The sequence below is a fragment of the Pseudomonas sp. GL-R-26 genome, assembly GCF_019947365.1.
Lineage (GTDB): Bacteria > Pseudomonadota > Gammaproteobacteria > Pseudomonadales > Pseudomonadaceae > Aquipseudomonas.
In genome coordinates, this window is record NZ_JAGYGI010000028.1 from 1 (window position 1) to 55,790 (window position 55,790).

The 55,790-nt window shown below is 60.1% G+C and carries 53 protein-coding genes, 1 tRNA gene and 3 pseudogenes (1 of these 57 running past the window's edge); 39 read left to right on the forward strand and 18 right to left on the reverse strand.

From position 1 onward, the window contains the following. Positions 1 to 163: pseudogene (locus KGA96_RS23700) on the forward strand (ABC transporter permease); the annotation flags it as partial. 30 nt (positions 164 to 193) lie between these two features. Here the strand turns inward: KGA96_RS23700 and KGA96_RS23705 are convergent. Further along, complete coding sequence (locus tag KGA96_RS23705) at positions 194 to 1,264, reverse strand: RHS repeat-associated core domain-containing protein (RefSeq protein WP_223465418.1); 1,071 nt, start codon at positions 1,262 to 1,264, stop codon at positions 194 to 196. 147 nt (positions 1,265 to 1,411) lie between these two features. Between KGA96_RS23705 and KGA96_RS23710 the strand changes: the two are divergent. Next, positions 1,412 to 1,558 (forward strand): annotated as a pseudogene (locus tag KGA96_RS23710) (ABC transporter permease); the annotation flags it as partial. Between the two features lie 50 nt (positions 1,559 to 1,608). On the opposite strand, the gene KGA96_RS23715 reads toward KGA96_RS23710, so the two are convergent. Both KGA96_RS23715 and KGA96_RS23720 read right to left on the reverse strand, forming a co-directional pair. Next, on the reverse strand, positions 1,609 to 2,619 hold the full coding sequence (locus KGA96_RS23715) for an RHS repeat-associated core domain-containing protein (protein WP_223465417.1): 1,011 nt from the start codon (positions 2,617 to 2,619) through the stop codon (positions 1,609 to 1,611). Between the two features lie 30 nt (positions 2,620 to 2,649). Continuing rightward, entirely contained in the window at positions 2,650 to 3,501 is an 852-nt protein-coding gene (locus tag KGA96_RS23720; RefSeq protein WP_223465416.1) for an RHS repeat-associated core domain-containing protein, read from the reverse strand. A gap of 184 nt (positions 3,502 to 3,685) precedes the next feature. Here KGA96_RS23720 and KGA96_RS23725 point away from each other — a divergent pair, with 184 nt between their 5' ends. From KGA96_RS23725 to KGA96_RS23745, 5 genes are all read left to right on the forward strand, one after another. Next, positions 3,686 to 4,615: a LysR family transcriptional regulator gene (locus KGA96_RS23725; protein WP_223515152.1), complete on the forward strand. Its 930-nt coding sequence runs from the start codon at positions 3,686 to 3,688 to the stop codon at positions 4,613 to 4,615. Between the two features lie 145 nt (positions 4,616 to 4,760). Further along, the gene (locus KGA96_RS23730) at positions 4,761 to 6,293 is read left to right on the forward strand and encodes an MFS transporter (protein ID WP_046040675.1); all 1,533 of its coding nucleotides are present in this window, start codon (positions 4,761 to 4,763) and stop codon (positions 6,291 to 6,293) included. Between the two features lie 26 nt (positions 6,294 to 6,319). Then, the gene (locus KGA96_RS23735) at positions 6,320 to 7,390 is read left to right on the forward strand and encodes an HlyD family secretion protein (RefSeq protein ID WP_046040677.1); all 1,071 of its coding nucleotides are present in this window, start codon (positions 6,320 to 6,322) and stop codon (positions 7,388 to 7,390) included. Continuing rightward, on the forward strand, positions 7,387 to 8,988 hold the full coding sequence (locus KGA96_RS23740; RefSeq protein WP_046040679.1) for an efflux transporter outer membrane subunit: 1,602 nt from the start codon (positions 7,387 to 7,389) through the stop codon (positions 8,986 to 8,988). The genes KGA96_RS23735 and KGA96_RS23740 overlap by 4 nt, the downstream gene beginning before the upstream one ends. A 117-nt stretch (positions 8,989 to 9,105) precedes the next feature. Beyond that, the gene (locus tag KGA96_RS23745) at positions 9,106 to 10,689 is read left to right on the forward strand and encodes a glycosyltransferase family 39 protein (protein WP_046040682.1); all 1,584 of its coding nucleotides are present in this window, start codon (positions 9,106 to 9,108) and stop codon (positions 10,687 to 10,689) included. An 18-nt stretch (positions 10,690 to 10,707) separates the two neighbouring features. Here the strand turns inward: KGA96_RS23745 and KGA96_RS23750 are convergent, their stop codons facing one another. Then, complete coding sequence (locus KGA96_RS23750) at positions 10,708 to 11,466, reverse strand: slipin family protein (protein ID WP_046040683.1); 759 nt, start codon at positions 11,464 to 11,466, stop codon at positions 10,708 to 10,710. 2 nt (positions 11,467 to 11,468) lie between these two features. Next, positions 11,469 to 12,002, reverse strand: coding sequence for an NfeD family protein (locus tag KGA96_RS23755; RefSeq protein ID WP_185754782.1), 534 nt, complete (start codon positions 12,000 to 12,002; stop codon positions 11,469 to 11,471). Positions 12,003 to 12,201: 199 nt separating this feature from the next. On the opposite strand from KGA96_RS23755, the gene KGA96_RS23760 reads away from it, so the two are divergent. From KGA96_RS23760 to KGA96_RS23810, 11 genes and pseudogenes are all read left to right on the forward strand, one after another. Continuing rightward, positions 12,202 to 12,663 carry an aminoacyl-tRNA deacylase gene (locus KGA96_RS23760; RefSeq protein ID WP_046040686.1) on the forward strand — a complete coding sequence of 154 codons (462 nt, stop codon included), beginning with the start codon at positions 12,202 to 12,204 and terminating at the stop codon, positions 12,661 to 12,663. Between the two features lie 131 nt (positions 12,664 to 12,794). Next, positions 12,795 to 13,040, forward strand: coding sequence for a DUF2789 domain-containing protein (locus KGA96_RS23765; RefSeq protein ID WP_046040688.1), 246 nt, complete (start codon positions 12,795 to 12,797; stop codon positions 13,038 to 13,040). Between the two features lie 82 nt (positions 13,041 to 13,122). Further along, on the forward strand, positions 13,123 to 13,368 hold the full coding sequence (locus tag KGA96_RS23770) for a type II toxin-antitoxin system prevent-host-death family antitoxin (RefSeq protein WP_046040690.1): 246 nt from the start codon (positions 13,123 to 13,125) through the stop codon (positions 13,366 to 13,368). Next, positions 13,358 to 13,639, forward strand: a pseudogene (locus KGA96_RS23775) (type II toxin-antitoxin system RelE family toxin). Before KGA96_RS23770 ends, KGA96_RS23775 begins: the two are co-directional and overlap by 11 nt. Before the next feature lie 132 nt (positions 13,640 to 13,771). Beyond that, positions 13,772 to 14,200 (forward strand): MarR family winged helix-turn-helix transcriptional regulator, encoded by a 429-nt coding sequence (locus KGA96_RS23780; protein WP_046040691.1) that lies wholly within the window; start codon positions 13,772 to 13,774, stop codon positions 14,198 to 14,200. Then, a complete protein-coding gene (locus tag KGA96_RS23785) occupies positions 14,197 to 16,269 on the forward strand; it encodes an FUSC family protein (RefSeq protein WP_046040692.1) in 2,073 nt (690 codons plus the stop codon). Before KGA96_RS23780 ends, KGA96_RS23785 begins: the two co-directional genes overlap by 4 nt. Next, positions 16,266 to 16,475 (forward strand): DUF1656 domain-containing protein, encoded by a 210-nt coding sequence (locus tag KGA96_RS23790; protein ID WP_046040693.1) that lies wholly within the window; start codon positions 16,266 to 16,268, stop codon positions 16,473 to 16,475. Before KGA96_RS23785 ends, KGA96_RS23790 begins: the two co-directional genes overlap by 4 nt. Next, a complete protein-coding gene (locus tag KGA96_RS23795; RefSeq protein WP_046040694.1) occupies positions 16,472 to 17,359 on the forward strand; it encodes an HlyD family secretion protein in 888 nt (295 codons plus the stop codon). The genes KGA96_RS23790 and KGA96_RS23795 overlap by 4 nt, the downstream gene beginning before the upstream one ends. Beyond that, entirely contained in the window at positions 17,356 to 18,804 is a 1,449-nt protein-coding gene (locus KGA96_RS23800) for an efflux transporter outer membrane subunit (RefSeq protein WP_223465410.1), read from the forward strand. The genes KGA96_RS23795 and KGA96_RS23800 overlap by 4 nt, the downstream gene beginning before the upstream one ends. A 92-nt stretch (positions 18,805 to 18,896) precedes the next feature. Beyond that, positions 18,897 to 19,532, forward strand: coding sequence for a hypothetical protein (locus tag KGA96_RS23805; RefSeq protein WP_046040698.1), 636 nt, complete (start codon positions 18,897 to 18,899; stop codon positions 19,530 to 19,532). Positions 19,533 to 19,770: 238 nt separating this feature from the next. Continuing rightward, the gene (locus KGA96_RS23810; protein ID WP_046040699.1) at positions 19,771 to 21,276 is read left to right on the forward strand and encodes a YdgA family protein; all 1,506 of its coding nucleotides are present in this window, start codon (positions 19,771 to 19,773) and stop codon (positions 21,274 to 21,276) included. 72 nt (positions 21,277 to 21,348) lie between these two features. Here KGA96_RS23810 and KGA96_RS23815 read toward each other — a convergent pair whose 3' ends face one another. Then, a complete protein-coding gene (locus KGA96_RS23815) occupies positions 21,349 to 22,878 on the reverse strand; it encodes an FAD-dependent oxidoreductase (protein ID WP_223465409.1) in 1,530 nt (509 codons plus the stop codon). 140 nt (positions 22,879 to 23,018) lie between these two features. Between KGA96_RS23815 and KGA96_RS23820 the strand changes: the two genes are divergently transcribed. Next, positions 23,019 to 23,579 carry a YbhB/YbcL family Raf kinase inhibitor-like protein gene (locus tag KGA96_RS23820; protein ID WP_223465408.1) on the forward strand — a complete coding sequence of 187 codons (561 nt, stop codon included), beginning with the start codon at positions 23,019 to 23,021 and terminating at the stop codon, positions 23,577 to 23,579. A 56-nt stretch (positions 23,580 to 23,635) separates the two neighbouring features. After that, positions 23,636 to 23,905: a hypothetical protein gene (locus KGA96_RS23825; protein ID WP_223465407.1), complete on the forward strand. Its 270-nt coding sequence runs from the start codon at positions 23,636 to 23,638 to the stop codon at positions 23,903 to 23,905. A 77-nt stretch (positions 23,906 to 23,982) separates the two neighbouring features. Here KGA96_RS23825 and KGA96_RS23830 read toward each other — a convergent pair whose 3' ends face one another. The 3 genes from KGA96_RS23830 to KGA96_RS23840 form a co-directional block, all read right to left on the reverse strand. Then, a complete protein-coding gene (locus tag KGA96_RS23830; RefSeq protein ID WP_223465406.1) occupies positions 23,983 to 24,312 on the reverse strand; it encodes a hypothetical protein in 330 nt (109 codons plus the stop codon). A 61-nt stretch (positions 24,313 to 24,373) separates the two neighbouring features. After that, positions 24,374 to 24,904 (reverse strand): DUF5384 family protein, encoded by a 531-nt coding sequence (locus KGA96_RS23835; RefSeq protein WP_046040708.1) that lies wholly within the window; start codon positions 24,902 to 24,904, stop codon positions 24,374 to 24,376. Between the two features lie 10 nt (positions 24,905 to 24,914). Then, a complete protein-coding gene (locus tag KGA96_RS23840; protein ID WP_046040710.1) occupies positions 24,915 to 25,424 on the reverse strand; it encodes a hypothetical protein in 510 nt (169 codons plus the stop codon). Positions 25,425 to 25,636: 212 nt separating this feature from the next. On the opposite strand from KGA96_RS23840, the gene KGA96_RS23845 reads away from it, so the two are divergent. After that, complete coding sequence (locus KGA96_RS23845) at positions 25,637 to 25,786, forward strand: hypothetical protein (RefSeq protein ID WP_185754783.1); 150 nt, start codon at positions 25,637 to 25,639, stop codon at positions 25,784 to 25,786. 84 nt (positions 25,787 to 25,870) lie between these two features. On the opposite strand, the gene KGA96_RS23850 is transcribed toward KGA96_RS23845, so the two are convergent. After that, a tRNA-Arg gene (locus tag KGA96_RS23850) sits at positions 25,871 to 25,947 on the reverse strand. Between the two features lie 349 nt (positions 25,948 to 26,296). On the opposite strand from KGA96_RS23850, the gene gabD reads away from it, so the two are divergent. The 3 genes from gabD to KGA96_RS23865 all read left to right on the forward strand — a co-directional run bounded on the left by gabD (position 26,297) and on the right by KGA96_RS23865 (position 30,551). Next, on the forward strand, positions 26,297 to 27,739 hold the full coding sequence (gene gabD / locus KGA96_RS23855) for an NADP-dependent succinate-semialdehyde dehydrogenase (protein WP_046040713.1): 1,443 nt from the start codon (positions 26,297 to 26,299) through the stop codon (positions 27,737 to 27,739). 184 nt (positions 27,740 to 27,923) lie between these two features. Further along, positions 27,924 to 29,201 (forward strand): 4-aminobutyrate--2-oxoglutarate transaminase, encoded by a 1,278-nt coding sequence (gabT, locus tag KGA96_RS23860; RefSeq protein ID WP_046040716.1) that lies wholly within the window; start codon positions 27,924 to 27,926, stop codon positions 29,199 to 29,201. Between the two features lie 135 nt (positions 29,202 to 29,336). Continuing rightward, complete coding sequence (locus KGA96_RS23865) at positions 29,337 to 30,551, forward strand: response regulator (protein WP_046040718.1); 1,215 nt, start codon at positions 29,337 to 29,339, stop codon at positions 30,549 to 30,551. 29 nt (positions 30,552 to 30,580) lie between these two features. Here KGA96_RS23865 and KGA96_RS23870 read toward each other — a convergent pair whose 3' ends face one another. After that, on the reverse strand, positions 30,581 to 31,570 hold the full coding sequence (locus tag KGA96_RS23870) for a GGDEF domain-containing protein (RefSeq protein ID WP_046040720.1): 990 nt from the start codon (positions 31,568 to 31,570) through the stop codon (positions 30,581 to 30,583). A gap of 214 nt (positions 31,571 to 31,784) precedes the next feature. After that, positions 31,785 to 32,969: a delta-9 fatty acid desaturase DesA gene (desA, locus tag KGA96_RS23875; RefSeq protein ID WP_046040722.1), complete on the reverse strand. Its 1,185-nt coding sequence runs from the start codon at positions 32,967 to 32,969 to the stop codon at positions 31,785 to 31,787. 146 nt (positions 32,970 to 33,115) lie between these two features. Between desA and dibA the strand changes: the two genes are divergently transcribed. The 6 genes from dibA (at position 33,116) to KGA96_RS23905 (ending at position 39,285) form a co-directional block, all read left to right on the forward strand. Further along, on the forward strand, positions 33,116 to 35,035 hold the full coding sequence (gene dibA, locus KGA96_RS23880) for a phosphodiesterase DibA (RefSeq protein WP_046040724.1): 1,920 nt from the start codon (positions 33,116 to 33,118) through the stop codon (positions 35,033 to 35,035). 222 nt (positions 35,036 to 35,257) lie between these two features. Beyond that, a complete protein-coding gene (oscA, locus tag KGA96_RS23885) occupies positions 35,258 to 35,440 on the forward strand; it encodes a sulfur starvation response protein OscA (RefSeq protein ID WP_007975618.1) in 183 nt (60 codons plus the stop codon). A 68-nt stretch (positions 35,441 to 35,508) separates the two neighbouring features. Then, a complete protein-coding gene (locus tag KGA96_RS23890; RefSeq protein ID WP_046040726.1) occupies positions 35,509 to 36,522 on the forward strand; it encodes a sulfate ABC transporter substrate-binding protein in 1,014 nt (337 codons plus the stop codon). A 69-nt stretch (positions 36,523 to 36,591) separates the two neighbouring features. After that, a complete protein-coding gene (cysT, locus tag KGA96_RS23895; protein ID WP_007972956.1) occupies positions 36,592 to 37,410 on the forward strand; it encodes a sulfate ABC transporter permease subunit CysT in 819 nt (272 codons plus the stop codon). Positions 37,411 to 37,422: 12 nt separating this feature from the next. Beyond that, on the forward strand, positions 37,423 to 38,292 hold the full coding sequence (gene cysW, locus KGA96_RS23900; RefSeq protein ID WP_007972954.1) for a sulfate ABC transporter permease subunit CysW: 870 nt from the start codon (positions 37,423 to 37,425) through the stop codon (positions 38,290 to 38,292). Between the two features lie 3 nt (positions 38,293 to 38,295). Continuing rightward, positions 38,296 to 39,285, forward strand: a complete 990-nt coding sequence (locus tag KGA96_RS23905) for a sulfate/molybdate ABC transporter ATP-binding protein (RefSeq protein ID WP_046040728.1) — start codon at positions 38,296 to 38,298, stop codon at positions 39,283 to 39,285. Between the two features lie 90 nt (positions 39,286 to 39,375). Here KGA96_RS23905 and KGA96_RS23910 read toward each other — a convergent pair whose 3' ends face one another. After that, positions 39,376 to 39,900, reverse strand: coding sequence for a DUF962 domain-containing protein (locus KGA96_RS23910; protein ID WP_046040729.1), 525 nt, complete (start codon positions 39,898 to 39,900; stop codon positions 39,376 to 39,378). A gap of 84 nt (positions 39,901 to 39,984) precedes the next feature. On the opposite strand from KGA96_RS23910, the gene KGA96_RS23915 reads away from it, so the two are divergent. From KGA96_RS23915 to KGA96_RS23925, 3 genes are all read left to right on the forward strand, one after another. Continuing rightward, on the forward strand, positions 39,985 to 40,671 hold the full coding sequence (locus KGA96_RS23915) for a Crp/Fnr family transcriptional regulator (protein WP_046040730.1): 687 nt from the start codon (positions 39,985 to 39,987) through the stop codon (positions 40,669 to 40,671). 119 nt (positions 40,672 to 40,790) lie between these two features. Beyond that, positions 40,791 to 41,039, forward strand: coding sequence for a helix-turn-helix domain-containing protein (locus KGA96_RS23920; RefSeq protein WP_046040887.1), 249 nt, complete (start codon positions 40,791 to 40,793; stop codon positions 41,037 to 41,039). Then, positions 41,032 to 42,264: a type II toxin-antitoxin system HipA family toxin gene (locus tag KGA96_RS23925; protein ID WP_046040731.1), complete on the forward strand. Its 1,233-nt coding sequence runs from the start codon at positions 41,032 to 41,034 to the stop codon at positions 42,262 to 42,264. Before KGA96_RS23920 ends, KGA96_RS23925 begins: the two co-directional genes overlap by 8 nt. Here KGA96_RS23925 and KGA96_RS23930 read toward each other — a convergent pair whose 3' ends face one another. After that, positions 42,265 to 43,269, reverse strand: coding sequence for an AraC family transcriptional regulator (locus KGA96_RS23930; RefSeq protein WP_046040732.1), 1,005 nt, complete (start codon positions 43,267 to 43,269; stop codon positions 42,265 to 42,267). 100 nt (positions 43,270 to 43,369) lie between these two features. Here KGA96_RS23930 and KGA96_RS23935 point away from each other — a divergent pair, with 100 nt between their 5' ends. Further along, positions 43,370 to 44,443 carry a fatty acid desaturase gene (locus KGA96_RS23935; RefSeq protein WP_046040733.1) on the forward strand — a complete coding sequence of 358 codons (1,074 nt, stop codon included), beginning with the start codon at positions 43,370 to 43,372 and terminating at the stop codon, positions 44,441 to 44,443. A 123-nt stretch (positions 44,444 to 44,566) separates the two neighbouring features. Here the strand turns inward: KGA96_RS23935 and KGA96_RS23940 are convergent, their stop codons facing one another. Genes KGA96_RS23940 through KGA96_RS23950 form a run of 3 tightly spaced genes read right to left on the reverse strand, consistent with a single transcriptional unit; the run spans position 44,567 to position 48,603 of the window. Continuing rightward, complete coding sequence (locus tag KGA96_RS23940) at positions 44,567 to 46,177, reverse strand: arylsulfatase (protein ID WP_046040734.1); 1,611 nt, start codon at positions 46,175 to 46,177, stop codon at positions 44,567 to 44,569. Positions 46,178 to 46,192: 15 nt separating this feature from the next. Beyond that, the gene (locus KGA96_RS23945; protein ID WP_046040735.1) at positions 46,193 to 47,008 is read right to left on the reverse strand and encodes an ABC transporter ATP-binding protein; all 816 of its coding nucleotides are present in this window, start codon (positions 47,006 to 47,008) and stop codon (positions 46,193 to 46,195) included. Beyond that, positions 47,005 to 48,603, reverse strand: coding sequence for an ABC transporter permease (locus KGA96_RS23950; protein WP_046040736.1), 1,599 nt, complete (start codon positions 48,601 to 48,603; stop codon positions 47,005 to 47,007). Before KGA96_RS23950 ends, KGA96_RS23945 begins: the two co-directional genes overlap by 4 nt. A gap of 279 nt (positions 48,604 to 48,882) precedes the next feature. Here KGA96_RS23950 and KGA96_RS23955 point away from each other — a divergent pair, with 279 nt between their 5' ends. After that, the gene (locus KGA96_RS23955) at positions 48,883 to 49,896 is read left to right on the forward strand and encodes an ABC transporter substrate-binding protein (protein WP_046040737.1); all 1,014 of its coding nucleotides are present in this window, start codon (positions 48,883 to 48,885) and stop codon (positions 49,894 to 49,896) included. Between the two features lie 141 nt (positions 49,897 to 50,037). Here KGA96_RS23955 and KGA96_RS23960 read toward each other — a convergent pair whose 3' ends face one another. Beyond that, a complete protein-coding gene (locus KGA96_RS23960; RefSeq protein WP_046040738.1) occupies positions 50,038 to 50,958 on the reverse strand; it encodes a LysR family transcriptional regulator in 921 nt (306 codons plus the stop codon). 183 nt (positions 50,959 to 51,141) lie between these two features. Here KGA96_RS23960 and KGA96_RS23965 point away from each other — a divergent pair, with 183 nt between their 5' ends. From KGA96_RS23965 to KGA96_RS23980, 4 genes are all read left to right on the forward strand, one after another. Continuing rightward, entirely contained in the window at positions 51,142 to 52,062 is a 921-nt protein-coding gene (locus KGA96_RS23965) for a TauD/TfdA dioxygenase family protein (RefSeq protein WP_046040739.1), read from the forward strand. A gap of 134 nt (positions 52,063 to 52,196) precedes the next feature. Beyond that, entirely contained in the window at positions 52,197 to 54,557 is a 2,361-nt protein-coding gene (locus KGA96_RS23970; RefSeq protein WP_046040740.1) for a TonB-dependent receptor, read from the forward strand. A 259-nt stretch (positions 54,558 to 54,816) separates the two neighbouring features. Beyond that, entirely contained in the window at positions 54,817 to 55,626 is an 810-nt protein-coding gene (locus tag KGA96_RS23975; protein ID WP_046040741.1) for an energy transducer TonB, read from the forward strand. 44 nt (positions 55,627 to 55,670) lie between these two features. After that, positions 55,671 to 55,790: the start of a MotA/TolQ/ExbB proton channel family protein gene (locus KGA96_RS23980; protein ID WP_046040742.1), read on the forward strand. It continues 606 nt past the right edge of the window; 120 of the gene's 726 nt are visible here — the first part of the coding sequence; it begins with the start codon at positions 55,671 to 55,673; the stop codon falls past the right edge of the window.

Consider the following 55,790-nt stretch of genomic DNA (forward strand, 5'->3'; position numbering starts at 1 on the left):
GGGTGGGCTGGGGTGGTACATCTTTCAGAATCGCAATGAGCTGTACACCGACAAGGTGTTTGCCGGGTTGGCGGTGGTGATTCTGATTGGGTTGCTGGTGGAGAATCTGGTGTTTGATTCGTTGGAGCGGGTGACAGTTAGGCGGTGGGGGATGGTGCGGTAAAAATTGTTAATGGCGCGTTGGCAAATGCAATCAGGTTCCTGGATTCCAGCGACGGTCATGGGCATTAGTTCTCCTCAGCGTTTGGCCACGCCGCACCTGTGCATTTCTGTTTACAACCTCTGCGGCTGGCAATGGCTGAACGGGAACCTGCTGAACAACCGGTGCCGGATGAGGTGCTGCAATATTGAGGTTTTCATACTGTGGTGGCCGCTGTTCCATGTGATAGACCTTATATTCCTGAGGGTTGAGCCCCGCAGCTAAAGTGTCTTTATTCGAGAGCATGCCGCCAGACTTTGCCTGGTTGTAGGTCGGTAGTCCTTCAGAGTTAGTCGGCTTTCGACCTGCGCTGCTACCGGCCTGACGAGGGGCGTTCGAGTTTGTCGCTCGTGGTACACGCCCACCCGATGACCCTTGAGGCGAGGCAAAAAAGGAAGATCCAGGAAAACCGGGTGGCTGCTGCGGGTACGGCGTGGCCTGGACTCCGCTATGTAGCTCAGCTGCGTCGTTTGTCCAGCGGGGCAGGGACTTGGGGCCGGCAAGGTACCCGGTGGCGGAAAAAATACCGTCTAAGTCTTTTGTTTTCTGAATCGGTATGTGTTGTTGCAGGGTGCGTGCAGCATTGGCAGCAACCGTCGTATCGATTATGGGAAGTGGCCCTCCGGTCCGATAATTGGGTAAGCGAAACTTGAGTGATGCTTTGAAGTCGCTCGCTGCGAGCGCCAATGCTATCAGCGGGTTATGCCCTGTCGGATCCGACCTGTTCACCGGATCCCCCACGCAATACATATACGCATTCAACCCACCCCCACGAAACGGACTCCAGCTGTCCGGACTGTGAAAACGCATCAATTGCGGGTTGTAGGCGCGGTAGCCGTTGCCCAGTAAATACCAGCCAATGTTGGCTTCACGCAGTTGGCCATTGAACCCCAGCCGTGTCTCGACTCTCTGCTGCGCGGACTGCTCACCGTAAGCTGAGTAGGCGATGGTTTTGGTCTGGCCATCGACGATTTCGCCAATGATGGATTGGCTACGGTCGGTTGCCAGCAGTACTACCCGTGGTTCGCTGCGGTTGACTGGTTCATCAGGTTTGGCTTGGCTCATATCGGGAGCTTCATGGAAGTGGGGCAGGCCTTGGGTTTTACTCGCTTGAGCCAGGCTTGAGAACTATCAGAACTGATAGTGGTTCGAGTCGTGCTTTGGGGGCCGGGGCAGATGGATGGGGTGACGAGGCCTTTTCCGAGGGCCGTGCTGGGGTGGTACATCTTTCAGAGCCGAAATGAGTTGTACGCCGACAAGGTATTTGCGGTGGTGATTCTGATTGGGTTGCTGGTGGAGAATCTGGTGTTTGATTCGTTGGCGCGGGTGACGGTTAGGCGGTGGGGGATGGTGCGGTGATGAGGTCTGGCTTATGAATTTGATTGCCCATGGCCGATGGACAACAGGCGCTATTTCTTGCCGCCATTTCTGATGTCTTCCATCGCCTTTTCTTGCATTACTTGAGTGTAGGAAGGAGGGTGCCCGGGCGGTTGCGCTTCATGAAATTTCTGGTAAGTGACATGTTGTCGATAAGCCTCCGATGAAGTGTTGTTCGCGGGAACATTGTTACTGCTAGGTTCAAATAATGGTTTAAGTCCAACTTCACGTGAGGATTCAGGCTTATCAAAAGATGAGCCAGGCTTTTGGGCATATTGAGAGCTGGTGGAGGCGCTCGGTGATTGAGAGGAACCATGCGCAGTGCTGCTTACTTTCCAAGTTTTGCCTGGCGACTGCTTCTGCCGAGAGGCAACAAAAGAAGATCCAAGAAAGCCAGGTGGCTGCTGCGGGTACGGCGTGGCTTGGACTCCACTAAGTCGCTCCGCTGCATCGTTTGTCCAGATGGGTGGGGACTTCTTGCCGGCAGCGTACTCAGCAGCGGAAAAAAAACCGGCTAAGTCATCTGTTTTCTGAATCGGTATGTTTTGTTGCATGGCGCGCGCGGCGTTAGCACCGGCTGAAATGCTCACGATATCTTTGGGTACTGGAGCAGCCCGATAATTGGGCAAATGAAATTCCGAAGCCAGCTTACGTGCCTTGGCAATCAAGGTTTGCCAGATATGTCCCGTCGGATCCACCCGATTTACCGGATCCCCCACGCAATACATATACGCATTCAACCCACCCCCACGAAATGGACTCCAACTGTCCGGGCTGTGAAAACGCATCAATCGCGGGTTGTAGGCGCGGTAGCCGTTGCCCAGCAAATACCAACCGATATCCGCTTCACGCAATTGGCCATTGAACCCCAGCCGTGTCTCGACTTTCTGCTGCGCGGATTGCTCGCCGTATGCGGAGTAGCCGATGGTGTGGTTCTGGCCATCGACGATTTCGCCAATGATGGATTGGCTACGGTCGGTTGCCAGCAGCACGGTGCGTTTCCAGGTTTGGTTGTTTGAATCAACGGATTTACGCTGAGCCATTTTGGGAGTCGTCGTGAGAGTCACGTGCTTTTAAGATGTACGAATGGTTGCGACAAATTCCCCGGTCACTCTACTCAGCAGAGAGGTGTGCCCTCTTGCGTCAATAGTCGCTTGTACGTGGTTGTAGTTAGAGGGTTGGAATTGAGGTTTTTCCGCTTTTGTTCGACTACGAGAAGTAGAGGCGGCGGGGTTTTCTTGATAAGACATTCTTTGTTGCCTGACCCGATTAGATCGTTGTAATTTTCCAATCGGGTTCGGCGAAGCGATCTGCGATTTCGAAGGTGAAACTACACGACTTGGCGGAACAGGAAATGGCTCACTCCCTACCGTGGCAGCAATGAAGGATTTTTTGGTGTTTCCTAAGGCGACCGACATCTTTGAAGCGCCGCTACCAATAAGGTTCGTGGTGCTGTTCATTGCGTTTTTTGTCGCAAAGGCCGTTGTCCTGACAGCTTGCGTGGCAACATTGGTCACCCGTTCGGCGAGACGCTGTAAGGCTCTGGAGAACGCCCAAATCGATTGCCCCGTCGGATCTGAATTCATCACCGGCTCCCCACCGCAATATATGTACGCATTCAACCCACCCTCACCAAACGGACTCAAACTGTCCGGGCTATGAAAGCGCATCAACTGCGGGTTGTAAGCGCGGTACCCGTTGCCCAACAAATACCATTCAGGTTTAACCTCACGTAGTTCGCCGTTAAACCCTAGCCGCGTCATGACCCCAAGCTGTGACGATTGTTGGCCGTAGGGCGAGTACGCAATGAGATTAAGATTGCCCGCATCGACTTCGATCAATACCGAGTTTTTGAGATCCACTACCAGCAAGGTCGCGCGTTGCTGGCTGGGGTTCTGCTGATTAACAGGTTTGGCCTGACTCATATCGGGGAGCTTCGTGGAAGTGGGATACGGCTTACTGTTTTACTCGCTTGAGCTCAACTAGATAACTATCAGAACTGATAGTGGCTCGGGTCGCGCACCTGGGCCGGTACAGTCAAAGCATCATTCGGAGGATGTTTGCTAGCATTGCATCTGACTCAACCAAGATCAGACACGAGTGCTCACCATGCAACTCCCAGACATGAACCTGTTGGTCGCCCTCGATGCTTTGCTCGACGAGGGCAGTGTGGTGGGCGCGGCGCGGCGGATGAACCTGAGCCCGGCGGCCATGAGCCGGACGTTGACGCGCATCCGCGAAGCCATTGGCGATCCGATCCTGGTGCGCGCCGGCCGTGGTCTGGTGCCGACCCCCAAGGCGCTGGAATTGCGCGAGCAGGTGCGCAGTGTGGTGGAGCAGGCCGGGTTGCTGTTTCGTTCGGCTGATGCGGTGGAGCTGAGTTCGCTGCGGCGGCGTTTCAGTATTCGGGCCAACGACTTCTTTGTCGGCGTCTACGGCGGCAAGCTGTTCGACACCCTCGACCGGCAGGCGCCGCACTGCGAATTGCGTTTCGTCCCGGAAGGCGATGGCGATGACGAGGCGTTGCGCGAAGGGCGGATCGATCTGAGTATCAGCAACACCCGGCCGTTGACCCCGGAAGTGAAGATTCAGAACCTGTTTTCCACCCACTTCGTTGGTCTGGTGCGTGAGGATCATCCGCTGCTGGACGATGAGATCACGGCTGAGCGCTATGCGGGTTATTCCCATATCAGCATGTCCCGGCGCGGCATCGCCCGAGGTCCGATCGATACCGCGCTCAATGCCCTGGGGCTGGAGCGGCGGGTGGCGGTGATCGCGCCGAGCTTTCATGCGGCGATGTTTGCCTTGCCCGATTCCGACCTGATTCTGCCTGTGCCCAAAGAGGCGCTGCTGAGCGTGCGACGGCTCGGTCTGAAGCTGCGCTCGTTCGACCTGCCGATCCCGTTGCCGACCTTGATGCTGACCCAGGCCTGGCATCCGCGTTTCGACAAGGATCCGGCCCACCGCTGGCTGCGGGAAACGCTCAAGGCGTGTTGCGATGAAACGTGGTTGGCCGCTCAACCTGAAAGTCACCGCTGAACCCCTGTGGGAGCGAGCAAGCTCGCTCCCACAGGGTTTTGTATTGTTGCGTCAGACGCACTTATAACCTGCTGATAAGTTGATTTTCGTCAGGCATCACGCTTCCTAGAATGCTTCGGTCTTTCCACGCCGGAGCTTGCAGTACATGACTTCCCTTACGGTCACGGCACCTGTTGCTGCGGCCAGCACGGCAGCCGCTCCAACCGTCTTCGGCCCGCGGATCATCATCGGCCTGGTAGGCGTATTGCTGGCGGTGCTGGTGTCGGGCCTGAACGAGATGGTGACCAAAGTCGCCTTGGCCGACATTCGCGGTGCGTTGGCCATCGGCTACGACGAAGGCACCTGGCTGGTCGCCTGTTACACCGCGACGTCAGTGGCGGCCATGGCGTTTGCGCCGTGGTGTGCGGTGACGTTCTCGTTGCGGCGTTTCACCTTGTGCGCCATCAGCCTGTTCACCCTGCTGGGTGTGTTGTGCCCCTTCGCCCCGAATTACGAAAGCCTGCTGTTGCTGCGCACCTTGCAAGGCCTGGCGGGCGGGGCATTGCCGCCCATGCTGATGACCGTGGCCCTGCGGTTTCTGCCCGCCAATGTGAAGTTGTATGGCCTGGCCGGTTATGCCCTGACGGCGACATTTGGCCCGGGCCTGGGCACGCCGTTGGCCGGGCTGTGGACCGAGTATGTCGGCTGGCAATGGACCTTCTGGCAAATCATCGCGCCGTGCCTGACTGCCATGGCCGCAGTGGCGTATGGCTTACCCCAGGACCCGCTGCGCCTGGAGCGCTTCAAGTCCTTCAATTGGCGCGGTGTGCTGCTGGGTTTTCCCGCCATCTGCATGCTGGTGATCGGCATCCTGCAGGGCAATCGCCTGGACTGGTTCGAGTCGAACCTGATCTGCGGGCTGCTCGGTGGCGGGCTGTTGTTGCTGGTGTTGTTTTTGACCGGCGAGTGGTCGCAGCCGATTCCGTTTTTCAAGATGCAGATGCTCGGCATCCGTAACCTGTCTTTCGCCCTGCTGACCCTGGCGGGCGTGCTGGTGGTGTTGCAGGCGGTGATCATTATTCCGTCCAGCTACCTGGCGCAGGTCCAGGGTTATCGCCCGGTGCAGACCGCGCCGATCATGCTGCTGGCGGCGCTGCCGCAATTGATTGCGCTGCCGTTGGTGGCGGCGCTGTGCAACTTTCGCTGGGTCGATTGCCGCTGGGTGTTGGGCATCGGCCTGAGCATGCTGGCGCTGTCGTGCGTCGGCGGCTCGCAACTGACGTCCGCGTGGATTCGCGATGATTTCTATGTGCTGCAATGGCTGCAGATTTTCGGTCAGCCCATGGCGGTGTTGCCGCTGCTGATGCTGTCCACCGGCAGCATCAGCCCGATGGAAGGGCCGTTTGCATCGGCCTGGTTCAATACCGTCAAAGGCCTGTCGGCAGTCATCGCTACCGGTGTGATCGAGGCGTTGACCACGGCTCGCCTGCATTTTCACTCGACCATGCTGGTCGACCGCCTCGGCAATTCGCCGCTGGCCGAGCACGACAGTGCAGGTCTCGCGCATCGTCTGCATGAGCAAGCGGTGGTGCTCACTTCCTCTGATCTTTACCTGTGCATGGCCGTTGTCGCCGTGACCTTGGTCCTGCTGATTTTCTGGCTGCCGACGCGGATCTATCCACCGCGCGCACCGACCTGAATGCTCCACTGTTACAGAAGGTTTTTATGAACACTCAAGCAAAGCAGAAAGTCGCGGTGGCCGTGGCCGCCGCATTGGCCGTCGGCGTGTTGCTGTACCTGGCGATGCCCGGCCTGTTCGGCAAGCGTACCCAGCAGAACACCAACGATGCTTATGTCTCGGCGGATTTCACCCTGGTCGTACCGCGGGTTGCCGGGTTTATCAGGCAAGTGCTGGTGGAGGACAACCAGCAGGTCACGGCCGGACAGTTGCTGGCATTGATCGATGACCGGGATCTACGCGCAGCCGCCGAGGCCGCCGATGCCGAAACGCTGGTGGCCAGGGCGCAACTGCAAAACGCCCGGGCGACCCTTGAGCGCCAGGCGTCGGTGATTGCCCAGGCGCAATCCTCGGTGGTTTCGGCCAAGGCGGAAATGGCCTTTGCCGAGCATGAACTGAGCCGCTACAACCACCTTGCCGGGGTGGGCGCGGGCACGGTGCAAAATGCGCAACAGGCGCAAACGCGCATCGACCAGGCTTCGGCACGATTGGCCAATGCCACGGCGGTACTGGCGGCGGAACGCAAGCAGGTGGAGATCCTCACGGCCCAGCGCGATGCAGCCGAAGGGGGCTTGAAACGGGCGCAAGCGAAGCTGGAAATGGCCAGCTACGAGTTGTCCTATACGAGGATCGTCGCGCCACAGGACGGCATGGTCGGCGAACGCGCGGTGCGGGTCGGCGCCTATGTCACTCCGGGCAGCAAAATCCTCGCGGTGGTGCCGCTGGCGCAGGCATACGTGATGGCCAATTTCCAGGAAACCCAACTGACGGATGTGCAACCGGGGCAGGCTGTGCAAGTGCGCGTCGACAGTCTGGGCGGTGCGGCATTGAACGGTCGTGTCGAAAGCATTGCACCGGCCACCGGGGTGACGTTCGCCGCAGTCAAACCGGACAACGCCACCGGCAACTTCACCAAGGTGGTGCAGCGGATACCGGTGAAGATCGTGCTGGAGCCGGGACAGTCGCTGGCCGAGCGCTTGCGGGTGGGGATGTCGGTGGAGGCGAGTATTGATACCGGCAGTAATGCGTCGTCTGTGCGTGAGGTGACTCAGCGATGAGTTTTCTCGATCGGAATATGTACCTGTGGCGAGGGGGCTTGTCGGATCGCCGCACCGCCCCGTTCGAGTGCGCAGCGCTCGCCAAAGCCAGGGCCGCTTCGCGACCCAACGGGGCGGTTCGGCGTTCCGACAAGCCCCCTCGCCACAAGAGACTCGTTCAGTCTGCGGTTTTGGCGTTGAACTTACTGGCAGTCAGCGGCTGTACCGTAGGACCCGATTTCCAAAAGCCCGAAGCCACCGAAATCGCCGAATGGTCGAAACCATCAAAGGCAGCCGCCAGCCAGGCTGTCACCGAAACGATGACCGAGCGCTGGTGGGAAGTGTTCCACGACCCGAAACTCTCGGCCCTGAGCCAGCGCGCCCTGACCGACAACCTCGACCTGAAACTGGCCAGCAGTCGCTTGCAGCAAAGTCGTGCAGTGCGTCAGGTCATCACCGCCGAGCGCTACCCCAACACGGCTGCCAGCGGTCGTTACGGACGCAACCGCAACAGTGGTGAAGGCCTGAACGATCCGTCAGGACACAACGGCCAATCCGCCTTCAACCTGTGGGATGCCGGTTTTTCCGCTTCCTGGGAGCTGGATTTCTGGGGCCGCGTGCGGCGGGAAACCGAAGCCGCCGACGCCAACCTGGAAGTCGCCGAGAACGACCGACGCGGCGTGCTGCTGTCGGTGCTGGCCGAAACCGCCCAAGACTACATTCAGCTGCGCGGTGTGCAGAACACCCGGCTCGTCACCGAGCAGAATCTCGACGTTGCCCGCCATAGCCTGAAACTTTCGCAACTGCGTCTGGCTGACGGTGTCGCGACGGATCTGGATGTCGCCGAAGCCGCCGCACAAGTGGCGGCCATCGAGTCACGCCTGCCCGCATTGGAGCAACGCCAGTGGCAACTGATAAACGCCTTGAGTCTGTTGATGGGCGAGCCGCCCCAGGCATTGGCGGTGGAGTTATCCACAGACGCACCGGTGCCACAAACGCCGCGTCAGGTCGCCATTGGGTTGCCCTCGCAATTGGCTGAACGTCGACCGGACATTCGCCAGGCCGAAGCGCGGCTGCATGCCGCCACTGCCAGCATTGGCGTGGCCAAGGGCGATTTCTATCCGCGAATCACCCTGTCGGGGAACATCGGCTCCCAGGCCATGCAGCTGAGCGATTTCGGCTCCTGGGGTTCGCGTTCGTTCGGGATCGGCCCGCAATTCAGCTTGCCGCTGTTCGACGGCGGCCGCTTGCGTGGCGTGCTCCAATTGCGTGAAACGCAACAACAGGAAGCCGCTATCGTTTATCAGCAGACCGTGCTGCGTGCCTGGCATGAAATCGATGACCAGTTGACCGCCTACAACGCCAGTCAGTTGCGCCGCGACAGCCTGGCCGAGGCCGTGCGCCAGAACCGCATTGCTCTGGACACCGCGCAACAACAGTACGTTGAGGGCGTGGTGGATTTCGTCACCGTACTCACCGTGCAAGGGGCGTTGCTGGCGACGCAGGAGCAGTGGGTCGAGAGCTCGACGGGCGTGTCGTTGGCGGCCGTCGGGTTGTACAAGGCATTGGGTGGGGGTTGGGAGTCGGTGTATCCGTTGGCTGAGATGGCGCAGCGCTGACGGTGCAGCCGCCGGCTATCGCTTCATTATCGGGTCAGCATCGACGTTGCTCGGTTTGACGCGCTAAAGTGATGCGCAAGTAATCTGGCTCTTCACTCAACGTCGCAAGGGGAGGCAATGGAGGCGCGCAGAGAAACGCCGATGGGCGACACTCAGGGACCGCACGCCAATCCTGGTTTCGCCAGGGGCGCGCAACCGTTGATCCGCTGGGCGCGAGAGCATTGGCTAGTGCCGATTCTGGTATTGGCCGCGCTGGTGCGCTTTTACGATCTGACCGCTGCCGCGATTTGGGGCGACGAGGGTTCCAGCCTGCTGCTGGCCCGTTATTCAATACCTGATATCTGGTTGCACGCCGCCTACGACGTGCACCCGCCGCTGTACTTCATGCTGCTGCACGGCTGGATCGCGATGTTTGGCGACGGCATTTTGTCGATCCGCTGCCTCAGTGCCCTGCCGGGGATCGCCTCGGTCGGGCTCGGTGTGTGGCTGGTCGATCGGCTCGCCACCCGCCGTGCCGCGATCTTCGCCGGCGTCCTGCTGGCCCTGCTGCCCACGGCGGTGCGCTACAGCCAGGAAGTGCGAATGTATTCGCTGCTGGGGCTGTGGTTGCTGGGGGCAACCATTGCGCTGGTGTACTGGATCCGCAAGCCGCAGCGCCGGCGCTATCTGGTGATCTATGTCGTGCTGATGAGCGCGGCGTTTTACACCCATTACTTCACGGCCCTGTGCGTGCTCTGCCATTGGTTGTACCTGGGGATCATCCGCGTGCAGCCGGGGCATCGTCTGCGGCACATCCAGCGGGGTGACTGGTGGCTGGCCAATGTGGCTATCGTGGCGCTGTATCTGCCGTGGCTGCCGGGATTCGTCGACCTGCTACGGCACCTGGACCAACTGAAGGCCAATGGCGATGTTGGCTGGGAGTTGCCCGTCAGCCTGGACTCCTTGCCGTCGATGGTCTGGTCGTTGCTGACCCAGGACGACGGCGAGAACCTGCCGCCACTGGTCTTTATTGCCTTGCCGCTGGCCTTGCCGTTGTTGGCGTGGGTGGCGCTGGCACGTGATCGAAGCGTGTTCCGCGGCAGTGCGTTGCTCGCGCTCTACACCTTTGTCCCGATGCTGCTGGTGTTTGCGGTGTCGTTTTTTTCGCCGATATTCATTGAGCGCTACCTCACCGCGTATGCCCTTGGCTTGCCGCTGTTGGCGGCATTGGCAATCGACCGCTTGTACTCCGGTTCCCGGGTGCTGGCCCTGACGGTGCTGGTCCTGTTTGTCGGTGTGGAACTGGTGGGGCTGAAAAACAACGCGACGGTGGACGTCCATGATCAGGTCAATGTCCTGGTGGAAGACGTCAACCTGCATTTTCAGCCGGGGGACAGGATCGTTACCAGTGACATGCTCTGGTACTTGAGTTACGTCTACTACAACCGCACCAGTACCCAGCCCCTGCTCTACACCCCACCACGGGCCGATGGCACCTCGAGCCGGCCGAACGACTATGGTTTCGGTACCTTGACGATGCCAGACGTGTATCTGGACCACTTGAGCGACCTGCCCAAGGGCACGGGACGAACCTGGCTGATCAGTACCGCCGACGTACCTGACGAGTTCGCACCGTTGCCGGCGCAATGGCATATCGCTCGTCAGATGAAGGCTGGCGGTGTTGCCGCGAGGTTGTACCTGTCCGGCAATACCGGACAATGAGTGGCGTCATCGCAACCTTCATGGTTTCGACGACAAGTCCGCCATGCCCTTGAGCAACTCGATCGGCAGTGGAAAGACGATGGTCGAGCTCTTGTCGCCGGCAATCGAACTCAGGGTCTGCATGTAGCGCAGCTGCATGGCCCCTGGTTGGCGGCCAAGCATTTCGGCGGCCTGCATGAGTTTTTCCGAGGCCTGCAATTCGCCTTCGGCGTGGATCACCTTGGCTCGCCGTTCCCGTTCGGCTTCGGCCTGCTTGGCGATGGCGCGGATCATCGATTCGTTGAGGTCCACGTGTTTGATCTCGACGTTGGCGACCTTGATGCCCCAGGCGTCGGTCTGGGCATCGAGCACTTGCTGGATGTCCAGGTTCAAGCGTTCGCGTTCGGCCAGCAGTTCGTCCAGTTCGTGTTTACCCAGCACCGCCCGCAGCGTGGTTTGCGCCAATTGGCTGGTGGCGGCCAGGAAATCCTCGACCTGGATGATTGCCTTCTGCGGATCAAGTACGCGGAAATACAGCACCGCGTTGACCTTGACCGACACGTTGTCGCGGGTGATCACGTCTTGCGGCGGCACGTCCAGCACCACGGTGCGCAAATCGACCCTGACCATTTGCTGGACCACCGGAATCAGCAGGATCAGACCAGGGCCCTTGACCTGCCAGAAGCGCCCGAGCTGGAACACCACCCCGCGCTCGTATTCGCGCAGGATGCGGAACGTCGCCCCCGCCAGTGCGATGATCAACAATAGCAGCGCGACAAGACCCAATTGCAAACCCATGACTATTCTCCGCCCGGCGCCGCGTCAGCCGCGGCCACTTGCAGCAGCAAGCCCTTGCGCCCCACCACCCGCACCTGTTGCCCGGGTTGCAGCGGCGTTGCGCTGAGCACTTGCCATCGTTCTCCTTGCAGATGAACCCAGCCGCCATAGGCGTTGCCGAGTTGCACTGACGTGACCGGCGTTTCGCTGCCGACCAGCCCGGCATCACCGCTGACGGTGTGGCGCGGTCGGGTCTTCAGGGCGTGAAACACCAGGTAGATCAGCAAGAGTGCGCTGATCAGTCCCAGGCCGATCATCAACGGCACGGGCACTTCGGTATTGGACAGGATCACTGCACCGATCACGAACATCACGATGCCGCCCAAGCCGATCACGCCGTAATTGGGCAGGGCCGCCTCGGCGATCAGGAACGCGATGCCGAAGGTGATCAGCCAGATCCCGACGGGGTTGGGCAGCAGCACCACAACCGTGTCGGCAGCACCGGCCGATCCGCTCAACGCCAACAGCAACGCAACTGCACAGCAACGCGTGATCACTTGACCCTCCGGGAGAGTCGTGGAGTGGCTCTGCATACAGTTTAGTTGAGCCTTGGCCTGTATGAATTTTGCTCAATTGTCATCGTCGGCCGATGGGCGGATTTCCCGCCGGATCGCGCCGGCGGGCCTAGACTTTTACTACGCAAGCCAAGCTTTAATCATCGTCCGCAAGCGATCATGGCGGACACCGAGGTGCATCATGCGTATGGCAAGAACCGTGCAGCGAAGCCTGGAAAAGGCTCAATGCGAATATGACATCGTCAGCCACCCACACTCGGCCAGCAGCCTTGAAACGGCGCGGGTCGCAGGTATTCCTGCCGAACGGGTGGCCAAATCGGTGATCCTCGACGATCACCATGGGCATTACCTGATGGCCGTGCTACCCGCCAGCCGTCACCTTGACCTGAGCAAAGTCCGAAGCAGCGGTGAGTGGCAGGTTTCCCGCGAAAGCAACCTGGCGCACCTGTTCGATGATTGCGAACGCGGTGCCGTACCGGCGCTGGGTGAGTCGTATGGGTTGGAGGTGGTGATCGATCCGATGCTGACCCGGCAGAAAGACATCTATCTGGAGGCCGGCAACCACGTCAACCTGGTGCGCATGGACATGCCCGAGTTTCTGAAAATGGTGCCGCATGCCGAGGTGCGGGAGTTGAGTCATTGAGTCTGCGGTGTCTTCGCTGCCATCATCGCGAGCAGGCTCGCTCCCACAGGGAGAACGAATTTTCCTGTGGGAGCGAGCCTGCTCGCGAATGACCGCGCAGCGGTCCCTAAATTGGTAATCAGGAGTTCGTCATGGAAAATCCGACCCACAACCTTCCATCCCTGTTCAAGCAACTCGGCCTGCCGGACGACGCCGAAAGCATTGATAAATTCATCGCCACCCATTCACCGCTCAAACCGGAACTGCACCTTGCGGATGCTTTTTTCTGGAGCCCGAGTCAGGCGGAGCTTCTGCGTGAGGAGATACTCGATGACGCGGATTGGGCGGAGGTGGTGGATCAGTTGGATGTGATGTTGAGGAAGGGGCGGGGGGTGTAGAAAACTGATAGGCGGTGCTCAACCGAGGTTGCTCTGAATACAATAATTGACCAGAATTAAGACCTCATTTGAGGTCTTAATTATGCAAAGTGTTTTGGCTGATATGGCTGTCAGCGTGTCTGAACTAAAGAAAAACCCCTCTGCCGTTTTGAATGGCGCCCATGGAGGGCCCGTCGCAGTGCTCAATCACAATCGTGTCATGGGGTATATGGTCCCTGCCGATGTGTTCGAAGCCATGATGGAGCGCCTGGATGATCTGGAATTGGCGGAAATCGTGCGTTCTCGTCGTCATGAAACACCGATCCCGGTAACGCTGGATGACTTATAAGCTCGAATTTCTGCCGTCTGCACGCAAGGAATGGGACAAGCTGGGGCACACGCTACGTGAGCAATTCAAAAAGAAGTTGGCAGAGCGGCTCGAAATGCCTCGAATCCCTTCCGACTCACTCCATGGCATGCCCGACTGCTAAAAAATCAAGTTGAAGTCATCGGGATATCGACTCGTCTACGAGGTGATAGATGAGCGCGTCGTCGTTTCTGTCGTTGCTGTAGGAAAGCGCGAACGCAGTCAAGTGTATGAGCGAGCCAAGAAACGTTGATGGCTCTTGGCAGGTCGCTGTTACGTATTTGTTTCAAAACTTGACGGAAAATCCCCTCCAATGCAATATTGATAGTTAGCAAACTAACAGTGTGTATTGTCCCTCGTGCCGAATAACCTCGACGTTCTCCAGATGAACATCAGCAGCGCCATGGTGGTGGCCGCCAGGCATTGGCGCAAAATCTGCCAGACCACGCTGGCCAACTATGGAATCTCCGAAGCCTGCGCCGTTCCGCTGTTGATGATCGGGCGTCTGGGCGAGGGTGTGCGCCAGGTGACGGTGGCCCAGGCAGCAGGGATGGAGAGTCCGTCGCTGGTGCGCCTGCTCGATCAGTTGTGCCATGGCGGCTACGTCTGCCGCACCGAAGATGCACAGGACCGCCGCGCCAAATGCCTGAGCCTGACCGAAACCGGTCGGGAGCTGGTGCAGGCGGTCGAAGTGGAGCTGGTGCGCTTGCGCCACGAAGTCCTGGAAGGCATTGACCAGAGTGATCTGGAGGCTACGCTGCGGGTACTGAGAGCATTTGAAGCGGCCACGCCGCCATCGGTGGCCAACTCTTGAACGGATTTTTCTCGGGCATGCCCCCGGCGCGGGACTGGTTCTACGGAGTCCGCACTTTCGCCGCATCAATGATCGCGCTGTACATCGCCCTGCTCATGCAAATGCCGCGTCCGTACTGGGCGATGGCCACGGTGTACATCGTTTCCAGTCCGTTTCTCGGCCCCACCAGTTCCAAGGCGCTGTACCGGGCGGTCGGCACCTTTATCGGCGCTGCGGCGGCGGTTTTGTTCGTGCCGATGTTCGTGCAGAGCCCTTACGTGCTGGTGGTGGTGATCGCGCTGTGGACCGGGACTCTGCTGTTTCTGTCCCTGCATTTGCGCACGGCCAACAACTACGCCTTGATGCTCGCCGGTTACACCTTGCCGTTGATCGCCCTGCCAGTGGTGAACAACCCGCTCGGCGTATGGGACGTGGCCGAAGCGCGGACCGAGGAAATCTTTCTGGGCATCGCCGTGGCGGCGGTGGTCGGTGCGATGTTCTGGCCCCGGCGCCTGGCGCCGGTGTTCAATGATTCGGTGAGCAAATGGTTTACCGATGCATCGACCTACAGCCTGCGTTTCCTTAGCCGCAACGTGCAGCCTGAAGAAGTCAGTGCGTTGCGCGCGTCGATGGTCGCCACGTTCAACTCCCTGGAGCTGATGATCGGTCAGTTGCCCCACGAAGGCTCGCGTCCGCAGACAGTGCGTAACACCAAGGAATTGCGCGGACGGATGATTCACCTGCTGCCAGTGATCGATGCCCTCGACGACGCGCTTTACGCCCTGGAACGGCGCACCCCGGAGCTTGTGGACAAGTTCGCACCCTTGCTGGCCGCCACCACCGAATGGCTCGAGCACAAGGATGCCGATCTCGACCGCTGGCAAGCCTTGAAGGATCAACTTGAGGCCCTGCAACCGGCTCCCGAAGCGCTGGATGACCGCAAGCAACTGCTGTTCTCCAACGCCATTTACCGACTCGGCGAGTGGATCGATTTGTGGCAGGACTGCCGCAGCCTGCAATACGCCATCCAGTGCGAAAGCCAGGACAGCTGGCGCGCGGTGTATCGGCACTGGCGGCTGGGACGGCTATCCCCGTTCCTGGATCGCGGCCTGATGTTTTATTCCGCGGCGTCCACCGTCACCGCGATTATCGTCGCTTCGGTGCTGTGGATTCTGCTCGGCTGGACCGATGGCGGCAGCGCCGTGATCCTGGCGGCGGTGGCGTGCAGTTTCTTTGCCTCGATGGACGACCCGGCGCCGCAGATTTACCGGTTCTTTTTCTGGACTGCGATGTCGGTGGTGTTCGCCAGCCTTTATCTGTTTCTGGTGCTGCCCAACCTGCATGACTTTCCGATGCTGGTGCTGGCGTTTGCCGTGCCGTTCATTTGCATCGGCACCCTGACGGTCAAGCCGCAGTTTTACCTGGGCATGCTGCTGACTCTGGTCAACACCTCGTCCTTCATCAGCATTCAGGGCGCTTACGACGCGGACTTCCTCAGTTTCGCCAACTCCAACCTGGCCGGCCCCATGGGTTTGCTGTTCGCGTTCATCTGGACCCTGATTGCCCGGCCGTTCGGTGCCGAACTGGCGGCCAAGCGCCTGACCCGTTTCAGCTGGCGTGACATCGTCAGCCTCTCCGAGCCGGCCACGTTGTCTGAGCATCGGCTTCTGGGCATACGGATGCTCGATCGGTTGATGCAGCATCTGCCGCGCCTGGCCATGACCGGCCAGGACTCCGGCGTGGCGCTGCGGGAAGTGCGGGTGGCGCTGAATCTGTTGGACCTGCTCGCTTATACGCCGCGGGTCCTTGGTGTGCCGCAGGTGCTGCTGCGTCAGGTGGTGGCCGAGGTGGGCGAGTACTTCAAGGCCTGTCTCAAGGCCGGTGAACGCCTGCAGGCACCGAGCCCGTTGCTGATGACCCTCGACCGCACGCGCCGTGCCCTCAGCGGTGCCGGTGATGACGAAACCCGTCGGCATCTTCTGCACGCCCTGAGCGGCCTGCGCCTGGCACTGTTGCCCGGCGTTGAATTCGTCGGCTCCGCCGAGCCCGAAGAGCCGCTTCCCCATGGCATTGATGGAGCGCCTTTATGATCGGTGACCTGGATATGAGCGGGGTGTTCCTGCCCACGCTGCTGGTGCTGATGGGCATTACGTATGTGTTGTACCTGTTGGTGCACGGGGTGCTGACGCGCCTGCACTTTTACCGTCTGGTCTGGCACCGGGCATTGTTCAACGTGGCCCTCTACGCCTTGCTGCTTGGCGCCGTGGACTCACTCAGTCGATACCTGATGACATGAAAAAACCGTTTCTAACCCTGGGTCGCGTGGTGTTGACCCTGCTGATCGTGAGCTTCGCCGTTGTCGTGGTCTGGCGCATGGTGATGTATTACATGTTCGCGCCCTGGACCCGCGACGGGCACATCCGTGCCGACATCGTGCAAATCGCGCCGGATGTCTCCGGGCTGATTCAGGAAGTGGAGGTGCGCGACAACCAGTTGGTCAAGCGTGGCCAGGTGCTGTTCAGCATCGATCCTGACCGCTTCAAACTGGCCCTGCGCCAGGCGAAAGCGGCAGTCGCTGACCGCGAGGAAACCCTGGCCCAGGCCCAGCGCGAGGCCAAGCGGAACAAGGGGCTTGGCAACCTGGTGCCGGGTGAGCAACTGGAAGAAAGCCAGTCGAAAGTGGCCCGCGCCCAAGTGGCCTTGATGGAAGCCCAGGTGGCGGTGGACAGCGCGCAGCTCAACCTCGACCGCTCGGTGATCCGCAGCCCGGTGGACGGCTACGTCAACGATCGCGCGCCACGGGCCCAGGAGTTCGTCAGCGCCGGGCGTCCGGTGTTGTCGGTGGTCGACAGCAACTCGTTCCATATCGATGGCTATTTCGAAGAAACCAAACTGAACGGCATCCATATCGGGCAAAGCGTCGACATCCGGGTGATCGGCGACAATGCGCGCTTGCGTGGGCATGTGGAGAGCATCGTCGCCGGCATCGAAGACCGCGACCGCACCAGCGGCAACAACCTGCTGCCCAACGTCAATCCGGCGTTCAGCTGGGTGCGGTTGGCCCAGCGGATTCCGGTGCGGATCGCCTTCGACGACGTGCCGGAAGATTTCCGCATGATCGCCGGGCGCACCGCCACGGTATCGATCATCGACGATCAGAAACGGGAGCCGGCGCAATGAGCAAGGCCTCGGGTTTGGCGGTCGCCGGATTAGGCTTGCTGCTGTCGGCGTGTCAGATGGTTGGGCCGGATTATCATTTGCCTGAAGAGGCGGCTGTCCATCGTCCAGACTTGCAGGGCGATCTGGCGGTCGACGGTAAAACGGTGGTTTCCGCGCCGGTGCCGGCCGATTGGTGGCGCTTGTACAAGGATCCGCGACTCGACCAATTGGTGCAGCAGGCCATGGCCTCCAACACCGATTTGCGCGTGGCGGCGGCCAGCCTGTCGCGATCCCGCGCTCAGGTCGATGAGGCCGAAGCGGCAGGTGGCTGGAGCGGCGGCGTGAAAATGGGCGCCCAGCGTTTGCAGGAGTCCGGCCAGGCCTTCCTGATACCGGAAAAAGTGCCGGTGGCCAACATCGGCGATATCGGCATCAGTGCGTCGTACCAGTTCGACCTGTTCGGCACCTTGCAACGCGGTATCGAAGCGGCCAAGGCCAATGCCGATGCGACGCAGGCCGCCGCCGATACTGCACGCATCACCGTGGTGGCCGACGTGGTTCGCGCCTACACACAAGTGTGTGCAGCCAATGAAGAGCGGGAAATCGCCCAGCACTCCCTCGACCTGCAAGCCCAGAGCACCACGCTGATCCAGCGCCTGCGCGATGCCGGGCGAGGCGACGAAACCCAGGTCACCCGTTCGCAGACCCAATTCAAATCCCTGCGCGCCGACATGCCGCGCTATGAAGCCGCACGTCAGGCCGGGCTGTATCGTTTGTCGATGTTGCTGGCCAAGCCGGTGGACCAGTTGCCGGCTGGCACCGCCACCTGTGACGAGCTGCCAAAAATCGCGCAATTGATCCCGGTGGGCGATGGCGCCGCGTTGCTCAAGCGCCGTCCCGATGTACGGCAGGCCGAACGTCGACTGGCGACCGCGACGGCCGGTATCGGCGTCGCTACGGGCGAGCTGTACCCGAACATCAGCATCGGCGCGACCATCGGTACCGTCGGTATCCTGGACGATCTCGGCGACCCGTCTACCAACCGCTGGGGCTTCGGTCCGTCGCTGACCTGGAACGTGCCGACCAACGGCGCCCGGGCGCGCATCCGCGAAGCCGAAGCGGTTACCCAGGCGACCCTGGCGCATTTCGACGGGGTGGTGCTCAACGCCATTCGCGAAACCCAGACCGGCCTGGCCCAGTACACGGCATTGCTGCAGCGCCGCGACGCACTGGCCGATGCCGAGCAATCGGCAAAACTGGCAGCCGACCAGACCCACCGCTTCTTCCAGGCCGGCCGCGCCTCGTTCCTGGCGGACCTGCAAGCCACCCGCACCTACATCGACGTCACGGCGCAACTGGCGGCCGCGAACACCCAGGTTGCCGCCAGTCAGATCGATTTGTTCCTCGCCTTGGGCGGCGGTTGGGAAAGCGGACGAACGCAAGCGTCGAACTCCGGCAAACCCTGAGGCCGTTGCTATGCTTTGAAGAGTTGGAGGGCGCCCCGTGCAAAGCGCTCTTTCTTCGCACAAGGCTCGCGCAGTTCAGGGGGAAACCAATAATGAAAAACCCTTATGCTCTCGGCTTCTGGTGCGCCATCGTGGCGTTGGTGCTGCTGTCGGCCACCTATTTCTACGGCATCATGCTGGCCCACCAGATCGACAAGGCTCTGGCGTTCCTCGACAGTGCCGCCGCGCTGATTGCCGTGATGTCCATTGCGGTGGTGGCCTGGGCCTCGGTCCAGAACCAACGCATCAAGAAAAGACAACTCGAACAAGGCAAGACCCTGGTCCTGATCTGGGACACCAAGGTGGCGCTGCGTCGTGTCGAAACGGTGTTCGACCGTTATTTCTGGGGCAGTTACTGGCAACCGGGGCGCACCTTTCAGGAAGTCATGGGCGAATTGACCGGCACTCCGCTGGAAAAAAGCCTCGAGAGCCTGAAAAAACAGTGTCTGGCGCTGGATCGGCAGGTGGCTGACGACGGTCGGCACTGGCTCAGCAATGCCCGGGAACTGGCGGATGTCGCCACGGCCATGGCCCGCGAACGCTATCAACTGGACGTCTGCGACCCGCGTTCGGAAGTGACGGGCGGGGCGGTGATCAACCGCGACTTCGAAGTGCTGGTGTACACCTGGACTGCGCGGCTCAAAAGTTTTGATCATCAGTTGGATGAGATCGAGGTCCAATACTCTTGAGTTGATATTGGCTGTTCGATCGCCATCGCGAGCCTGCTCGCGATGGCGAATGCATTGACTGCGAATATCTCCAACCGTGTCACCACCCCCAAAGACACTCTTTCACCTTTAAACATTGAGCCGTTCGTCGCGCCCGGTGCTAATCTGCAATTCACTTTCAGCGCAGTCGAGCCGCAACCCGTCATGGGTTCAGGGAAGACGACCTCACTTTCAACAACGGACATTGAACGGGTCATACATGAATAAATCAGCAGGCGTGCTACTGGGAATTGTTGTCGCAATCGGTGCCATCAGCGCAGGCGGAGCCTGGTTCACCGGCACCAAAATCGAAGGTGTGCTGAACACCTCGATCGCTGATGCCAACAAGGAATTGCAGGCGGCGATGGTCGGCTCCAACGGCACCGCGTCGCTGGAACTGGTGTCGCTGGAGCGTCATGTGTTCAGCAGCACCGCGCACTATCGCCTCAAGGGCGAAGGCGAAATGTTCGGCGAAGCGCCGGTCGAGTTGCTGTTTGTCGATCACATCGAACACGGCCCGTTGCCGTTCTCGCGCCTGATGTCGCTCAAATGGCTGCCGGTCCTGGCGACCAGTCACTACGAGCTGGAAAAGACCCCGCTCACCGAGAAGTGGTTTGCCGCTGCCAAGGACAAGTCCCCGCTGACCGGCGTGGTCAATATCGGCTACGACAACGCTACCAATGGCACCTTCGAGTTGCAGCCGTTGGAAATGGCCCTGGATGACAAGTCGAGCATGAAGTTCTCCGGCCTGAGCATGGACATCGACGCCAGCGCCAAGGCGCAGAAGGTCAAGGCCAACGGCTACATGGACAGCCTGAAGGTGACCACCGTGTCCGAAGACCAGGCGCCGGTGCAGGTTGAGTTGAACGGCCTGACCCTGGCCAGCAACCTGACAAAAAGTACTTACGGTTTCTACACTGGCGAGAACGTCGTTGAATTGGCCAGCGGCAAATCGACTTTCGGCGTCAAGCAGTCGGTGCTGGACTTCAAGAAGTTCGAAATGAAGAACCTGACTGAAGAAAAGGGCAGCAACGCCTCCGGACGTGCCGACTACAAGGTCGGTGACGTGTCTTTCAACGGCAAGACCATCGGTTCCGGTGCGCTGGCCATGAGCCTGAAGAACCTCGACATTCCGGCGACCTTGTCATTGATGCAGGTTTACCAGACCAAACTGCAGCCGTATGAAAGGGCGGCGGCCGAAGCAACGGCGGCCGGCCTGCCGGCACCAGAGCTGAAACTGACCGAAGCCGAAGAGGCGCTGCTCAAGTCCAGCCTGGAAAAACTGCTGGCGGCCGGACCACAAGTGGCCCTGGAAAACCTGTCGTTCAACACCGCCAACGGTGAGAGCCGCGCCAACATGGTGCTCGACCTGACCAAGCCACAAGCCATCGATCTGCCAACCGATCAGTTGGTCAGGCAGTTGATCGCGCTGCTGGACTTCAAGCTGCAAGTGTCCAAAGCCATGTTGGTCGATGTGCTCACCGTGCAGTCGCAAATCGACGGTCAGACCGACGCCAAGCTGATTGCCGACCAGGCCACCGCCACCGCGGACATGTTCAGCAGCATGGCGGTCGGTAGCCAACTGGCAAAACTGGACGGCAACAACATCGTCACCAACTTGCGTTACGCCAACAATCAGGTGGACTTCAACGGCCAGAAAATGACCGTCGAAGAGTTTGCCAGTTTTGTGATGAGCAAGTTCGCAGATGCCAGTGCCACTGAATAACGGCGGCTGTTAACCCTGCAACGCCCGGCCTCTGCATCGCGCAGGCGCCGGGCGTTTTGCTGTCCGGCATGTCTAGGGGACGTCACGGATCAGGCGCCATGCCTCTTCCCATGGCAAGGATTGTTTCATCCGCTCGGCGAGCATCGCCATGGCCCGGTCCATCTCGCAGGCTACCGCCGCCGACACCACGCCGTTTTTTCCGAACAGGCCTATGAACGGCGGATCGTAAGGGTCGCCCTTGAACTCGACTTCGTCCCAGGCCTCGGCGTGCCCGAGGTAGTCGTAGGTTTTACCGAAATGCCAGGTCCAGAAATACGGCACGTCGAGGTAATGCTCGTCACCGCCCAGCATATTGGCCGCGGCGATCCGCGCCTGCTGTTGGGCCAGTCGCCAGTGTTCGATGCGCAGGTATTGGTTGTTCAGCGGGAACGTGGCGATATCGCCAGCCGCCCAAAGGCTGTCGGTCACGCGCATTGCGCCATCGACACGCAGCGAGTGATCCTGCTCCTTCGGCAACCCGGTAAAGGCTGCTGTGGCTGGCGTGACGCCAATGCCGACCAACACCAGATCGGCCGCCAGGCGTTGGCCGTTGTCCAGGCGCACGGCCTCGACCTTGTCCGTCCCTTCGATCTGTACCGCATTGCCCTGGGTATGAAACACGACGCCATTGGCTTCATGTCGCGCGCGAATGGCCTTGCCGACCGTGTCACCGAACTGTTTGGCAAACGGTACTTCGTGGCGGGCCAGCACGGTCACGTGCAGGCCAAGCTGGCGCAGGGACGAGGCGGACTCCATGGCAATGAAACTGTCACCGATGATCACCACCCGCTGGCCGGCGCTGGCGCTGTCGAGAATCTGCTGCGCATGGGCTTTGGAGCGTAGGACGAACACTTGCGGCAGGTTGGCGCCGGGCAGCGTCAGTGTGTTAGGCACGCCGCCGGTGGCCAGCAGTGCGGCGTCGTAGGTCAATGATTGGCCGTCAGTCAGCCGCAGCGTGTGGTTTGGCGTATCCAGGCTTGCAACTTCGCCTCGCAGGCGCTCGATCCGCTGCTCGCGGTAAAAGTCCTTGTCGCGTAGCGGCGGGACTTCGTCCAGAGGCATCTCCCCGGCGATCACGTACTTGCTCAGCGCGGTGCGGTCGTATCCGGCATCGGCTTCGTGGTCGATCAACAGCAATCGGCCGCCGAAACCTTTCTCGCGCAAACACGCTGCCGCCGCCGTGCCTGCCGCGCCAGCGCCGACAATGATGAAGGTTCGTGAATCGTCGGCCGGTGGCGGGTGGGCACCCGGCATCGGCTGGTCGCCGACCCAGATGTCGCCGTCACGGACTTCGAGGGGATAGCGCTTGAGGCTGTCCAGGGCTGGCGGCTCACACAGCCCGCCATCCTCGATCCGAAACTGCGCCTTGTGCCACGGACAGGTCAGGCGCCCAAGACATATCGCCCCGTCCGCCAGCGGGGCTCCGGCATGCGGGCATTCGGCCTGATAAGCGCGCAGTTGATCGCCGGTCCGCAACAGCAGAATTTTGCTGTCCCGGACCTGCACTTCCAGACCCCGGTCTTCGGGCACATTGGCGACACGCGCAACGCGATGCAGAGTCATGATCGCTCTCCAGACAGACGTTTCACTTATGAGTCTGGTACTTATCGCGAGGTTCAGCCAATTCCCCCCTGCCACGACGTGAACGGTCCGGCTATAGTTTGCACGCCGACGACGGCCCAACACGCACAAGGTGCTCCGGTATGCCCCGATTGACCTCAATGAACCCTTGGCTCGCGGCCTTGGCAGTCGCCCTTTGCGTGCAGTTTCCGGCGCAGGCCCAGGAACGTTTCACCCTGAACATTCCCGGCGTCTCCGATGACCGTCTGTTCACGTCCGCCGCCGCCAGCGACTCCGCAGGTTGTGGCGGACATAATATTTCCCCGGCATTGAACTGGAACGCCGGCCCGGCAGCCACCCAAAGCTACGCCATCGTCATGCACGACCCTGACGGCCAGAAAGGCCAGGGTGTCGATCAGTGGGTGCACTACGGCATCAAGGCTGTCACCCACCAGATCCCGGCCGGCGCCGGTAGCAAACCCGGCCTCGAAGGCGTCGGCGGTACCAACAGCAAGGCAACCACCGGCTACATCGGCCCTTGCCCGCCCGTTGGCGACAGCGCGCACCACTACATCATCCAGATCTACGCCCTGGACCTGCCCCCGGACGCCTTGCCCGCCGGCCTGACCCGCGCGCAGCTGCTGGAAAAAATCAAAGGCCACGTCCTGAGAAACAGCAGCGTGGTGCGGCGCTATCACCGCTGAAGGCTGATCGTCCCAGCGGATTTGCAGAAAACTGAAGTGCGCGGCATTCCGGGGATTTGGCATCCACCCCCGAAAGCGCGCACTATCAGGCTATAGCCGATGCGTTGGAGGATGCCGTGGCAAAAAAAATCGACCGCATCGCCCAAATGCTCAACTGCCCACAAAAGGGCGAGGAACTGCGGCGAGCAATTACCGAGAGTCGCAAGGATTTTCTGCTGAACCAGCCGGAAGAAGACGTGGTTGAAGACGACGACCTTGAAGAGGAGATTTTCGAGGACGACGAGGACGATGATGAGTACGACGAGTTCGACTGGACTACAGAATGAAAAAAAACCGCTTCGGCGGTTTTTTTGTGGGTCCAGGTAAAAGCCCTTATGTGCTGTGTCTGGCGTACTTGCTAGTGTCAGAGCCCATTGGGGAGAAATTTGGTTGCGCCGCTGACATCATCGATTTTCTTGATGCGAAAGGCTTTCAGGCAAGTTTCGTCGCGGGTGTTGGCGTCAGAGCAAAATTGCTTGATGAAATCGGCAAAGACCATGTCTTGGCCATTAACGGTGAGGACGCGCTTGTAATATTCACCATTGATGCCTTGGGCTTGACGACTGGTAGTCATCTCCTGATCCACCACCAGTTGTCCGTGCAGGTCGACAGCTGGAACCTGGGCTTTGGGGTCTTCTTTGGAGCAGGCGCTCAGCAGTAGTCCCGCAGCAATCAGCGTACATAAACGCAGCATATGAATTCATCTCTGATAACGGATGCCCCGGACCAGGGTCCGGGGAAGATCGATAGGAAGATTACTCGCCGAACAAGCGGCTGGAGCGGTTGACGTCAGCCTTGCCGGTATCTTCCAGCAGAGACTTGGCACCGGAGGTCACATTGCGTGCCGAGTCGGCTTCAGACTGGATCACGTCGGTGCGTGCCGCGCTATCACGCAACTCCGCATCGATGTAGTCGTTGGCACGTGCGGTGCGCGCGCGCTTGGCCTGTAGTGCCAGGCGGCGCTCTTCCAGGTCCAGTGCGCGCAATTCGTCTTCGAAGCCTTCTTCACGGGTTTGAACACGCTTATGTTCAGTTTCTTGTGTCTTGCGCTGCTCGAGGGCCCTTTGTTGCGCAGCTTGCTGTGCCACTGCCCGTTGCCGACGATCAGCAGCGCTACGAGCTTCCTCGCGTGCCCGGTCGGCTGCCGCCTGACGGAGGCGTTCGGCCTCAGCGGCGGCTTCAGCCTGTTTGGTTTGCTGTTCGATTTGATACAGATTGTCGAATTGGCCTGCCAATGTCGGCATGGTGAGCAGTGCGAGGACGGAGCCCAGAACTATATGTTTCATGTCCGACCCCTTAGCTTTTCTTGGGTTCTGGACAGGTCGCATTCGGCTGAATGCGTGTTTCGTTGGAGATCGTCATCACCATCAGGGATATTTCGCCAACCTTGAACTCACAAGGGCGACCCACTTGGGCAGAAGTGAAGATCTTGCCGCTTTCGGAATAACCAATCAGCACGCCCGGTACGAGGGTGGTGTCATTGACCATCGAGCCCGCCATGGCGCCTGCAGCGCCACCGGCTACACCGCCGACAATGGCCGTGTCAGTGTTTTTAGTGTTGCCCAGTGCGGCACCACCGATCAGACCCAGTACCCCGCCCGCCATCATGGCTGCTTTTTTGTTCTTTTCGTTGCTGACTTTTATCTTGCTCGGCGAAATCGTAAGGATTTTGACGGTTTTAGCTTCCTGCTGAGTGTTTACCTGAGTGGCGTCGAATACATCTGCTTGATACTCCTCACCACTCGTTTGGCAGCCAGCAAGAACGGCAGCAATCGAAAGCACCAGGCAGCGTTTTAACATCATCATTTCTAATATCTCTATGAGCGTAAGAAATCCCGAAAGGGACAATCCATTGTGATTTGAGGCAATGTGCCATCATTTTAATCAAACTCAAGAAGATAAGGCCAAGGAAACTTTGGAGAGGATGTGGATTAGGTGCTTTAGGCAGTTTCAAAGCCCGCAGCCTGCTGCTGATGCCGATCACTGGCATTTTCCTGATGCTCGGTAACGGCTAAGGGTTGAAAGTCTTCGACCAGCAGATGGTCGCCAGGAACGGCATGGATATCGGCGGGGTGGCCAGCCTCGGGAGGCTGCATTCGCTGCTGGCCTGGCTGTTCGTGATTTTAGTGGTCGGCCACTTCGGTGCGGCGACTATCAGCAACCGTTGAACGGGGGGGCATGAGTTTCCTAAAAACAACACCCACAAAAAAGCCCCAGACCCATAAGACCTGAGGCTTTCTCGCTACAACGTATGGTGCACCAGGCGGGATTCGAACCCACGACCCCTGCCTTCGGAGGGCAGTACTCTATCCAGCTGAGCTACTGGTGCAGCGGGCGCCATGATACGCATATGCACTGCGGGCGTCCATGCTGCTGAATCGCCTGCGTTTTTTTAAAGCTGTAACGCGCGTTTGCTACGTTGATCAGAAAAAATAGGCAAAAGCGTCGTTTTCGTTCTTTTTTTCGAACAGCCTATTGTCCTTTACCCCCTTTGATCCTAGGATTCGTTTGAGATTTCAAACGCTCTTGTCTGGGTGCTGAACCGCACGATTTGAATCAGTGCGCTATTTATGTGCTTCAGCCCGGTGAATGATTTCCCTGACGGCAGCCTATCGAGGCGCCTTTCTACAATCATAATTTGCTCCGCATTCGTTGCGGTGCTGTTAAGGAAAGCCGACATGCAGCTTAAAGACACCCAGTTGTTCCGCCAGCAAGCCTTCATCGATGGCGCGTGGGTTGATGCGGACAATGGTCAGACGATCAAGGTCAACAACCCGGCAACGGGCGAAATTCTGGGCACCGTGCCGAAGATGGGCGCTGCCGAAACCCGCCGTGCGATCGAAGCTGCTGACAAAGCGCTGCCGGCCTGGCGTGCACTGACCGCCAAAGAACGTGCGACCAAGCTGCGTCGCTGGTTCGAGCTGATCATCGAGAACCAGGAAGACCTGGCTCGCCTGATGACCCTGGAGCAAGGCAAGCCATTGGCCGAAGCCAAGGGCGAAATCGTCTACGCCGCTTCCTTCATCGAATGGTTCGCCGAAGAAGCCAAGCGCATCTACGGTGACGTGATTCCGGGCCACCAGCCAGACAAGCGCCTGATCGTGATCAAGCAGCCAATCGGCGTGACCGCTGCAATCACCCCGTGGAACTTCCCGGCTGCAATGATCACCCGTAAAGCCGGCCCGGCCCTGGCCGCCGGTTGCACCATGGTGCTCAAGCCTGCTTCGCAAACTCCGTTTTCCGCCTTCGCCCTGGCCGAACTGGCCCAGCGTGCCGGCATCCCGGCTGGCGTGTTCAGCGTTGTTTCCGGTAGCGCCGGCGACATCGGCAGCGAGCTGACCAGCAACCCGATCGTGCGTAAGCTGTCCTTCACCGGTTCGACCGAAATCGGTCGTCAACTGATGTCGGAATGCGCCAAGGACATCAAGAAAGTGTCCCTGGAACTGGGCGGCAACGCTCCGTTCATCGTGTTCGACGACGCGGACCTGGATAAGGCCGTCGAAGGCGCGATCATTTCCAAATATCGCAACAACGGTCAGACCTGCGTCTGCGCCAACCGCCTGTACATTCAGGATTCGGTCTACGACGCGTTCGCCGAGAAGCTGAAAGTGGCTGTGGCCAAGCTCAAGATCGGCAACGGTCTGGAAGCAGGCACCACCACTGGCCCGCTGATCGACGAAAAAGCCGTGGCCAAGGTGCAAGAGCACATTGCTGACGCCGTTTCCAAAGGCGCCACCGTGCTGTCCGGCGGCAAGTCGATGGAAGGCAACTTCTTCGAGCCGACCATCCTGACCAACGTGCCGAACAACGCTGCCGTGGCCAAGGAAGAAACCTTCGGTCCATTGGCTCCACTGTTCCGCTTCAAAGACGAAGCCGACGTGATCGCAATGTCCAACGACACCGAGTTCGGTCTGGCCTCGTACTTCTATGCCCGCGACCTGGGTCGTGTGTTCCGTGTGGCTGAAGCCCTGGAATACGGCATGGTCGGCGTCAATACCGGGTTGATCTCCAACGAAGTCGCGCCGTTCGGCGGCATCAAGGCCTCGGGCCTGGGCCGTGAAGGTTCCAAGTACGGCATCGAAGATTACCTGGAAATCAAATACCTCTGCCTGGGCATCTAAGCCGGGAAGAGCATTGCTTCAAGCGCAAAGGGCACGAGAGCGCTGTCCCTTTGCGCCGCTTCAAACCGGAATTTTCTCGGTGGCCGGGAACGCTGTGGCAGTCGATCATCGCATGCTGCCGCCGTTGCTCCCCGTCGCTTTATCCTTGAACCACGCCGCCCGATGAGCGGTGAATGAGGAATGTATGAGCAAGACTAACGCTTCTTTGATGGCCCGCCGTACCGCTGCAGTTCCACGTGGTGTTGGCCAGATTCACCCGATCTTCGCCGATTCCGCGAAGAACGCGACCGTAACCGACGTTGAAGGTCGTGAGTTCATCGACTTCGCCGGCGGTATCGCCGTGCTGAACACCGGCCACGTGCACCCGAAAATCATCGCCGCCGTGACCGAGCAGCTGAACAAGCTGACCCACACCTGCTTCCAGGTTCTGGCCTACGAGCCGTACGTGGAAGTGTGCGAAAAAATCAACGCCAAGGTCCCAGGTGATTTCGAAAAGAAAACCCTGCTGGTAACCACCGGCTCCGAAGCCGTGGAAAACTCCATCAAGATCGCCCGTGCCGCCACTGGCCGTGCCGGCGTGATCGCCTTCACCGGCGCCTACCACGGTCGCACCATGATGACCCTGGGCCTGACCGGTAAAGTCGTGCCTTACTCGGCCGGCATGGGCCTGATGCCAGGCGGCATCTTCCGCGCGCTGTACCCGAACGAACTGCACGGTGTGAGCATCGACGACTCGATCGCTTCCATCGAACGCATCTTCAAGAACGACGCCGAGCCGAAAGACATCGCCGCGATCATCATCGAGCCGGTTCAGGGCGAAGGTGGTTTCTACGTCGCTCCGAAAGAATTCATGAAGCGTCTGCGTGCCCTGTGCGACCAGCACGGCATCCTGCTGATCGCTGACGAAGTACAGACTGGCGCTGGCCGTACCGGTACGTTCTTCGCCATGGAACAGATGGGCGTTGCTGCCGACCTGACCACCTTCGCCAAATCCATCGCTGGCGGCTTCCCGCTGGCCGGTGTGTGCGGCAAGGCCGAATACATGGACGCCATCGCTCCAGGCGGCCTGGGCGGCACCTACGCCGGTAGCCCGATCGCTTGCGCCGCGGCCCTGGCCGTGATGGAAGTGTTCGAAGAAGAGCACCTGCTGGATCGTTGCAAGGCTGTTGGCGAGCGTCTGGTAACCGGCCTGAAGGCCATCCAGGCCAAGTACCCGGTGATTGGAGAAGTCCGTGCCCTGGGCGCGATGATCGCTGTCGAGCTGTTCGAAAACGGCGACAGCCACAAGCCGAACGCCGCAGCCGTGGCGTCCGTTGTGGCCAAGGCTCGCGACAAGGGTCTGATCCTGCTGTCCTGCGGCACCTACGGCAACGTTCTGCGCGTCCTGGTACCGCTGACCTCGCCGGACGAGCAACTGGACAAAGGCCTGGCGATCATCGAAGAGTGCTTCTCCGAGCTCTGATCCCCAGTGTGACCTGATCCACAAAAAACCCGCTTCGGCGGGTTTTTTTATGCCCCTTGAAACACATCCCGTGCATTAGCGCTGTATCGAATGGCCAGCATTGGCTAAGGTTCCTGCATTGCCAGGGAGAGCTGTATGACAACTGTCATTTTACCCGCCGTTCCAAGAGTCCTGATTGCCGAGGCCGACCCCTGGTCCCGGGATCTGCTCAAGGAAGTGTTGTTGAACGTACGCTGCGATGCGCGGCTGGATTTGTGCGCCGATGGCCAGCAAGCGCTGGAACTATTGGCCGCCAACCCCTATGACCTGGTCATCGCCGACTGGGAGTTGCCGGGCGTCGATGGCCTGAATGTTCTGCGCAACGTTCGTCAGCGCAAACGCAACCCGCCGCTGCCTTTCATCCTCATGAGCAGTCGCAACGACAGTGCCAGTGTGCGCGAGGCCTTGCCGCTGGCGCCGGCCGCGTACCTGACCAAGCCACTGAATATGGAAAGCCTGACCCATCGGTTGCAGGGGTTGCTGCTGAACGCTGGCGAAGAAGTCTCGTGCGAGGTGCCGTCGCTGGCACCGGGCATGACGTTGTCGGTGTTTCTGGAGCGTCGCCGGGAGTTGGCCGACGGCGCCCCGCTGATGACCGACGTACAAGTGGCGGTCAAGCGCAGCCTCAATCCCAATGGCCTCGACCTGACGGTGCTGGAAGACGAAATCCGCACCGATCCGCAGGTCACGGCCGTGCTGATCGCCGCTGCCAACAGTGCGGCCCAGCACCACGGCGCAGCTGTGCAAACCCTGTCCCAGGCGCTGCATCGCCTGGGCACCGGGCAGAGCATGAACCTGATTCTCGGGCTGGCGCTCAAACGCAGTGCTCGACTCAGTGACCCGCAATTGGCCGACTATGCCGAGCGTTATTGGGATCTGTCACTGCACACCGCCGAATACGCGCGCACTCTGGCGCGCTTGCTCGATCTGGATCAGGAGCGCTGCTATTGCGCCGGCATGTTGCATCGTCTCGGCGATCTGGCGTTGCTGCGCTGTTTGCAGGAATGGAAGCAGGCCGGTGGCGAACTGGACGAGCTGGAGGAAGTGGGCGAAGCGCTGGTTGAATTTGGCGCGGCCTATGGTTCGGCCCTGCGCACGCGCTGGCGCCTGCCACTGGAGTTGCGGGAACTGATTGCGGCGGTCTACCAGCTCGGTGGCGGGGTTTACTCCCGCGAAGCGCTGGTGATGAACATGGCGGCGCAAATGGCCCGCCTTACCGAGCATGAGGGCATCGAGGAGCTGGCGAAGAGCCGGACGGCGCGGTTGCTCAAGATCGGCTTGCCGGAGTTGATGCGTTTGCGCAAGAAATGAGGGCGAACGCGATTCCCTGTGGTGGCCTGTCAGGCAGTGACAATCCGGTTCTTGCCCTCGCGCTTGGCCTGATACATCGCGGCATCCGCCCGGGAAAACAGGCTCTCCACGTTTTCGTCCGTGGCGGTCAGGCTGGTCAGGCCCTGGCTGACGGTGATGCCGAACGTCTGGCCTTCATGGGTGAAACGCAATCGCTGAATCTGCTGGTGCAAGCGTTCTGCCACTTGCAGGGCCATCTGCGGCGTACAGCCGGGAAACACCGCTGCGAACTCCTCACCGCCAATGCGCCCGAACAGGTCGCCACGGCGAAACGCCGCGCGGCCGCTTTCGGCGATGCGTTGCAACACGTTGTCGCCTTCCTGGTGACCGTAGGTGTCGTTGATGATTTTGAAGTCATCGATGTCCAGCATCAGGAACGACAGCGGCTCGCCCCGTTGCCGGGCGTGTGCGAACTCGCGATGGGCGCATTCGAAGAAATGCCGGCGATTGCTGCTCTGGGTCAGGGCGTCAGTGGTGGCCAGGCGATGCAGCTCGGTTTCCATCCGCTTCTTGTCGGTGATGTCTTCGGCGATGCCGACGATGATCACCGGCTGCCCCGGCTCGGCCTGGCGGTTGACATAGCATTTGTCGCTGAGCCAGCGCACCTGGCCATCGGCGGCAATGATTCGATACTCGCGATCTTCGACGGCGCCTTTGTCCAGCGCTTCGGCCAGGCTGCGTTCGGCATAGTCCAGGTCGTCAGGGTAAATGCTGTCGCGCCATTGATTGCAGTCGGCCAGCAGCAGATCAGCCGAACGGCCAAAGATACGTTCGTAGGCGGGGCTGACGTAAAGCACCTGGCGGGTTTCCCAATCGAATGCCCACAGCACCGCGTTGACGCTCATTAGCAAGGTGTTGAACAACTGATCGCGTTCGCTCAGGCGTGCGACTTCGCCTTGGGCGTGCATCAGCGCTATCAGGGTCTGCGCGGCCTCGGGCCAATGTGACGGAGATGAGTCTTGCAGGTTCTTTTGGGCCATCGACACAAATCTCAAAGGGCATGCCGCGCGCGATCGCGGCCAACATCAAGCCCGCCGGGGATGGCGAAGTGTCTTTGAGATAGGGCTTTTCAGATGAAGTTCCCGCCTTTCGTGGCGAGGGAGCTGGCTCCCGCCGGGCGGTACTGATGGCGCGATATTACAGTCACACCACATAACCCTGTGGGAGCGAGCAAGCCCGCTCCCACAGGTTTTTTCAGACAGCGGCAGGACGCAGCGAGTAGGTCTTCAACTGATCGGCGAATTCTCGCAGGGACTGAATCCCGCTGGCTTCGGCTTCGTGTATCCAGTCCTTGATGGCCGCCAGCATGTCGTGACCATTTGAGCTGGTCTTGACCCAGATCTGCTGCAGGGCCAGGCGTTTCTCGTAAATTACCTTCAGCGCCTGACTGTGCTCGAGCATGTTCTGGATGCGCACGTGGTGTTTGTCATCCAGCAGGCTGGTCTCCCGCGAAAGCAGGCGTTTGGCCCGGTGGAACTGGTGACGTACCGAGTGATCGACCTTTTCCAGCTCTTGCTTGACCAGCGGGCCGATCACCAATTTGCGGTACTGGGCCATGATCTGGAAGCGGTTGTTGAGGATCGCCATGGCGGTGTCCATGTCCAGGTTGCCCTTGCCTTCGACGCGATGGGCAATCGGCGCAACCCGTTGAACCTTGGCCAGGCGCAGGAAGCTGAAGACTTGAATCCACGCCCAGCCCAGGTCGAATTCCCACTTCTTCACCGACAATTTTGCCGAGTTAGGGTAGGTGTGATGGTTGTTATGCAGTTCTTCGCCACCAATCAGGATGCCCCACGGCACCAGGTTGGTCGCCGCATCGCGGCATTCGAAGTTGCGATAGCCGATGGCATGGCCCAGGCCATTGACCACGCCGGCAGCCCACACCGGGATCCACATCATCTGGATGGCCCAGATGGTGATGCCGATGGTGCCGAACAGCAGCAGGTCGATAACGCCCATGATCGCGATGCCCAGCAGCGGGTAGCGGCTGTAGAGGTTGCGCTCGATCCAGTCTTCGGGGCAGTTCTTGCCGTAGATGCGCAGGGTCTCGGGGTTTTCCGCTTCGGCGCGGTACAACTCGGCGCCTTTGCGCAGCACCGTGGACAAGCCCTTGATGACCGGGCTGTGCGGATCATCGACGGTTTCGCATTTGGCGTGATGCTTGCGGTGGATGGCGGTCCACTCGCGGGTGTTCTGCGCCGTGGTCAGCCACAGCCAGAAACGGAAGAAATGCTTGAGCCCCCCATTCAGCTCCAGGGAGCGATGGGCGGAGTAACGATGCAGATAGACCGTGACGGCGATGATCGTGACGTGGGTCATCAGCAGGGTGACTGCTACCAGCGACCAGGGCGACAAGCCAAGAAAACCTTCGTACCACATAGGCTGTAGGGCCCTCGATAAAGAAAAAACAGCCGTTGCATTATCACTAAGCCCACACAGAAAACCAGTCGCCCTTTCAGATAAGAGTGGCTGGATGTGTCTTTAAACTATAATTCCAACCTATTTGTAGGGACATGGATCGCCGGATGTCTGCCACCTATCGCGATGCCTTGCGCGCAGCGCTGCTCTATCTGTTGCTTTCTGTGGTTTGGCTGCAGATCAGTGGCTATTTATTGAACAGTTTCTTCGATAGCTCTGCCGAGCGACTGCGATGGCAACTGATCAACGGTTATGTCTGGGTGTTGTTCAGCGCCGGGTTGATCTTCATTGCCCGTGCGCGGTTGCTGCGGTGTCTGGGTATCGGCGCCAAGCTGCGTGAACGCGATGCCGACCGCATGCGCTTGCGCCAGGCAGCGGCCGTGTTCGACTGCACCCGCGAAGGCGTGCTGGTCACCAATCGGGAAGGCGTGATCGTCCATGTGAACCGGGCGTTTATGGAAATCACCGGTTACGGGTGTGAGGACGTACTGGGGCAGCGGCCCAATCTGTTCAAGTCCGGGCGACATTCCCCCGAGTTCTATCAGGTGATGTTTGCCACGCTCGCCAGTGTCGGGGAGTGGAGTGGGGAAATCTGGAACCGGCGCAAAAGCGGCGAGATTTACCCGCAATGGCAAACGATCCGCCTGATCCACGACGATTTCGGCCGGCCGAGCCAATATGTGGCGGTGTTTACCGACATCAGTGCAATCAAGAACTCCGAACACGAGCTGATGCACCTGGCGCACCACGATCCGCTGACCGACCTGCCGAACCGCCTGCTGTTCACCGACCGCGCCGAACAGGCCCTGGCCTCGGCACAGGTCCACAAGCGTGGCTGCGCGCTGCTGATGATCGATCTCGATCACTTCAAGATGATCAACGACAGCCTCGGGCACACCATTGGCGACCAGTTGCTCAAAGCTGTGGCCGAGCGCCTGGGCGCCATGTTCGGCCCGGGCATCACCCTGGCCAGGCTGGGCGGAGATGAATTCGCCGTGCTCGCCGAAAGCTGTCCGCAACTGGTTCAGGCCGCTGCGTTGGCCCAGCGGATCATCGACGGCCTCAAAGCACCCTTCTCAATCGATGACCATCAATTGTTCATCAACACCAGCATCGGCATCAGTCTGTTCCCCAGCGATGCCTTGAGCGTCGAGCAACTGTTGCGTAATGCCGACTCTGCACTGTTCAAGGCCAAGAGCACGGGGCGCAATGATTATGCCCTGTACACCGAAGAGCTGACGGCCCACGCCCAGCAACGGGTCGAGATCGCCTTCGAATTGCGCCGCGCCCTGGACCGGCAAGAGCTGCGGGTCCATTACCAGCCGGTTCACGACCTCAAGACCCGTCGCCTGATTGGCGTCGAGGCACTGGTGCGTTGGCAGCACCCGCAGCGGGGCCTGGTGTCGCCGGCGGAATTCATTCCGGTCGCCGAACGAACCGGTCTGATTGCTGAAATCGATGCCTGGGTCATGGCGCAGGCATGCCGGCAGATGTGCCAGTGGCAGCAGGAGGGGGTGGTGTTGTCGTTCGTCGCGGTCAACGTTTCTTCGCGTCTGTTCGCCCGTCGTGAGCTGTACCAGCAGGTGGCGCAGGTCTTGCGCGAAACCGGGCTGGAACCGGCGTTTCTGGAGCTGGAAGTCACTGAAAGCGCGGTGATGGAAGACGCGGAAGTCGCGCTGGAACAGATGCATCGCCTGCGCGAGCTGGGTGTGCGCCTGGCCATTGACGACTTCGGCACGGGCTATTCATCTCTGCTGCGACTCAAGCGTCTGCCGGTGCAAAAGTTGAAAATCGACCAGGGCTTCGTCGCCGGGTTGCCGTGGGATGAGGACGATGCGGCGATTTCACGGGTGATCATTGCCTTGGCACAAAGCATGGGCATGCAGGTGCATGCCGAGGGGATCGAGCAGGTCGAACAGGCGGCTTTCCTCCTCGAGCAGGGGTGTGATCTGGGTCAGGGTTACTGGTTCGGGCGGCCGGTGCCGGCGCTGCAGCTGGATTGGGCTCATGCCCCGGTCATCGCCTGATTTACAAAATCCCTGTAGGAGCAAGCTCACTCCCACAGGTTTTTGGTGTGTCTGAAAGAGGGTGATTCACCTCAAGCCCTTGTCCCTTCAAGTAATCTCTTCTGGTTATATAAACATTCTTAAATAGTCTTTTTAAGAATATCAACACCTCTCTAGTATTGCTCTCAAGCCGCAAGCAGTGCCGACACTGCGAGGCAACCTCTCAGTTGAAGGAGCAGCAATATGAGCGCATCCCTGCGTAGCGTCGACGGTCAAGACGAAGCCACCATCCTGCGTGAAATCCAGAGTGCCCTGCGCGATCTGCGCTTTGGCGCCGTGGAAATCACCGTGCACAACGCCCAGGTGGTGCAGATCGAGCGCAAAGAAAAATTCCGTTTGCAGCAGCCGGGCAACAAGCCGGGCTGAGGCGAATCAGGCAACGCGATATCCCATAAGAAAAAGCCAACACACCAAGAATTCCAGGAGCTTTCACCATGTCGTCGATTCGTTATTTCGCTTTGGCCGCCCTGGCCAGCGCCCTTTTTGCCGGTTCCGCCGTTGCCAAGGACTACGAGCTGCTCAACGTGTCGTACGACCCGACCCGCGAGCTGTACCAGGATTACAACGCCGAGTTCATCAAGTTCTGGCAGAAAGATCACGCAGGCGACACCGTGAAGGTCCAGCAATCCCACGGCGGTTCGGGCAAGCAAGGCCGGGCGGTGATCGATGGCCTGCGGGCCGACGTCGTGACCCTGGCCCTGGCTGGTGATATCGACGAAATCGCCAAGCTCGGCAAATCCCTGCCGGCCGACTGGCAAAAACGCCTGCCGGAAGCGAGCACGCCTTACACCTCGACCATCGTGTTCCTGGTGCGCAAGGGCAACCCTAAAGGCATCAAGGACTGGGGCGACCTGGTCAAGAATGACGTCTCGGTGATCACGCCGAACCCGAAAACATCTGGCGGTGCGCGCTGGAACTTCCTTGCGGCTTGGGCCTATGGCCTGAAAGCCAATGGCGGCGACGAAGCCAAGGCCAAGGAATACGTACAAACCCTGTTCAAGCACGTGCCAGTGCTGGACACCGGCGCTCGCGGCTCGACCATTACCTTCGTCAACAACGGTCAGGGCGACGTATTGCTGGCCTGGGAAAACGAAGCCTTCCTGGCCCTGAAAGAAGAGGGCGGCGCCGACAAGTTCGATATCGTCGTGCCTTCGCTGTCGATTCTCGCCGAGCCACCGGTGGCGGTGGTCGACAAGAACGCCGAGAAAAAGGGCAACGAGCAGATCGCCGAGGCCTACCTCAAGCACCTGTACAGCCCGGCCGGCCAGGAAATCGCGGCGAAGAACTTCTATCGTCCACGTGACAAGGATGTGGCCGCCAAGTACGCCCAGCAGTTCCCGAAACTGGAGCTGGTGAGCATCGACAAGGACTTCGGCGGCTGGAAAACCGCACAGCCGAAATTCTTCAATGACGGGGGCGTGTTCGACCAGATCTATCAGGCGCAGTAATCTTAAATAGCCATCAACGAGCCCCGGATTCACCTCCGGGGCTCAGTGCGTTCTCAACCAAGGACTTTTATGTCGCGTCGTATCTCCCCCGTCATACCCGGCTTCGGGCTGACGCTGGGCTACACCTTGGTGTACCTCAGCCTGATTGTGCTCATACCACTGGCGGCAATGTTCGTGCATGCCGCTCAACTCACCTGGGATCAGTTCTGGGCAATCATCTCGGCGCCACGGGTGCTGGCGGCGTTGAAGCTCAGCTTCGGCACCGCCCTGTGTGCCGCGATCATCAACGGCATCATCGGCACGCTGTTGGCCTGGGTATTAGTGCGCTATACCTTCCCTGGACGAAAAGTGATCGATGCAATGATCGACTTGCCGTTCGCGTTACCCACGGCGGTGGCCGGTATTGCACTGACGGCGTTGTACACCCCTACCGGTCTGGTCGGTCAGTTTGCAGCGGATCTGGGTTTCAAGATCGCCTACACCCCTCTGGGCATCACCCTTGCCCTCACTTTTGTGACACTTCCATTCGTAGTACGTACCGTACAGCCAGTATTGGCGGATATCCCCCGTGAAGTGGAAGAAGCGGCAGCGTGCCTGGGAGCAAAACCCTTGCAGGTTTTCCGCCATATCCTGTTGCCGGCACTGCTTCCGGCATGGCTGACCGGTTTCGCTCTGGCCTTTGCCCGTGGGGTCGGCGAGTACGGTTCGGTGATTTTCATCGCCGGCAACATGCCGATGAAAACCGAGATTCTGCCGCTGCTGATCATGGTCAAGCTCGACCAATACGATTACACCGGCGCTACCTCCATTGGTGTACTGATGCTGGTGGTTTCCTTCGTCCTGTTGCTGCTGATCAACTTGTTGCAGCGGCGCATCGAAACCCCATAAGGAGGCGCACCCATGTCCCAATCGTCTATTGCTGCCGCTTCCTCTAACGCTGCCCGTCGTGGCAGTGCGACTTCGCGGCGAATCCTGATCGGCCTTGGCTGGCTGATTTTTGCGCTGTTCCTGTTGTTGCCGCTGTTCATCGTGGTGTCCCAGGGCCTGAAGCTCGGCCTCGGGGCGTTTTTCACCGCGATCTTTGAGCCGGACGCGCTGTCGGCGCTGAAGCTCACGGTCATCGCCGTGCTGATTTCGGTGCCGTTGAACCTGGTGTTCGGTGTCAGCGCCGCATGGTGCGTGAGCAAGTACTCGTTCCGCGGCAAGAGCATGCTGGTCACACTGATCGACCTGCCGTTCTCGGTGTCGCCGGTGATCGCCGGTCTGGTCTATGTGCTGATGTTCGGCGCCCAGGGCCTGTTTGGGCCGTGGTTGCAGGATCACGACATCCAGATCGTCTTCGCCCTGCCGGGCATCGTGCTGGCGACGATTTTCGTCACCGTGCCGTTCGTGGCCCGTGAACTGATCCCGCTAATGCAGGAACAAGGCACTCAGGAAGAGGAAGCTGCGCGCTTGCTCGGGGCCAACGGCTGGCAGATGTTCTGGCACGTCACTGTGCCCAACATCAAATGGGGCCTGATCTACGGCGTGGTGTTGTGTACCGCGCGGGCCATGGGGGAGTTCGGTGCGGTGTCGGTGGTTTCCGGGCACATTCGCGGGGTGACCAACACCTTGCCGTTGCACGTCGAGATCCTCTACAACGAATACAACCACGTGGCCGCGTTCGCCGTGGCGAGCCTGTTGCTGATCCTGGCGCTCTTCATCCTGCTGCTCAAGCAGTGGAGCGAAAACCGTATTAACCGCCTGCGCGCCAGCGCCGCGGAGGAATAATTCATGTCGATCGAAGTGCGTAACGTCAGCAAGAACTTCCATGCCTTCAAGGCGCTGGACAACATCAGCCTGGACATCCAGAGCGGCGAACTTGTCGCGTTGCTCGGTCCGTCGGGCTGCGGCAAGACCACGCTGCTGCGGATCATCGCCGGCCTGGAGACCCCGGACCAGGGCAACATCGTGTTCCACGGTGAAGACGTTTCCGGCCACGACGTGCGTGATCGCAACGTCGGTTTCGTGTTCCAGCACTACGCCCTGTTCCGCCACATGACGGTGTTTGACAACGTCGCGTTCGGCCTGCGCATGAAGCCGAAAAACCAGCGTCCGAGCGAAAGTCAGATCGCAACCAAAGTTCACGAACTGCTGAACATGGTGCAACTGGACTGGTTGTCGGATCGCTACCCGGAGCAACTCTCCGGCGGTCAGCGCCAGCGCATTGCCCTGGCCCGAGCGCTGGCGGTGGAGCCGAAAGTGCTGCTGCTCGACGAGCCTTTCGGCGCCCTCGACGCCAAGGTCCGTAAAGAGTTGCGCCGCTGGTTGGCGCGCCTGCACGAAGACATCAACCTGACCTCGGTGTTCGTGACCCACGACCAGGAAGAAGCGATGGAAGTCGCGGACCGTATCGTGGTGATGAACAAGGGTGTGATCGAGCAGATCGGTTCACCGGGTGACGTTTACGAAAACCCCGCCAGCGATTTCGTCTATCACTTCCTCGGTGATTCGAACCGACTGCACCTGGGCGAAGACAAGCACGTGCTGTTCCGCCCGCACGAGGTGTCGCTGTCACGCCATGAACTGGAAGATCACCACGCGGCTGAAGTGCGCGATATTCGACCGCTGGGCGCGACGACGCGGGTGACGTTGAAGGTCGAAGGGCAGAGCGATCTGATCGAAGCCGAAGTGGTCAAGGATCACGACAGTCTGGTCGGGTTGGCGAAGGGCGAGACGCTGTTCTTCAAGCCGAAGGTCTGGCAGAAGGTTGCCAACATCTAAAGCAAAAGCTTCGCGAGCAGGCTCGCTCTCACAGGGATTCTATGTACTCCGTAGATCTCCTGTGGGAGCGGGCTTGCTCGCGATTGCAATCTAAACAGCCGCACGCTTCGGATTGACCCGCACCTCACCCGCCCGCGCCTCAATCTGCTCTTTCAGGTCATGCCGCATCCCCAGCATGAACGCCAGCTCGGCCACCACGAACAACGGCCCGACAATCAACCCGGTCACGTCATCGACAAATGCCGGTTTGCGCCCTTCGTAGTGATGGCCGACAAACTGGATCGCCCAGCCGATCACGAACATCGCCACGCCGCTGCCCAGCCAGACCAGCGTGCTTTGCTGCGCCAGCGCATGGCCTGCCCACACCGACAGACCGAGCAATACCGTCATCAACACGCCCAGGCGCAACTCCAGGCGCAGGTAAAACCATGCCGATGCCAGTGAGACGAGCACCGCCGGTGACATCCACACGCCGCCCAGCGACCATTCGGGCCGCGACAGCAACACCGCGACGGCCACCACGATCAGCGGAATGCCGATAAAGTGCGAGGCGATGTTGCGCGGGTCACGGTGGTAGGCGGCGTATTGACTGAGGTGGTCGACGAGGTTTTTCATTGTTGTTCTCCTGTGGGGTGATTGATCATGCCCCGGGGGTCACTTCCCGCTCTGTCAGCCAGGCGACAATCTCTAGGAGTTTTCATGGATATGCAGGTCTGGCGTCCACGCCTGATGAGCGGTCAGTGGTTCAGCCATTTGCCTGTTTCCCTTCAGGATAGCCTGCTGTCGGCGGCCAGGCTGCGGCGCCTGTCACCGGGTCAGCGGCTGTTCAAACGTGGCGATCCGCCCTGCGGCCTGTACGCGGTGCTTGAAGGCGCGGTGCGCGTCGGTGCCGTGAGTGAGCAGGGCAAGGAAGCATTGCTGAGCCTGGTGGAGCCGCCGCACTGGTTCGGCGAAATCTGCCTGTTCGACGGTCAGCCGCGCACCCACGATGCCTACGGCGCGGGCCAGTGCACGCTGCTGCACATCCCCCAGAACACCTTGCTGGCGCTGCTCGATGAGCATCCGCAGCACTGGCGGCAACTGGCGTTGCTGATGAGCCAGAAATTGCGCATGACCTTCATCAACCTCGAACAACTGAGCCTGTTGCCGGCCCCGGCACGGCTGGCGCACCGCTTGCTGATGATCGCCGAAGGCTATGGCGAGACCGCCCCACCGCGCCGCGTCCTGCAACTGCCCCAGGAGCAGCTTGCCGCCATGTTGTCGCTGTCACGCCAGACCACCAACCAGATCCTCAAGGAGTTGCAGGGGCAGGGGGTCATCGGGCTGAGTTACGGCGAAATCGAAATCCTGGATGCTGCCCGGTTGCGGGTATTGGCGATGGTTTGATGCCCGGTAGGGGGGGGCGTCAGCAAATGTAGCTGGACTTCAATCATGATCTGCACTAAATACAATGCATAATCGTTAAGTTGATAAATTATGCACTGTATACGATGCGCGGTGGTGAAATGGAAAACCTTGGCAAGCTGATCCGAACCTTACGCAAGGAAAGAAAACTCTCCCAGCAGACACTGGCACAGCAATACGGAATGAGCCGGGCGACGATCTCCGGCATCGAAAACAACACCCTCTCCGAAATTGGTCTGCGCAAGGTCGAGGCGATCCTCAATGGCTTCGGTTATGAGCTGACTGCCGTGCCGCGACAGTCGAAGCGGCCGACGCTGGACACCCTGAAAAAGGTGGATTTCCATGGATGAGCCACAGGAAAAGGATCGACTGGCTATCAGCGTTTCCAACAGTGCGGTGGGAGTCCTTGGCCGTGGTCAGTCTCCTGTTGATACCGTGTTTGCCTACGCCGAAAACGCGCCCGAACAAAACGCCGTCTCGTTGACCATGCCGGTGCGGCTGGAGAGCTACGCGTGGGAGTCGGGCGTTCCACCGGTTTTTGAAATGAATCTGCCTGAAGGCGCCCTGCGCGATGAATTGACTCGTCGCTTCAGCAAGGCCGTCCGAGGGTTTGACGATTTTTCGATGCTTGCCATCGTCGGCCCGCACCAGCTCGGAAGAGTCGGCATTTCAAAGGCCCAGGGTCCGGGCGACCAGCCACCTGAAACCAGCCTGGCGGACTTACTTGTACATGATGGTGCGCAAGGTCTGTTCGAGGACCTCTTGCAGACCTATGGCCAGTACTCAGGCGTTTCCGGTGTACAGCCGAAGGTACTGGTGCGTGACAGCGCGTCAACCATCGATCGATTGTCCCACCGGGGGGCGACGCATCTGGTCAAGGCCTTTCGTCCTGAGCAATACCCGGAGCTCGCTGCCAATGAATATTTCTGCATGCGGGCGGCGTTGCATTCGGGTCTTGAGGTGCCGAAGTTTGAACTCAGTGAGCACGGCAAGTTTTTGATCGTTGAACGCTTCGACCTGAATGAAAAAGGTTACCTGGGGTTCGAGGACTTCTGCGTGCTCAATGCCTGGCCATCAAAAGCCAAATACGATGGTTCGTACGAAGGTGCGGCCAAGCAGATCAAAGCCTTTGTTTCTCCGCCTTTGCTCAATCAGGCACTGGAGTCGTTTTTCAAAATCGTCGCGCTGTCATCGGGTCTGAAAAATGGCGACGCGCACCTCAAGAACTTTGGCGTTCTTTACGAAGACTGTGGTGTCGATGCACCAATCAGCCTGGCACCTGCCTACGACATCATCACCACGTCGGTCTACATCAAGACCGATAGCATGGCTTTGCTATTGGGCGGATCGAAGGCGTGGCCCAAGCACAAAATGCTGATGCGATTTGGTCGCTCCGCCTGCAATTTGACCGAGGGGCGCTGTAACGAATTGCTGCAACAGGTCATCCATGGGATGGCAATGGCGATGGGCGAGATGGGCCATCACATAAAGGCAAACAGTGCCTTTGCCGAGGTTGGAGAGGCGATGCTGGAGCAGTGGAACGAGGGTATTGCGCGCAGTCTGGTCAAAGGCTGATCAGCGCAACCCATCCCGAAACTGCCCAGGCGTCATCCCCGTCCAGCGCTTGAACGCGCGGCTGAAGCTGCTGGTGTCGGCAAACCCGAGCAGATAACTGATCTCGCTCAACGAACATTGCGGGTCACGCAGGTGCAGCAGCGCAAGGTTTTCGCGGCTTTCGTTGAGCAGTGTGTCGAACCGGCAGCCTTCATCGGCCAGGTGCCGTTGCAGGCTGCGCAGGCTCAGGTGCAGGGCCTTGGCGATGTGTTCGGCGCTGGGTTCGCCTTCGGGCAGTTGTTCTTCAATGGCATCGCGGACCTTGCGTTCCCACGTCAGCAGCTTGAGTTGCGCCAGGGTGCGCTTGAGCACGGTTTCGTTGTGTTCGGCCAACTCCGGGTTGGCGTCGTCCAGGTGGCTGTCGAAGTCGATGAGGGCGAATTCCAGCCGGTCCTCGTCGGCGCCGAAGTGCACGGGCGAGCGAAAGACTTTATGCCATTGGTGCGCGTCTGCCGGCTCCGGGCGGCGCAGGTAGGTCGCCAGCGGCGCGTAGTCGCGACCCAGGCGATTGCGGCAGGTGCGCACGTAAATCGCCATGAACGCATCAATGGCTTCGAGGGCCGGGGCCGGGTTGCCCATCGGAATTTTCAGGCGGAAACAGTAGCGATCTTCGGCGCGGGTCAGTTCCAGTTCCAGGGCATCGCTGACTACCTGGTGATAGCGCACGATGCGCTCGAACACTTCCCGCAGGCTGCCGCTGGCGACCAACGCATAACCCAGCGCATGGAAGGTAGTCGGGCTGACGAAACGCGAAACCCGCAAACCAATCGCCGGGTCGCCGCTGGCCTGCACCGCCAGATTCCACAGGTGCGTGGTGCCCGACAGCGGATAACGCGCGTTCGGGTCGTCCATCAGTTGCGGGTCGAGCCCCGCTTGCTGGCACAGGGCGGTGCTGTCGATGCCCAAGGCATCGAGTTGCTTGCGCAGGGCGCGGGTCCAGCTGGCGAGGGAGGTCGGTTCAGTCATGCTGATTGGCGCTTCCAGTCAACAGGTTGGCGTTCTCGGCTACCGCGTTGCGAGGGTTCGCAAGGCAGGATGCAACCATCAATAACCAGAGGATGGAAGCATGGACCGTACTTCTGCAAGCCCCCAACGACTGAATGCAGCTCAACGATCGGCCCATATCCGTGAAGTGGTGCTGGCCAGAGGTGTCGAGTTGCGCGAGCAATACCCGATTCTCAAGCATCAGGACGCCCTCGGCGCGGGCATTCTGGCCTTCGCCATCGCTGGTATGGTCGGTTCGGCGGCGCTCTACGTGAGCGGGCACATGGCATGGTGGGCGTGCCTGCTGCTCAACGCTTTTTTCGCCTCGTTGACCCATGAGCTGGAACACGACCTGATCCACAGCATGTACTTCCGCAAGCGGAAGGTGCTGCACAACCTGATGATGGGGTTGGTGTGGCTGGCGCGGCCAAGCACCATCAACCCGTGGATTCGCCGCCATCTGCACCTCAATCACCACAAGGTGTCGGGCTCTGAAACCGACATGGAAGAACGCGCCATCACCAACGGCGAACCTTGGGGCATCGCGCGATTCTTGATGATTGGCGACAACATGATGTCGTCGTTCATCCGCATGCTGCGGGCTAAGACCTGGGCGCAAAAGATCAGCATCGTCCAGCGCACCCTGAAGGTCTACGCACCGCTGGCGCTGATGCATTGGGGTACTTGGTACGTGTTTCTCGGCTTCCACGCAGCGAACGGCATTGCGCATCTGATGGGCGCACCGATCGAATGGTCGGCAACGACGTTGTCGGTGATGCAGGTGATCGACATCGCGGCGGTGGTGATCATCGGCCCGAACGTGTTGCGCACGTTCTGCCTGCACTTCATCAGCTCGAACATGCACTACTACGGTGACGTGGAGCCGGGCAACGTGATGCAGCAGTGCCAGGTGCTGAACGCCTGGTGGCTGTGGCCGTTGCAGGCGTTCTGCTTCAACTTCGGCAGCAGCCACGGGATCCATCACTTTGTGGTGAAGGAACCGTTCTACATCCGTCAATTGACCGTGCGGGTGGGGCACAAGGTGATGCGCGAGATGGGTGTGCGGTTCAATGATTTCGGCACGTTTGCGCGGGCCAACCGGTTTGAGCGCAAGGAAGAGGCGGTAGGTGTTAGGACACAAACCGCTCAAGTCTGACTCGTACTTGTGGCGAGGGAGCTTGCTCCCGTTGGGCTGCGTAGCAGCCCCCTTCGTTTTCGGGATAAGGGGGTCGCTTCGCGACCCAGCGGGAGCAAGCTCCCTCGCCACAGGGGGTAATGTTTAGTCTGGCTGAAACGGCGACTCACTCAATATCACCCCAGTCTCATCCACATACCGCTGCCAATGCTCGATCAAGGCACTGAGCTTGTGCGGTTGGCTCGACGCCAGGTCATGAATCTCCCCCGGATCACTGCCAAGGTCATACAGCTGCCAGGTCGCCGGCCCCACCGGTCCCGGGATGTACACCGCCTTCCATTGGCCCTGCCGAATCGCCCGTCGCCCAAACAGTTCCCACCCGGTAACGGTGTGCTCGTCATGCACTTGCGCCGTCTCGCCCGACAGAAACCCCAGCCACGACTTGCCGCGAACTTCCGCCACGGGTTTGCCGTGCCATTGCTTGCCCGGATGGCGCACGCCGGCAAGATCCAGAATGGTCGGCGTGATGTCCATCACGGTGCCGAAACCGTGGCTGATCTGGCCCTTCAGCGGCAGCTGCGGGTAGTGCACCAGCGCCGGAACACGGATCCCGCCCTCGGTGGTGAAGGCTTTGAACAACCGCGACGGCGCGGTCGCCACTTGCGCCCAGTTCGGCCCGTACCAGACGTAGGAGTTGGCGCGGCCGATGTTGTCCAGGCTGTTGTCGTAATGCTGGTTGAGATAGGTCAGCAACTGCGGGCCGAATTTCGGAAAGGCCTCCAGCAGCGCCCCTTCGGCACCGTTATCGGACATGAACAGGATGAAGGTGTTGTCCAGTTGCCCTTGCTGGCGCAAGTAATCGACGACGCGCCCGATGTTCCAGTCCATGCGCTCGACCATCGCCGCGTAAACCTCCATGGCCCGCGCAGAAATTTGCCGTTGCTCATCGCTCAGGGCATCCCACTGTGCAGTCAACTGGATCAACGGATGCGGTTCGACATCGGCCTCGATCAGCCCCAGTTTCTTGAGTTTTTCCAGGCGCTCAAGTCGCAGCACTTCAGGGCCGGCGTCATAGCGCCCGCGGTATTTTTCCACCACCTCGGCCGGCGCCTGCAATGGCCAGTGCGGCGCGGAAAACGGCAGGTAGGCGAAGAACGGCCGGGTCTGGTCGCGCTCCTTGAGGTATTGCAGCAGCTTGTCGCCAAAGGCATCGGAGGAATAGAAATCCTTGGGCAGCTCATCGATGAATTGGTCGTCTTCGATGTACAGCGCCGGGGTGGATTTCAGCAGCCGTGGCGTCGTTTCATCGTAGGTCGGCTCGAAGCCGTAATGGTTGGCGGCGCCGGGCAACAGCGAAAACGAACGCTCGAAACCCCGGGCGTGAGGCGCCCGTTCTGCGGTCAGGCCCAGGTGCCATTTGCCGCTCATCAAGGTCTGATAACCGGCCTCGCGCAGCAGCTCGGGCAGGGCCACCACGCGGTCGTTCAGATGCCCTTCGTAACCCGGTTTGCCGATCAGGTCCGGGGTCAATGCTTCGGCCATGGTGCCGATGCCGGCGATGTGGTGGTCGGTGCCGGTGAGCAGCATCGAGCGGGTCGGCGAGCAGGTTGGTGCGGTGTGAAAATCGGTCAGGCGCAGGCCATTGTTGGCCAATGCATCGAGGTTCGGCGTGTTGATTTCACCACCGAAAGCGCCGAGGTCGGAAAAACCCAGGTCATCGGCCAGGATCACTAGAAAGTTGGGACGTTGCGGCATCAAGATTTTCCTTTTTCAGTAGGCAATGAAGGACAACGGCAGATCGCGGACCTGCACCGGCACGGGGGGCTGGTAGTGATCGTCGCTGGTGAGTTCGTGAAGCAGTTCTTCGCGCAGCTGGTGGAAGTCGAAACTGCTGCGCTGGCGCGGATGGGGCAGGGCAATGTCGACCACTTGCTTGATCCGCCCCGGACGCGGCTCCATCACCACCACGCGGTCGGCGAGGAAGATCGCTTCTTCGACATCGTGAGTGACTAGCACGGTGGTGATTTTTGCCCGGGCGCGGATCGCCAGCAGTTCGTCCTGCATCTGCTGGCGGGTCAGCGCATCGAGGGCGCCGAAGGGCTCGTCCAGCAGCAGAATCCGTGGGCTGGTCACCAGGCCACGAGCGATGGCCACGCGCTGCGCCATGCCGCCGGAGAGCTGGTGCGGATAGGCGCGGGCGAAGTCGCTCAAACCCACCAATTCGATAAAATCGCTGATGCGCTTGTGCTTTTGTGCCGCGCTGAGTGGCTCGTTGACCAGGCCCAGGCCGATGTTGTCGGCCACGCTCAGCCACGGGAACAAACGGTGTTCCTGAAAGACGATGCCGCGCTCGCCGCCGATGCCGGTGACGGCTTTTCCGTCCACGCTGATCTGCCCGCGAAACTGCGTATCGAGGCCCACCAGCAGCCGCAGCAAAGTGGATTTGCCGCAACCGCTGGAGCCGACGATGGCGACGAACTCGCCCTCGGCGATGTCCAGGTTGAATTCACGAATGGCCTCAAGTGTGAAGCCGTCGACGTCGAAGGTTTTGCCCACGTGATTGAAGCTGACAATCGGTGCGTTCATGCGTGTCTCCAGCGAGTGGCGCGGATTTCCAGGCGTTGGCCAATGAGGTTGAGCAGGGCACCGGTCAGGCCCACCAGCAGCATGCCGGCCATGATCAGGTCCATGCGCAGCAGTTGCTGGGCGCCGATCATCTGGCTGCCGATGCCGCCGTTGGACGGCATGAAATATTCGGCGCCGATGGTGCCGAGCCAGGCGTAGATCAGGCTCAACCGAAGCCCTGCAAAAATCCCCGGCGCAGCGCCCGGTAGCACCAGTCGACCGAGGCGCTGGCGCAGATTCAGGCGCAACACCTGCGCGGCCTCGTTCAGTTGCGGCGACAGGTGGGCGACGCTGCGTTGGGTGGCGATAAACAGCGGGAAAAAGGCGGCCAGGGCAACGAACACCCACTTGGCCAATTCCCCCAGACCGAACCACGCGGTGAGCAGCGGCACCCAGGCGAAAATGGCGATCTGGCGGATAGCGGCGAGGGTTGGGCCGAGCACGCGTTCACTGGTGCGCGACAACCCCAGCAGCAATCCCAAGGTAAACCCGAGCCCGCCACCGAGCAGCAATCCGCCAAGGGTTCGGCCCAGGCTCAGGGCCATGCCGCCAATCAGCGTGCCGTCGAGCAGGCCATTCCAGGTGGTGTGCAGGACGGCCAGCGGGCTGACCAGAATGTTCGCGTCAATCCATTGCTGATCCGAGGCCAGTTGCCACAAGGCCAGAAGCGCCAATGGCAGCAGCCACGGTTGCAATCGCTGCCAACCTTGATAACGCGGCCCGCGACGGATTTCGGCGGTAGCCGGGTGGGGCCAGTGCACCAGTTTCCTGTCCAGCAGGCCGATGCCGCGATCCATCGCCACGCCGATCAAGCCGATCACCACGATGCACACGAACACGATGTCGAGCATGAACAGCTGTCGCGCCCAGACCATCAGGTAGCCGATGCCTTCGCTGGAAGCGAGCAGCTCGACAGCGAGCAGTGAAGTCCAGCCGGCGGCCAGCGCGAGGCGCACACCGGCCATGAATGCCGGCAGCGCGGCAGGCAGCACCAGACGGCGGATCAACAGGTGCCTGGGCAAGCGCAACACGGCAGCGGCTTCGCGCAGCTTTGGTTGTGCGTCGCGCACGCCGACGAGCGCATGCAGGGTCACCGGCACCACGATGGCCTTGATCAACACCACCAGTTTCAGCACTTCCCCGATGCCGAAAAACACCATGAACAACGGAATCCAGGCCAGGGTCGGGACTTGCGCCAACCCGGCGAAGGTTGGAAATACCAGACGCTCCAGTCGACGACTGAAACCCAGCGCCGCACCCAACACAGCACCTGCGCTGATCCCGGCCAGCAGTCCCCAGAACAAGCGTTGCAGGCTGATCCACAAGTGGCTCCACAACTCGCCTTGGGACAGTTCCAGTGCGCTGCTCCAGACCAGGCTCGGCGCCGGCAGGATCTGCTCGCTCATCCAGTGATTGCGGCTGGCGAGCCACCAGAGTGTGAACAGGGTGATCGGCAGCAACCAAGGCAACAGCCGACGATTCAGGCTGGGCCAGAGGCGCTGGTTTTCCAGTGGTGGCGCGGCCAGCGGCAGGCTGAGAAGGGAAACACGGGCCATGGATGACCTCCGTTGTCGGTGTATGCAAAATCGATCTATAAAAATTCAATTCAATGCTATTGAGAGATAAGCAAAGCCATTTAAGGCCTCCAGCTCAGCTGCATCCAATGCATTCGAAGAATATTTTCGATGCCGTTCCTGCATACCTGGCCAAGAGGCCCGGATGCGTTGATATAGATCTAAACGATCTAAAAATGTGAATTTATAGTATTTAAATGTTGGTTCCACTTCGGTCTACTTTCGGCTCCTCAACGCCCGTTGCCCCAAGGAGCCGCACCCATGAACCTTCCCTTCAAACGTGTCATCAGTCTGTTCGCCGCACCGGCCCTGGCGGGGCTGCTGGCTTTCACGGTCAACGCCGATGAGCTCAAGGAAATCCGCATCGCCGTGCCGGACCTGAGTGCGGGGACCCAGCACAGTGGTGGCGGTGTCGTGGATGTACTGCGTGATCAACAGATCTTCGAAAAGGCTTTCGCTGATCAAGGCATCAAAATTCAGTGGAGCTTCTTCAAGGGCGCAGGCCCGGTGATCAACGAGGCGTTCGCCAACGGTCAGGTTGACCTGGCCTACCTCGGCGATCTGGCGGCCATCATCGGCAAGTCCAATGGCCTGGATACGCGACTGCTCAGCGCCTCGGCGCGCGGGGTGAAGCATTACCTCGGCGTAGTGCCGGGTTCGGGGATCAAGACCCTGCAGGACCTCAAGGGCAAACGCGTGGCCATCTTCCGTGGCACCGCCAGCCAGTTGTCCTTCGATGCGGCGCTGGCCAGCCAGGGGTTGAGCGAGAAGGATGTGAAAGTCATCAACCTCGACTTCAACGCGGCGGTCGCGGCGCTGGCGGCGAAGCAGATCGACGCCTCGTGGGGCGGTTCCGGGCTGACGGCGTTGCAAGCCAAGGGGCTGGCCGAGTTGCCGCTCAATACCAAGGACCTGGGCGGCGCCGGCAGCGTGCAGGCGGTGCTGATAGGGACCGGGAAGTTTGTCGATGCGCATCCGGAGGCGGTGGCGAAACTGCTCAAGGCCCAACAGCAGGCCGTGGAGTGGCTGACCCGGGACAGCAACAAGGACGCCTACATTCAGTTGGTGTCGGGGCTGGCGAGTTATCCACCGGTAATTCTTTCTCAGGATTTGAAGGATCAGAAACTGAGTGAGGTTTTCCCCTCGACGCTTGACCCGGTGTTCCTTGGCAAATTGCAGGATGCCGTGGACCTGGCGTCGCAGCAGAGGCTGATTCGCAAGTCGTTCAAGGTGAGCGATTGGGTGGCGCCGGAGTTAGCTGCTGCCGGCCTTTAAATTATTACCTGTGGCGAGGGAGCTTGGTCCCGCTGACCGCCGAAGCGGTCCCAATCCTTGTATGCATTCAACTGAGTTCAGTTGACTGGATTGCGACTGCTGCGCAGCCGAGCGGGAGCAAGCTCCCTCGCCACAAAGACATCAAACGGCCACGGCCATCTGCTGCCTGTCCACCGCCACCAACGTCTCGATCATCGCCCGCGCCGCCGGTGACAAGCGGAACCCGGTGCGGCTGACGATCCCGCACCGTGCATTCATGCTCTCGATGTTCTGCGGCAGGTTGCGCCAATGCAGTAACGCCAGTGAACCCTGGGCGATGTCTTCAACAAACGCTTCTTCAGTTCCCACACCAATCGCATTCGATTGCAGCACCACTTTCACCAGCGCCGGGAAATGTTCGGTCTCGATGCTCGGTGAAAAATCCACCCGCCCACTGAGGTTCGCCAGCAGCTTTCGAATGCCTGGCGGGATCATCGTGGTCGCCAGCGGGTAATCGAACATGTCGTTGGTCGACAGGCTCTCCTTGGCCAGCAGCGGGTGCTCGGGGCGGCAGAAAAACACACCGCGCTTGGGCGTCAGGGCCTGGGTCTGGAAGTTCGGGTCGGATTCGAAATGGCGGATGTCGGCGATGAAGAATTCGATCTCCTCACGGCTCAGCGCACGGCTGAGTTTTTCCCAGTTATCCACCTCGAAACAGGTGCGCACTTTCGGGTGCGCGTTGATGAATTGCGCCACCGCATCCGGCACCAGTTTCACCGCAGGTGCCGGGCCGCAACCAAAGCGCAGTTCGCCGGCATCTAGCTTGGTCATCTGCGTCACTTCGGCATTCAAGAGGGCCGCGCCTTGCACCAGGCTGCGGGCATGTTGCAGCACCACCAGGCCTTCGGGGGTGGGGCGCAGATCCTTGTTGCCACGGTCCACCAGGACGCAGCCGAACTCGTGTTCGAGCCCCTGAATGCTGCGGCTGAAGGCAGGCTGGGTAATGCCCATGGCCTCGGCCGCACGCACGAAACTGCGGTGTTCGTCGAGGGCGATGAAGTAACGCAACTGGCGAAGATCCATATGCTTTTCCGGCATCCTAAAAATAGCTCGAAGGCATTTGCGACGAGGGTTGACTGAGGTTTTAAATGCAACCTATTATTCCGTCAACGAAGCATGTAGATATCTATTAGATCCAAATAGAATATAGATAGAGCAGTGTTTCGCGGCCGGTTCAACCGCAAGCAGTCTGATGAGGGTCTACCCATGAGCAATGCCGCTTTCGCAGTACAACCCGCTGTTCACGCGCTTGAAATCCATCCGGTGGCCGGTCGCATCGGTGCTGAAATCCGTGGCGTACAGCTTTCCGGCGAGCTGGATGCCGCCACTGTTGAAGCCATTCAACAGGCACTGCTGCAATACAAAGTGATCTTCTTCCGCGAGCAGACCCAGCTCGACGATCAACGCCAGGAGGCGTTCGCCCACCTGCTCGGCGAACCGGTGGCGCACCCGACCGTACCGGTGCGCGAAGGCACGCGTTTTCTGCTGGAGCTGGACGGTGCCGAGGGCCAGCGAGCCAGCTCCTGGCACACTGACGTGACCTTCGTCGAGGCCTACCCAAAAGCCTCGATCCTGCGCTCGGTGGTGGCCCCGGCTTTCGGCGGCGACACCCTGTGGGCCAACACTGCCACCGCCTATGACGGGTTGTCGACGGAGCTGCGTGAACTGGCCGACAAACTGGTCGCCGTGCACAGCAACGAATACGACTACGCCGGCACCCGGCCTGACGTCTCGGCCGAGAAGCTGGAGCGCTATCGCAAGATCTTCACCTCGACCGTGTACGAGACCGAGCACCCAGTGGTCCGCGTGCACCCGATCAGCGGTGAGAAGAGCCTGTTGCTGGGGCATTTCGTCAAACGCATCAAGGGCTATTCCCAGGCCGATTCGGCGCACCTGTTCGGTCTGTTGCAGAGCCATGTGATCCGCCAGGAAAACATCGTGCGCTGGCGCTGGAAGGCTGGCGATGTGGCGATCTGGGACAACCGCTCCACCCAGCATTACGCGGTGGATGACTACGGGACCCAGGACCGCATCGTGCGCCGGGTGACGCTCAAGGGCGAGGTAGCGGTAGGTGTGAATGGGCAGGTCAGCCAGACGGTGAAAGGGCCGGATATCGACGGCGTCTGACCTGACGCTATCGCGAGCAGGCTCGCTCCCACACTGACCGTGTGAACACTGGAGATCCCCTGTGGGAGCGAGCTTGCCCGCGATGGCGGCCTGGCAAGCAACAAAGAATATACTTTGATCGGGAACCCCGCCTTATGAGTCCGTTGCACGTCGCTTCAACCTCTTCACCCCAACGGCTCAAACGCCTGCCACTGGCCTTGTTGCTGGCAGGCAGCGCCAGTTGGACCCAAGGCTATGCGGCCGAAAGCGCTACCCCTGAATCCACACCTGCCAAGACCGCCACGGCCGACAGTGCACAATTGGAAACCGTGACGGTCACCACTCGTCGCCGCGAAGAAAGTTCGCAGGATGTGCCGACGCCGATGAGCGTGGTCAGCGGCCAGACCCTGGAAACCCAGCGGGTCTATCGCATCCAGGATCTGCAGCAGCTGGTGCCCAGCGTCAACGTCGCCTACATGCATGCGCGCCAGTCCAGCGTGTCGATCCGTGGCCTGGGCAACAACCCGGCCAGCGATGGCCTGGAAGGCAGTGTCGGCCTGTACATCGACAACGTTTACCTTGGCCGTCCCGGCATGGCCGTATTCGACCTGATGGACATCGAGCAGCTCGAAGTACTGCGTGGTCCGCAGGGCACCTTGTTCGGCAAGAACACCACGGCCGGCGTGATCAACATCAGCACCCGCGCACCGACCTTTACCCCGGAACGCAGCATCGAATCGTCGGTGGGCGAGGATGGATACTTCCAGACCAAGGGCACGATTTCCGGCCCACTGAATGACGAACTCGCCGGACGCTTTTCCGCGTATCGCACCCGCAGCGATGGCGATATCAAGAACGAATTCGATGGTCACAATTTGAACGGCGGCTCGCGCGATGGCTTCCGTGGCCAGTTGCTGTTCAAGCCCAACGAGTCATTCAACCTGCGCTGGATCGGCGACTACAACGAGGAAGACTCAAGCGCCGGCACCCGGGTGTTGTTCAACACCGGGCCGACCATCAATGGTTTCAATCTCTATCAATCGCGGGCCAATGCGGCGGGTGCGACACTGGTTGACGGCACGCACCGCAAGGTCAACCTGAACAACGACCAGCACGTCACCGTGCATCAGGGCGGCACGTCGGTCGAGGCCAACTGGACGCTGCCAAGCGACTTCACCCTGACCTCCATCAGCTCCTATCGTTGGTGGAATTTCACCCCGCGCAACGATGACGGCCTGAACGTAACCGCCTTCCGCAACGCCGGCGTTTCGGTGGAGGATAAGCAGTATTCTCAGGAGTTTCGCCTGGCGTCGCCTGCCGGTGGATTCTTCGATTACGTGCTCGGCGCCTATTACTTCGGTTCCGATCTGGACAACAAATCCTTCACCTTTTACGGCCCGCAAGCGGACATCTGGAACGGCACGCCAAACGGTGCTTTGAACAACATCGACAGTGTTGGCAACGGACATATCGAAACCAACAGCTTCGCGCTGTTCGCCCAAGGCACCTGGCACCTGACTGAGCGTCTGGATTTCACCGCCGGGCTGCGTGGCACCTATGAAGAGAAAAACGCCAGGGTCACCCGTGATGCACCGGCCGGTGGTGCAGCGGTCACCGGTGCGGCGGCTGCGGCTCGACGTGCTCGCGCCGGCGTCTTCGATTCCGGCGATCTGAACCAGTACAGCTCCAGTCCCTCGGGCCTGTTGAACCTCAGCTACCGCCTCACCGACGACCTGCTCACTTACGCCACGTTGTCCCACGGCGAAAAATCCGGCGGGGTCAACCTGGCCGTCGGCACTGCACCGGTGGCCGGTGCCGATTCGCTGCTGATCGGCACCGAGCGCGCCAACAACGCCGAGCTCGGTTTCAAGAGCACCCTGTGGGACCGTCGACTGCAACTCAACGCCAACCTTTTCTGGACCCAGGTCAACGGCTACCAGACCAACGCCTACGACGACGTCAACCGCGTGCAGTTCCTGACCAACGCCGGCTCGGTGCGCTCTCGTGGCGTGGAGTTCGAAAGCACCCTGATCCCGCTGCGCGGCCTGACGCTGAACATCAATGGTTCGTACAACGACGTCAGTTACCTCTCCTACAAGGATGCGCCGTGCCCGCCGGAAGTCAGCCTGGCGCCGGGTGCTCCAGCGTCCTGCGACCTCAGCGGCCATCAAGTAGTCGGTGCTTCGAAATGGATCGGCAACGCCAACGGCGAATACAAATGGAACCTGAGCAACGGCTTCGAAGAGTACGTCACCGCCAGCTATGCGTTTCGCTCCAAAGCGGTGGGCACGGTGGAGGATTCCGACTTTGGGCAGATCCCGAGTTATGCGGTGGTCAACCTGTCCACCGGCCTTCGCGGCGACTTCAACCAGGGGCAGTGGGACGTTTCGTTGTGGCTGAAAAACGCCTTCGACAAAACCTACTACACGACGCTGTGGACGGCCGCCAATGGTGGTTATGAAGGCTTGCTCGGCACACCGCGAACGCTGGGCGTGACCGGTCGATACGACTTCTGACGGCGAAAAACCATGCCTTGGATGAATACTTTCAATGCGGGAAAGGCATCGGTTTTTTTCCACTACGCCGGAGCCCTTGAACGGCGGGCTCTGGCGGTGGGTTGATGGTTTTATATATTCGCTTAAGGTCTAAACATAAGTTTAAACATTACTTTAAGAACTAAGTGTTCCACCCAATGATTGCTCTACCAGGACGTCGTCGGGGGATGTTCAGTACGACGTTCCGGTAAATCGCAAAGAGACCGCAGGGAGTTAAACAATGGGCAATGTCCAGATCGCCGCCAGTGCACATGAGGTGCTGTGGCGCCAGGCACCCGGTGGTGAGTTGGTCGACCTCGGCCGACCGCACCGGGTGCCCTTGGGCCAGTTGCGTTTGCAGCGCGCGCCCAAGGGCGTCCTTCGCCGACGGGAAGCGATCGTGCTGGGCGTGCTGGCGTTGCTGGTGCATGGCGCGGTGATCTACTGGGTCAATCAACAGCCGACCACCGTGCTGCCCATCGTGCCGCCGGAGATTCCGCCGATGACCATCGAGTTCTCGCGTCCGGCGCCACCGGTGGTCGAGCCGCCGCCACCGCAACCTGTCCAGCCTGTGGTGGAGCCGCCTGCTCCCGTGGAAGACGAACTGGCGGTGAAACCACCTCCACCGAAGCCGGTTCCCAAGCCCAAACCTGCCGCCAAACCGGTAGCGAAGCCGGCGCCAAAAGCCGTTGAACAACCACCTGCGCCGCCACAACCGGCAGCGCCTGTCGCGGCCCCGGCGCCACCTGCACCGCCTGCGCCCGCACCTGTGACACCGGCCTCGGCCACCGCCGGTTACTTGAAAAACCCGGCGCCGGAATACCCCTCGCTGGCCCAGCGTAAAGGCTGGGAAGGCACGGTGTTGTTGCGCGTGCATGTGCTGGCCAGCGGCAAGCCCGGCGAGATCCAGCTGCAGAAAAGCAGCGGTCGCGATGCACTCGACGAAGCCGCGCTGAACGCGGTGAAACGCTGGAGTTTCGTGCCGGCCAAGCAAGGTGATGTCGCCCAGGACGGCTGGGTCAGCGTGCCCATCGATTTCAAGATTCATTAAACCGAAACCAAATTCGCGCGAAACGTTTACACGAGGAATACACCATGACGTTACTGGCATCTCCACTTGAATCCATCGAAAGCGCGGTGATCTGGCTGCTGGTGGTTTTTTCCGTCGCGACCTGGGGGCTGGCATTGACCAAGGGCGTGCAGTTCGCTCGCCTC

Coding starts and splice junctions, on each gene's coding strand:
- KGA96_RS23705 (WP_223465418.1), bottom strand. CDS start 1,264: ATGAGCCAAGCCAAACCTGATGAACCAGTCAACCGCAGCGAACCACGG.
- KGA96_RS23715 (WP_223465417.1), bottom strand. CDS start 2,619: ATGGCTCAGCGTAAATCCGTTGATTCAAACAACCAAACCTGGAAACGC.
- KGA96_RS23720 (WP_223465416.1), bottom strand. CDS start 3,501: ATGAGTCAGGCCAAACCTGTTAATCAGCAGAACCCCAGCCAGCAACGC.
- KGA96_RS23725 (WP_223515152.1), top strand. CDS start 3,686: ATGCAACTCCCAGACATGAACCTGTTGGTCGCCCTCGATGCTTTGCTC.
- KGA96_RS23730 (WP_046040675.1), top strand. CDS start 4,761: ATGACTTCCCTTACGGTCACGGCACCTGTTGCTGCGGCCAGCACGGCA.
- KGA96_RS23735 (WP_046040677.1), top strand. CDS start 6,320: ATGAACACTCAAGCAAAGCAGAAAGTCGCGGTGGCCGTGGCCGCCGCA.
- KGA96_RS23740 (WP_046040679.1), top strand. CDS start 7,387: ATGAGTTTTCTCGATCGGAATATGTACCTGTGGCGAGGGGGCTTGTCG.
- KGA96_RS23745 (WP_046040682.1), top strand. CDS start 9,106: ATGGAGGCGCGCAGAGAAACGCCGATGGGCGACACTCAGGGACCGCAC.
- KGA96_RS23750 (WP_046040683.1), bottom strand. CDS start 11,466: ATGGGTTTGCAATTGGGTCTTGTCGCGCTGCTATTGTTGATCATCGCA.
- KGA96_RS23760 (WP_046040686.1), top strand. CDS start 12,202: ATGCGTATGGCAAGAACCGTGCAGCGAAGCCTGGAAAAGGCTCAATGC.
- KGA96_RS23765 (WP_046040688.1), top strand. CDS start 12,795: ATGGAAAATCCGACCCACAACCTTCCATCCCTGTTCAAGCAACTCGGC.
- KGA96_RS23770 (WP_046040690.1), top strand. CDS start 13,123: ATGCAAAGTGTTTTGGCTGATATGGCTGTCAGCGTGTCTGAACTAAAG.
- KGA96_RS23780 (WP_046040691.1), top strand. CDS start 13,772: ATGAACATCAGCAGCGCCATGGTGGTGGCCGCCAGGCATTGGCGCAAA.
- KGA96_RS23790 (WP_046040693.1), top strand. CDS start 16,266: ATGATCGGTGACCTGGATATGAGCGGGGTGTTCCTGCCCACGCTGCTG.
- KGA96_RS23795 (WP_046040694.1), top strand. CDS start 16,472: ATGAAAAAACCGTTTCTAACCCTGGGTCGCGTGGTGTTGACCCTGCTG.
- KGA96_RS23800 (WP_223465410.1), top strand. CDS start 17,356: ATGAGCAAGGCCTCGGGTTTGGCGGTCGCCGGATTAGGCTTGCTGCTG.
- KGA96_RS23805 (WP_046040698.1), top strand. CDS start 18,897: ATGAAAAACCCTTATGCTCTCGGCTTCTGGTGCGCCATCGTGGCGTTG.
- KGA96_RS23810 (WP_046040699.1), top strand. CDS start 19,771: ATGAATAAATCAGCAGGCGTGCTACTGGGAATTGTTGTCGCAATCGGT.
- KGA96_RS23815 (WP_223465409.1), bottom strand. CDS start 22,878: ATGACTCTGCATCGCGTTGCGCGTGTCGCCAATGTGCCCGAAGACCGG.
- KGA96_RS23820 (WP_223465408.1), top strand. CDS start 23,019: ATGCCCCGATTGACCTCAATGAACCCTTGGCTCGCGGCCTTGGCAGTC.
- KGA96_RS23830 (WP_223465406.1), bottom strand. CDS start 24,312: ATGCTGCGTTTATGTACGCTGATTGCTGCGGGACTACTGCTGAGCGCC.
- KGA96_RS23835 (WP_046040708.1), bottom strand. CDS start 24,904: ATGAAACATATAGTTCTGGGCTCCGTCCTCGCACTGCTCACCATGCCG.
- KGA96_RS23840 (WP_046040710.1), bottom strand. CDS start 25,424: ATGATGATGTTAAAACGCTGCCTGGTGCTTTCGATTGCTGCCGTTCTT.
- gabD (WP_046040713.1), top strand. CDS start 26,297: ATGCAGCTTAAAGACACCCAGTTGTTCCGCCAGCAAGCCTTCATCGAT.
- gabT (WP_046040716.1), top strand. CDS start 27,924: ATGAGCAAGACTAACGCTTCTTTGATGGCCCGCCGTACCGCTGCAGTT.
- KGA96_RS23865 (WP_046040718.1), top strand. CDS start 29,337: ATGACAACTGTCATTTTACCCGCCGTTCCAAGAGTCCTGATTGCCGAG.
- KGA96_RS23870 (WP_046040720.1), bottom strand. CDS start 31,570: ATGGCCCAAAAGAACCTGCAAGACTCATCTCCGTCACATTGGCCCGAG.
- desA (WP_046040722.1), bottom strand. CDS start 32,969: ATGTGGTACGAAGGTTTTCTTGGCTTGTCGCCCTGGTCGCTGGTAGCA.
- dibA (WP_046040724.1), top strand. CDS start 33,116: ATGTCTGCCACCTATCGCGATGCCTTGCGCGCAGCGCTGCTCTATCTG.
- oscA (WP_007975618.1), top strand. CDS start 35,258: ATGAGCGCATCCCTGCGTAGCGTCGACGGTCAAGACGAAGCCACCATC.
- KGA96_RS23890 (WP_046040726.1), top strand. CDS start 35,509: ATGTCGTCGATTCGTTATTTCGCTTTGGCCGCCCTGGCCAGCGCCCTT.
- cysT (WP_007972956.1), top strand. CDS start 36,592: ATGTCGCGTCGTATCTCCCCCGTCATACCCGGCTTCGGGCTGACGCTG.
- cysW (WP_007972954.1), top strand. CDS start 37,423: ATGTCCCAATCGTCTATTGCTGCCGCTTCCTCTAACGCTGCCCGTCGT.
- KGA96_RS23905 (WP_046040728.1), top strand. CDS start 38,296: ATGTCGATCGAAGTGCGTAACGTCAGCAAGAACTTCCATGCCTTCAAG.
- KGA96_RS23910 (WP_046040729.1), bottom strand. CDS start 39,900: ATGAAAAACCTCGTCGACCACCTCAGTCAATACGCCGCCTACCACCGT.
- KGA96_RS23915 (WP_046040730.1), top strand. CDS start 39,985: ATGGATATGCAGGTCTGGCGTCCACGCCTGATGAGCGGTCAGTGGTTC.
- KGA96_RS23920 (WP_046040887.1), top strand. CDS start 40,791: ATGGAAAACCTTGGCAAGCTGATCCGAACCTTACGCAAGGAAAGAAAA.
- KGA96_RS23925 (WP_046040731.1), top strand. CDS start 41,032: ATGGATGAGCCACAGGAAAAGGATCGACTGGCTATCAGCGTTTCCAAC.
- KGA96_RS23930 (WP_046040732.1), bottom strand. CDS start 43,269: ATGACTGAACCGACCTCCCTCGCCAGCTGGACCCGCGCCCTGCGCAAG.
- KGA96_RS23935 (WP_046040733.1), top strand. CDS start 43,370: ATGGACCGTACTTCTGCAAGCCCCCAACGACTGAATGCAGCTCAACGA.
- KGA96_RS23940 (WP_046040734.1), bottom strand. CDS start 46,177: ATGCCGCAACGTCCCAACTTTCTAGTGATCCTGGCCGATGACCTGGGT.
- KGA96_RS23945 (WP_046040735.1), bottom strand. CDS start 47,008: ATGAACGCACCGATTGTCAGCTTCAATCACGTGGGCAAAACCTTCGAC.
- KGA96_RS23950 (WP_046040736.1), bottom strand. CDS start 48,603: ATGGCCCGTGTTTCCCTTCTCAGCCTGCCGCTGGCCGCGCCACCACTG.
- KGA96_RS23955 (WP_046040737.1), top strand. CDS start 48,883: ATGAACCTTCCCTTCAAACGTGTCATCAGTCTGTTCGCCGCACCGGCC.
- KGA96_RS23960 (WP_046040738.1), bottom strand. CDS start 50,958: ATGGATCTTCGCCAGTTGCGTTACTTCATCGCCCTCGACGAACACCGC.
- KGA96_RS23965 (WP_046040739.1), top strand. CDS start 51,142: ATGAGCAATGCCGCTTTCGCAGTACAACCCGCTGTTCACGCGCTTGAA.
- KGA96_RS23970 (WP_046040740.1), top strand. CDS start 52,197: ATGAGTCCGTTGCACGTCGCTTCAACCTCTTCACCCCAACGGCTCAAA.
- KGA96_RS23975 (WP_046040741.1), top strand. CDS start 54,817: ATGGGCAATGTCCAGATCGCCGCCAGTGCACATGAGGTGCTGTGGCGC.